Annotated in this window: 46 protein-coding genes and 2 tRNA genes (2 of these 48 running past the window's edge); 19 read left to right on the plus strand and 29 right to left on the minus strand. The window is 65.7% G+C overall.

Going from position 1 to position 57671, the window contains the following annotated elements; translation table 11 throughout:
- The 19 genes from greA to rpsB form a co-directional block, all read right to left on the minus strand.
- Positions 1–136, minus strand: partial view of a transcription elongation factor GreA gene (gene greA, locus AO057_RS13715; RefSeq protein WP_057676477.1) — the start only. The gene continues 341 nt to the left of window position 1, outside the view; the window shows 136 of its 477 coding nt (coding positions 1–136); the start codon lies at positions 134–136; its stop codon lies off the left edge, out of view.
- 350 nt (positions 137–486) lie between these two features.
- On the minus strand, positions 487–3729 hold the full coding sequence (gene carB, locus AO057_RS13720; protein WP_057676478.1) for a carbamoyl-phosphate synthase large subunit: 3243 nt from the start codon (positions 3727–3729) through the stop codon (positions 487–489).
- A gap of 1 nt (position 3730) precedes the next feature.
- Positions 3731–4894, minus strand: coding sequence for a glutamine-hydrolyzing carbamoyl-phosphate synthase small subunit (gene carA / locus AO057_RS13725; RefSeq protein ID WP_205630030.1), 1164 nt, complete (start codon positions 4892–4894; stop codon positions 3731–3733).
- A gap of 198 nt (positions 4895–5092) precedes the next feature.
- Positions 5093–5872 (minus strand): TrmH family RNA methyltransferase, encoded by a 780-nt coding sequence (locus AO057_RS13730; protein ID WP_057676480.1) that lies wholly within the window; start codon positions 5870–5872, stop codon positions 5093–5095.
- Entirely contained in the window at positions 5869–6486 is a 618-nt protein-coding gene (rnhB, locus tag AO057_RS13735; protein ID WP_057676481.1) for a ribonuclease HII, read from the minus strand. The genes AO057_RS13730 and rnhB overlap by 4 nt, the downstream gene beginning before the upstream one ends.
- Positions 6458–7576, minus strand: coding sequence for a lipid-A-disaccharide synthase (gene lpxB, locus AO057_RS13740; RefSeq protein WP_057676482.1), 1119 nt, complete (start codon positions 7574–7576; stop codon positions 6458–6460). Before lpxB ends, rnhB begins: the two co-directional genes overlap by 29 nt.
- A 186-nt stretch (positions 7577–7762) precedes the next feature.
- Positions 7763–8557, minus strand: coding sequence for an acyl-ACP--UDP-N-acetylglucosamine O-acyltransferase (gene lpxA, locus AO057_RS13745; protein ID WP_057676483.1), 795 nt, complete (start codon positions 8555–8557; stop codon positions 7763–7765).
- A 14-nt stretch (positions 8558–8571) separates the two neighbouring features.
- Entirely contained in the window at positions 8572–9012 is a 441-nt protein-coding gene (fabZ, locus tag AO057_RS13750; protein ID WP_057677306.1) for a 3-hydroxyacyl-ACP dehydratase FabZ, read from the minus strand.
- Entirely contained in the window at positions 9012–9995 is a 984-nt protein-coding gene (gene lpxD / locus AO057_RS13755; RefSeq protein WP_057676484.1) for a UDP-3-O-(3-hydroxymyristoyl)glucosamine N-acyltransferase, read from the minus strand. The genes fabZ and lpxD overlap by 1 nt, the downstream gene beginning before the upstream one ends.
- 31 nt (positions 9996–10026) lie before the next feature.
- Complete coding sequence (locus AO057_RS13760; RefSeq protein ID WP_057676485.1) at positions 10027–10539, minus strand: OmpH/Skp family outer membrane protein; 513 nt, start codon at positions 10537–10539, stop codon at positions 10027–10029.
- Complete coding sequence (gene bamA / locus AO057_RS13765) at positions 10539–12830, minus strand: outer membrane protein assembly factor BamA (RefSeq protein WP_057676486.1); 2292 nt, start codon at positions 12828–12830, stop codon at positions 10539–10541. Before bamA ends, AO057_RS13760 begins: the two co-directional genes overlap by 1 nt.
- A 46-nt stretch (positions 12831–12876) precedes the next feature.
- Positions 12877–14238 (minus strand): RIP metalloprotease RseP, encoded by a 1362-nt coding sequence (rseP, locus tag AO057_RS13770; RefSeq protein WP_057676487.1) that lies wholly within the window; start codon positions 14236–14238, stop codon positions 12877–12879.
- A 16-nt stretch (positions 14239–14254) separates the two neighbouring features.
- On the minus strand, positions 14255–15445 hold the full coding sequence (gene ispC / locus AO057_RS13775) for a 1-deoxy-D-xylulose-5-phosphate reductoisomerase (RefSeq protein ID WP_057676488.1): 1191 nt from the start codon (positions 15443–15445) through the stop codon (positions 14255–14257).
- A complete protein-coding gene (locus AO057_RS13780) occupies positions 15445–16299 on the minus strand; it encodes a phosphatidate cytidylyltransferase (protein ID WP_057676489.1) in 855 nt (284 codons plus the stop codon). The genes ispC and AO057_RS13780 overlap by 1 nt, the downstream gene beginning before the upstream one ends.
- A gap of 9 nt (positions 16300–16308) precedes the next feature.
- Entirely contained in the window at positions 16309–17040 is a 732-nt protein-coding gene (gene uppS, locus AO057_RS13785; RefSeq protein WP_057676490.1) for a polyprenyl diphosphate synthase, read from the minus strand.
- Positions 17041–17061: 21 nt separating this feature from the next.
- Entirely contained in the window at positions 17062–17622 is a 561-nt protein-coding gene (frr, locus tag AO057_RS13790; protein ID WP_057676491.1) for a ribosome recycling factor, read from the minus strand.
- A 32-nt stretch (positions 17623–17654) separates the two neighbouring features.
- Positions 17655–18377, minus strand: coding sequence for a UMP kinase (gene pyrH, locus AO057_RS13795; RefSeq protein ID WP_057676492.1), 723 nt, complete (start codon positions 18375–18377; stop codon positions 17655–17657).
- Between the two features lie 94 nt (positions 18378–18471).
- A complete protein-coding gene (gene tsf / locus AO057_RS13800) occupies positions 18472–19395 on the minus strand; it encodes a translation elongation factor Ts (protein WP_057676493.1) in 924 nt (307 codons plus the stop codon).
- An 83-nt stretch (positions 19396–19478) separates the two neighbouring features.
- Positions 19479–20231: a 30S ribosomal protein S2 gene (gene rpsB / locus AO057_RS13805; RefSeq protein ID WP_057676494.1), complete on the minus strand. Its 753-nt coding sequence runs from the start codon at positions 20229–20231 to the stop codon at positions 19479–19481.
- Between the two features lie 171 nt (positions 20232–20402).
- Here rpsB and AO057_RS13810 point away from each other — a divergent pair, with 171 nt between their 5' ends.
- The 5 genes from AO057_RS13810 to AO057_RS13830 are packed head-to-tail and all read left to right on the plus strand — an operon-like array spanning position 20403 to position 26282.
- The gene (locus AO057_RS13810; protein ID WP_057676495.1) at positions 20403–21746 is read left to right on the plus strand and encodes an amidase; all 1344 of its coding nucleotides are present in this window, start codon (positions 20403–20405) and stop codon (positions 21744–21746) included.
- A 49-nt stretch (positions 21747–21795) separates the two neighbouring features.
- On the plus strand, positions 21796–23049 hold the full coding sequence (locus tag AO057_RS13815) for a D-amino acid dehydrogenase (RefSeq protein ID WP_057676496.1): 1254 nt from the start codon (positions 21796–21798) through the stop codon (positions 23047–23049).
- A 46-nt stretch (positions 23050–23095) separates the two neighbouring features.
- Positions 23096–23944 (plus strand): HDOD domain-containing protein, encoded by an 849-nt coding sequence (locus tag AO057_RS13820; RefSeq protein WP_057676497.1) that lies wholly within the window; start codon positions 23096–23098, stop codon positions 23942–23944.
- A complete protein-coding gene (locus AO057_RS13825) occupies positions 23941–24828 on the plus strand; it encodes an MBL fold metallo-hydrolase (protein WP_057676498.1) in 888 nt (295 codons plus the stop codon). The genes AO057_RS13820 and AO057_RS13825 overlap by 4 nt, the downstream gene beginning before the upstream one ends.
- A 14-nt stretch (positions 24829–24842) precedes the next feature.
- Positions 24843–26282, plus strand: a complete 1440-nt coding sequence (locus AO057_RS13830; protein WP_057676499.1) for a bifunctional ADP-dependent NAD(P)H-hydrate dehydratase/NAD(P)H-hydrate epimerase — start codon at positions 24843–24845, stop codon at positions 26280–26282.
- 151 nt (positions 26283–26433) lie between these two features.
- Here the strand turns inward: AO057_RS13830 and AO057_RS13835 are convergent, their stop codons facing one another.
- Entirely contained in the window at positions 26434–27189 is a 756-nt protein-coding gene (locus AO057_RS13835; protein WP_057676500.1) for an SDR family oxidoreductase, read from the minus strand.
- Positions 27190–27216: 27 nt separating this feature from the next.
- Positions 27217–29499, minus strand: a complete 2283-nt coding sequence (gene rnr / locus AO057_RS13840; RefSeq protein WP_240480834.1) for a ribonuclease R — start codon at positions 29497–29499, stop codon at positions 27217–27219.
- 49 nt (positions 29500–29548) lie between these two features.
- On the opposite strand from rnr, the gene AO057_RS13845 reads away from it, so the two are divergent.
- Positions 29549–29633 (plus strand) — tRNA-Leu (locus tag AO057_RS13845).
- A gap of 109 nt (positions 29634–29742) precedes the next feature.
- Here the strand turns inward: AO057_RS13845 and rimO are convergent.
- The 3 genes from rimO to AO057_RS13860 all read right to left on the minus strand — a co-directional run bounded on the left by rimO (position 29743) and on the right by AO057_RS13860 (position 31914).
- Positions 29743–31143 carry a 30S ribosomal protein S12 methylthiotransferase RimO gene (gene rimO, locus AO057_RS13850; protein WP_057676501.1) on the minus strand — a complete coding sequence of 467 codons (1401 nt, stop codon included), beginning with the start codon at positions 31141–31143 and terminating at the stop codon, positions 29743–29745.
- A gap of 28 nt (positions 31144–31171) precedes the next feature.
- Positions 31172–31705: a polyhydroxyalkanoate synthesis repressor PhaR gene (phaR, locus tag AO057_RS13855; RefSeq protein ID WP_057676502.1), complete on the minus strand. Its 534-nt coding sequence runs from the start codon at positions 31703–31705 to the stop codon at positions 31172–31174.
- Positions 31706–31837: 132 nt separating this feature from the next.
- Positions 31838–31914 (minus strand) — tRNA-Val (locus AO057_RS13860).
- Positions 31915–32047: 133 nt separating this feature from the next.
- Here AO057_RS13860 and AO057_RS13865 point away from each other — a divergent pair.
- The 5 genes from AO057_RS13865 to dnaE all read left to right on the plus strand — a co-directional run bounded on the left by AO057_RS13865 (position 32048) and on the right by dnaE (position 43435).
- A complete protein-coding gene (locus AO057_RS13865; RefSeq protein ID WP_057676503.1) occupies positions 32048–32806 on the plus strand; it encodes a 3-hydroxyacyl-CoA dehydrogenase in 759 nt (252 codons plus the stop codon).
- Between the two features lie 23 nt (positions 32807–32829).
- Entirely contained in the window at positions 32830–34695 is a 1866-nt protein-coding gene (locus AO057_RS13870; RefSeq protein ID WP_057676504.1) for a gamma-glutamyltransferase family protein, read from the plus strand.
- Positions 34696–34723: 28 nt separating this feature from the next.
- A complete protein-coding gene (dnaG, locus tag AO057_RS13875; protein ID WP_057676505.1) occupies positions 34724–36598 on the plus strand; it encodes a DNA primase in 1875 nt (624 codons plus the stop codon).
- 264 nt (positions 36599–36862) lie between these two features.
- Positions 36863–39298 carry an RNA polymerase sigma factor RpoD gene (rpoD, locus tag AO057_RS13880; protein ID WP_057676506.1) on the plus strand — a complete coding sequence of 812 codons (2436 nt, stop codon included), beginning with the start codon at positions 36863–36865 and terminating at the stop codon, positions 39296–39298.
- Positions 39299–39961: 663 nt separating this feature from the next.
- Positions 39962–43435: a DNA polymerase III subunit alpha gene (gene dnaE / locus AO057_RS13885; protein ID WP_057676507.1), complete on the plus strand. Its 3474-nt coding sequence runs from the start codon at positions 39962–39964 to the stop codon at positions 43433–43435.
- 99 nt (positions 43436–43534) lie between these two features.
- Here dnaE and AO057_RS17570 read toward each other — a convergent pair whose 3' ends face one another.
- Positions 43535–44605, minus strand: a complete 1071-nt coding sequence (locus tag AO057_RS17570) for an IS30 family transposase (protein ID WP_082605367.1) — start codon at positions 44603–44605, stop codon at positions 43535–43537.
- 555 nt (positions 44606–45160) lie between these two features.
- Here AO057_RS17570 and AO057_RS13895 point away from each other — a divergent pair.
- The 4 genes from AO057_RS13895 to AO057_RS18490 all read left to right on the plus strand — a co-directional run bounded on the left by AO057_RS13895 (position 45161) and on the right by AO057_RS18490 (position 51697).
- Entirely contained in the window at positions 45161–45898 is a 738-nt protein-coding gene (locus tag AO057_RS13895) for a sulfurtransferase (protein WP_057676508.1), read from the plus strand.
- 191 nt (positions 45899–46089) lie between these two features.
- Entirely contained in the window at positions 46090–47028 is a 939-nt protein-coding gene (locus AO057_RS13900) for an ABC transporter substrate-binding protein (protein ID WP_057676509.1), read from the plus strand.
- The gene (locus AO057_RS13905) at positions 47025–49739 is read left to right on the plus strand and encodes an EAL domain-containing protein (RefSeq protein ID WP_057676510.1); all 2715 of its coding nucleotides are present in this window, start codon (positions 47025–47027) and stop codon (positions 49737–49739) included. The genes AO057_RS13900 and AO057_RS13905 overlap by 4 nt, the downstream gene beginning before the upstream one ends.
- The gene (locus AO057_RS18490) at positions 49736–51697 is read left to right on the plus strand and encodes a methyl-accepting chemotaxis protein (protein ID WP_057676511.1); all 1962 of its coding nucleotides are present in this window, start codon (positions 49736–49738) and stop codon (positions 51695–51697) included. The genes AO057_RS13905 and AO057_RS18490 overlap by 4 nt, the downstream gene beginning before the upstream one ends.
- Before the next feature lie 35 nt (positions 51698–51732).
- Here AO057_RS18490 and AO057_RS13915 read toward each other — a convergent pair whose 3' ends face one another.
- The 4 genes from AO057_RS13915 to AO057_RS13930 form a co-directional block, all read right to left on the minus strand.
- A complete protein-coding gene (locus AO057_RS13915) occupies positions 51733–52614 on the minus strand; it encodes a pirin family protein (RefSeq protein ID WP_057676512.1) in 882 nt (293 codons plus the stop codon).
- A gap of 35 nt (positions 52615–52649) precedes the next feature.
- Entirely contained in the window at positions 52650–53204 is a 555-nt protein-coding gene (locus tag AO057_RS13920) for a flavodoxin family protein (RefSeq protein WP_057676513.1), read from the minus strand.
- Positions 53205–53291: 87 nt separating this feature from the next.
- Positions 53292–53702, minus strand: a complete 411-nt coding sequence (locus tag AO057_RS13925; protein WP_057676514.1) for a DoxX family protein — start codon at positions 53700–53702, stop codon at positions 53292–53294.
- A gap of 40 nt (positions 53703–53742) precedes the next feature.
- Positions 53743–54444: a pirin family protein gene (locus AO057_RS13930; RefSeq protein ID WP_057676515.1), complete on the minus strand. Its 702-nt coding sequence runs from the start codon at positions 54442–54444 to the stop codon at positions 53743–53745.
- Positions 54445–54571: 127 nt separating this feature from the next.
- Between AO057_RS13930 and AO057_RS13935 the strand changes: the two genes are divergently transcribed.
- From AO057_RS13935 to trmB, 4 genes are all read left to right on the plus strand, one after another.
- The gene (locus AO057_RS13935) at positions 54572–55516 is read left to right on the plus strand and encodes a LysR substrate-binding domain-containing protein (RefSeq protein ID WP_057676516.1); all 945 of its coding nucleotides are present in this window, start codon (positions 54572–54574) and stop codon (positions 55514–55516) included.
- Positions 55517–55612: 96 nt separating this feature from the next.
- Positions 55613–56659 carry an NAD(P)/FAD-dependent oxidoreductase gene (locus AO057_RS13940; RefSeq protein ID WP_156404557.1) on the plus strand — a complete coding sequence of 349 codons (1047 nt, stop codon included), beginning with the start codon at positions 55613–55615 and terminating at the stop codon, positions 56657–56659.
- 98 nt (positions 56660–56757) lie between these two features.
- Entirely contained in the window at positions 56758–57651 is an 894-nt protein-coding gene (gluQRS, locus tag AO057_RS13945; protein ID WP_057676517.1) for a tRNA glutamyl-Q(34) synthetase GluQRS, read from the plus strand.
- Positions 57648–57671, plus strand: the beginning of a protein-coding gene (trmB, locus tag AO057_RS13950) for a tRNA (guanosine(46)-N7)-methyltransferase TrmB (protein ID WP_057676518.1). It continues 741 nt past the right edge of the window; 24 of the gene's 765 nt are visible here — the first part of the coding sequence; its start codon is at positions 57648–57650; its stop codon lies off the right edge, out of view. The genes gluQRS and trmB overlap by 4 nt, the downstream gene beginning before the upstream one ends.

Here is a 57671-nt window from a genome sequence, read left to right on the forward strand (position 1 = left end):
CGTTCTCGCTCAGGTCGCCCTGGGCGCGCGCTTCGGCAATGGCATTGATCACCCCAGGGCGATCCACCGTCTTGAGACGGTGCAATTCGGCCTTGAGCTTTTCAGCGCCGCGGGTCGTGATCGGAATGGTGGCCATGTCTCTGAGTTCTTAAGGGGTAAAAGTAAAGGGGACAGACCGGCGCCCGGCGCCAGCCTGCCCCCGGCAGGTGGGGATGCTCTGCGCGGATTTTAGCAGTGCGCGTTCGAGTCCAAAACGGGATGATTTGACCGCCAACACCACGCAGCGTGTGCTGCAGCACACGCAAGGGGTTTGGTGGGCAAAGGGCCCGTTTTGGTTCGAACCCGTAGGGGCGTGGTTTTGCGGGCGATCCGCGGCGTTGCAAAACCAGGCAAGCCGTCCAGGCTTGCCTTGGGTTTTGCGCCTTGCGGCTCATCCCGCAAAACAACGCCGCGCGCCGCTAAAACCCACGCAGAGCATCCCTTGATTTATGCCAGTTGGGCGTGCAGTTCCTGGACCGAGTACACGTCCAGATTGTCCATGTACTTCATGCCCTCGACGGCCGCTTCCGCGCCGGCGATGGTGGTGAAGGTGGTCACCCGGGCCAGCAGGGCCGAGGTTCGGATGTAGCGCGAATCGGCAATGGCGTTGCGACGCTCTTCCACCGTATTGATGACCAGGGCGATTTCCTCGTTCTTGATCATGTCCACGATGTTGGGGCGGCCCTCGGTCACCTTGTTGACGACCTCGCAGGCCAGGCCGGCGGCCTCGATGGCCGCCGCCGTGCCCTTGGTGGCCACGATGGTGAAACCCAGGGCGATCAGGCCCCGGGCCACGGCCACGGCGCGCGGCTTGTCGCTCTGCTTGACCGACAGGAAAACCCGTCCGGAGGTGGGCAGGCGGGTACCGGCACCGAGCTGCGACTTGACGAAGGCCTCACCAAAGGTCTTGCCCACGCCCATGACCTCACCGGTGGACTTCATCTCGGGGCCGAGGATGGTGTCCACGCCAGGGAACTTGACAAAGGGGAACACGGCCTCCTTCACGCTGAAGTAGGGCGGGGTCACTTCCTTGGTGATGCCCTGCGAGGCCAGGGTCTGGCCGGCCATGCAGCGGGCCGCCACCTTGGCCAGCTGGATGCCGGTGGCCTTGGAGACGAAAGGCACAGTGCGCGAGGCGCGCGGGTTCACTTCCAGCACGAAGATCACGTCCTGGCCGTCCTGTTTCTGGATGGCGAACTGCACGTTCATCAGGCCGACCACGTTGAGCGCGCCGGCCATGGCCGCGGTCTGGCGCTTGATCTCGTCCACGGTGGCCTGGGACAGTGAGTACGGCGGCAGCGAGCAGGCGGAGTCGCCACTGTGCACGCCGGCCTGCTCGATGTGCTCCATCACGCCGCCGATGAAGGTCTTGCCCTCGGGATCACGCAGGCAATCCACGTCGCACTCGATGGCGTCGTTGAGGAAACGGTCCAGCAGCACGGGGCTGTCGTTGCTGACCTTGACGGCCTCGCGCATATAGCGCTCCAGGTCGCGTTGCTCATGGACGATCTCCATGGCGCGGCCGCCCAGCACGTAGCTGGGGCGCACCACCAGCGGGTAGCCCAGGGTCGCGGCCTTTTCCAGCGCCTCGGCTTCCGTGCGCGCGGTGGCGTTGGGCGGCTGTTTCAGGTTCAGCGTGCGCAGCAGCGCAGAGAAGCGCTCGCGGTCTTCGGCCGCGTCGATCATGTCCGGGCTGGTACCGATGATCGGCACGCCTTCGGCTTCCAGGCCCAGGGCCAGCTTGAGCGGGGTCTGGCCGCCGTACTGCACGATCACACCGGTGGGCTTTTCCTTGTCCACGATCTCCAGCACGTCTTCCAGCGTCAGCGGCTCGAAGTAGAGGCGGTCCGAGGTATCGTAGTCGGTGGACACGGTTTCGGGATTGCAGTTGACCATGATGGTCTCGTAGCCGTCTTCGCGCATGGCGAGAGCCGCATGCACACAGCAGTAATCGAACTCGATGCCCTGGCCGATGCGGTTGGGGCCGCCGCCAAGCACCATGATCTTCTTCTTGCTCGTCGGCTCGGCCTCGCACTCGTCCTCGTAGGTGGAGTACATGTAGGCGGTGTTGGTCGCAAACTCGGCAGCACAGGTGTCCACGCGTTTGTAGACCGGCCGCACCTTGAGGGCGCGGCGTGTATCGCGCACGGCCTTCTCGCTGGTCTTGAGCAGTTTGGCCAGGCGACGGTCCGAGAAACCTTTTTTCTTCAAGGCGCGCAGCGTGACGGCGTCCAGCGCGGCCAGTGCCTTCTCACCCTTCTCGGCGGCCAGCTTGTCCAGATCGAGTTCGATTTTCACGATCTCTTCGATCTGCACCAGGAACCACTTGTCGATCTTGGTCAGGTCGTAGACCTCGTCCACCGACAGGCCCATGGCAAAGGCGTCGCCCACGTACCAGATGCGCTCGGGGCCGGGTTCGCCCAGCTCCTTCTCGAGCACCTCGCGGTCCTGGGTCTTTTCGTTCATGCCGTCGACACCGACTTCCAGGCCGCGCAGGGCCTTCTGGAAAGACTCCTGGAAGGTACGGCCCATGGCCATGACCTCGCCCACCGACTTCATCTGGGTGGTCAGGCGGCTGTCGGCCGTGGGGAATTTCTCGAAGGCGAAACGCGGAATCTTGGTGACCACGTAGTCGATGCTGGGCTCGAAGCTGGCCGGCGTGGCGCCGCCCGTGATGTCGTTGCGCAGCTCGTCCAGGGTGTAACCCACGGCCAGCTTGGCCGCGACCTTGGCGATCGGGAAACCCGTGGCCTTGGACGCCAGCGCCGAGGAACGGCTCACGCGCGGGTTCATCTCGATCACGATCATGCGCCCGTCTTTGGGGTTGATCGAGAACTGCACGTTCGAGCCGCCCGTGTCCACACCGATTTCACGCAGCACCGCCAGCGAGGCGTTGCGCATGATCTGGTATTCCTTGTCGGTCAGGGTCTGGGCAGGCGCCACGGTGATGGAGTCACCGGTGTGCACGCCCATGGGGTCCAGGTTCTCGATCGAGCAGACGATGATGCAGTTGTCGGCCTTGTCGCGCACGACCTCCATCTCGTACTCTTTCCAGCCCAGCAGCGACTCTTCAATGAGCAGCTCCTTGGTCGGCGAGGCCTCCAGGCCACGCTTGCAGATCACCTCGAACTCTTCCGGGTTGTAGGCGATGCCGCCGCCGGTGCCGCCCAGCGTGAAGCTGGGGCGGATGACAGTGGGGAAACCCACGGTCTTCTGCACGGCCCAGGCTTCTTCCATGCTGTGGGCGATGCCCGAGCGCGCCGAACCCAGGCCGATCTTGGTCATGGCCTGCTTGAACTTCTGGCGGTCTTCGGCCTTGTCGATGGCCTCGGGCGTGGCGCCGATGAGTTCGACCTTGTATTTTTCGAGCACGCCGTGGTGCCACAGGTCCAGCGCGCAGTTCAACGCGGTCTGGCCACCCATGGTCGGCAGGATGGCGTCGGGCTTTTCCTTGGCGATGATCTTCTCGACCGTCTGCCAGGTGATGGGCTCGATGTAGGTGACGTCGGCCGTGGCCGGGTCGGTCATGATCGTGGCGGGGTTGCTGTTGATCAGGATGACCTTGTAACCCTCTTCGCGCAGGGCCTTGCAGGCCTGCACGCCGGAGTAGTCGAACTCGCAGGCCTGGCCGATGATGATCGGACCGGCGCCGATGATCAGGATGCTCTTGATGTCTGTGCGCTTGGGCATGTTATTTCTTCTCCATCAGTGCCGTGAAGCGATCAAACAGGTAGGCAATGTCGTGCGGGCCGGGCGAAGCTTCCGGGTGGCCCTGGAAGCAGAAGGCCGGCTTGTCGGTGCGGGCCAGGCCCTGCAGTGTGCCGTCGAACAGGCTCACGTGGGTGGCACGCAGGTTGGCGGGCAGCGATTTCTCGTCCACGGCGAAACCGTGGTTCTGACTGGTGATGGACACACGGCCACTGTCCAGGTCTTTCACCGGGTGGTTGGCGCCGTGGTGGCCAAACTTCATCTTGAAGGTCTTGGCGCCCGAGGCCAGCGCCATGATCTGGTGACCCAGGCAGATGCCGAAGGTCGGGATACCGGTCTCGATCAGCTCGCGTGCAGCTTTGATGGCGTAGTCGCAGGGCTCCGGATCACCGGGACCGTTGGAGAGGAAGATGCCGTCCGGCTTGTGCTTGAGCACCTCGGCCGCGGGCGTCTGTGCCGGCACCACGGTGACCTTGACGCCGCGGGAGGCCAGCATGCGCAGGATGTTCTTCTTGACGCCGAAGTCATAGGCCACGACATGGAACTTGGGCTTGTCCAGTGTGCCGTAACCCGAACCCAGTTGCCATTCGGTCTGGGTCCAGTCGTAACCCTTGGCGGTCGTGACCACCTTGGCCAGATCGAGGCCGGCCATATTGGGTGCGCCCTTGGCAGCGGCAATCGCCTGGTCGATCAGCGCCTGGGTCACCGGCTGGCCAGCGGCCAGCGCGACGATGGCGCCGTTCTGCGCGCCCTTGCTGCGCAGGTGGCGGGTCAGCTTGCGGGTGTCGAGGTTGGCAATGGCCACGGTCTTCTCGCGCACCAGGTACTGAGAGAGCGTCTCGGTGCTGCGGAAGTTGGACGCCAGCAGGGGCAGGTCCTTGATGATGAGGCCGGCGGCATGGATCTTCTCGGCTTCGATGTCCTCGGGGTTGATGCCGTAGTTGCCGATGTGCGGATACGTGAGGGTCACGATCTGCCGGCAGTAACTCGGATCAGTGAGGATTTCCTGGTAGCCGGTCATGGCGGTGTTGAACACCACCTCGCCGACCGTGGTGCCGGTGGCACCGATGGAATTGCCGATAAAGACCGTGCCGTCTGCGAGCGCCAGAATGGCGTGAGGGGTGGTTCCCTGGAGAGACAAAAGCACTGGGTACTCCGTTGGTTACGGGCGCGCCCACGCACTTACAGGAACGGGTCCTGGCTGCTGCTTTTGAGAGGGATGTTCGGCCTGAAATGCGCTGGGGCGGCTGGATTTCTGAACAGTTCAAGATTATAGCTTAGGGCCGATGTCCCCTCGCAGCCTTCGCCTTGCACGGGCCGCCTTGAAACCGCAGCAAGAAACGATTCAGGTCGCAGCGACCGCCACGGCGCTGGCGTGCAGGCAGATGGCCGCAGCGGCGGCCACGTTGAGCGACTCCTCACCGCCGGGCTGGGCGATGCGCACGGAGAATGCGGCGCGGGCCATCAGCTCGGCGCCCACGCCCTGCCCTTCGTGGCCCAAAGCCCAGGCGCAGGGCCAGGGCAAGGTCTGCCGGTGGATCAGTTCACCCTGGTGCGAGCTGGTGACGATGATGGGCACGGCCAGCTCATCGAGCACCACTGGCTCCACACTCTCGACCAGACGCAGTGCGAAATGCGCGCCCATGCCGGCGCGTAGCACCTTGGGACTCCACAAGGCCGCGGTGCCCTTGAGGGCAATCACCTGCTGGAAACCGAAGGCCGCCGCACTGCGCAGGATGGATCCCACGTTGCCGGCGTCCTGCACGCGGTCGAGGATGACCGAGGCCAAGCCGGACTGCAAAGCCACGTCAACCGGCAGGTCAAACACAAAACCCAGACGCGCCGGCGATTCCAGGCCGCTGAGGCCGTCGAACAGCGCATCGGGCACCAGGAGGGTCTTGGCCGCAGACGCACCGAACTCAGCCGCCCAAACCGGCCAGGCCGATTCGGCGAACACGGCGATGGCTGGCTGGCGCCCACGCTGCAAGGCAGCGCGGCAGAGATGATCTCCCTCGATCCAGAAACGCCCTGCCTTGCGATAGGCCGTGCTGTCCTGCGCCAGGCGGCGCAACTCCTTGAGCAAGGGGTTGTCGCGCGAACTGATGGAGACCGGCTCTTGGCTCACCTCAACACCTCCGTCACCGGCGCAAAAGTCTTGCGGTGCTGTGGGCAGGCGCCGTGCGCGCGCAAGGCCGCCAGGTGCTCGGCCGTACCGTAGCCCTTGTGCGCAGCAAAGCCGTACTGCGGGAACTCGCGGTCGTATTCTGCGCACCAGCGATCGCGGTGCACCTTGGCCAGGATGGATGCGGCGGAAATCGCCGGCACCGTGGCGTCGCCCTTCACGATCGCCTCGGCCAGCACGTCCAGCACCGGCAGGCGGTTGCCGTCCACCAGCACCTTGGCGGGCTTGAGGCGCAGGCCCTCGACGGCACGGCGCATGGCCAGCAGCGTGGCCTGCAGGATATTCAGCGTGTCGATCTCTTCCACGCTGGCTTCGGCGATCGAGCAGCACAGGGCCTTGGCGCGGATCTCGTCGTACAGCTTCTCGCGACGCGCGGCCGTGAGCTTCTTGGAATCGGCCAGGCCGGCGATGGGGTTCAGCTCATCCAGGATGACGGCGGCCGCCACCACCGGGCCGGCCAGCGGGCCGCGGCCGGCCTCATCCACCCCGGCGATCAAACCCGGGGTGTCCCACATCAGCGTGGCCTGTTCAGCCTGCAAGAACTTGCGCGATCGCATCGGCAGCCAGTTTAGGTGTGTCGCGCTGCAATTCGGCATGCAGTGCCGTGAAGGTCTGCTCCAGCGCCGCGACACGTTCGGGCGCGTCCAGCCACTGCAGCGTGGCAGCAGCCAGCTTCTCAGGCGTGGCGTCATGCTGCAAGAGCTCGGGCACGACGAAATCGCGGCACAGGACGTTAGGCAGGCCGACCCAAGGCTGCAGCTGCTTGCGCTTCATGATCTGGTAGGTCAGCCAGTTCACGGCATAGGAGATCACCATGGGCCGCTTGAACAGGGCGGCCTCCAGGGTGGCCGTGCCGCTGGCGATCAGGGTCACGTCACAGGCCGCCAGCACGGTGTGGGACTGACCGTCGAGGATGCGCAGGCGCCCTTCCATGCCCGCGGCGCGGGCGGCTTGCTCGATGCGCGCGCGCAGGGCGGGAATGGCCGGCACGATGAATTGCAGCTGCGGGCGGGACTGGAGCATCAGGGCCGCCGCACGGAAGAAACGTTCAGCCAACTGCTTGATCTCGCCCGCTCGGCTGCCTGGCAGGATGGCGACAAGCCGCGCATCAGTCGACACACCCAACGTCGCGCGTGCGGCGGCGCGGTCAGGTTGCAGGGGAATCACATTGGCCAGCGGATGACCGACATAGGTCGCGGCGATGCCGTTCCGGGCCAGAAACTCCACTTCAAAAGGGAAGATGCACAGGACGTGGTCCACGCTGGCCTTGATCTTGTGCACGCGCTCGGGACGCCAGGCCCAGATGGAGGGACAGACGAAGTGCACGGTGCGGATGCCGGCCGCGCGCAGGTCGCGTTCGAGATCCAGATTGAAGTCAGGGGCATCGACGCCGATGAAGACATCGGGCCGGTCCTGCAGCAGTCGCTGGCGGAGCTGGTCGCGGATACCCACCAACTCACGGTAATGGCGCAGCACCTCGACATACCCGCTCACAGCCAGCTTGTCGCTGGGCCACCAGGCCTCGAAGCCGCGCCGGGCCATCTGCGGCCCGCCGATGCCCAAAGTACGGACCTCCGGCCAGCGGGCCTTCAGGCCATCGAGCAGCAGACCGGCCAGCAAGTCGCCGGAAGTCTCCCCGGCAACCATGGCGACTCCAGGAGCCCCCACGCTTGCCACTTCGTGTGCTGCGCTGGACGTGTCGCTGCGAGACGCAGCGCCTCTTCCGTCCGTCCCTGCCTGCGCAGGCAGGCTAGGAGCCGCGGCCGTCAGCCCCACGGGGGCCTTCGCACCTTGGGGCGGCCCAGCGGTGCTTTGGGGTGCGCTCATGATCGCTTAGCGGATGATGCCGCGTTGCGGCGTAGTCTGGGACAGGAAGTCCGCCATCATCGCCACATCCGGCGCCGCCTCGGGATATCGCTCGGTCAGCGCAACGATCTGCGCCTGTGCCTGCTCCAGCGTCAGGCCATCACGGTACAGGGCCTTGTGCATGGCCTTGATGGCGCTGATGCGCTCGGGCGTGAAACCACGACGGCGAAGCCCCTCGAAATTCATCGAGCGCGCCTGAGCCGGCTGGCCCTGGCACATGACGAAGGGAGGCATGTCACCGAGCAGCGACGAGCACAGGGCGCTCATGCTGTGTGCGCCGATGCGAACGAACTGGTGCACCGTGGTGAAGCCGCCCAGGATGACCCAGTCGCCCACGACCACGTGACCCGCCAGCTGGGCGTTATTGGCGAAGGTACAGTTGTTGCCCACCAGGCAGTCGTGCGCGAGGTGGGTGTAGGCCATCATCCAGTTGTCGTTGCCCATGCGGGTCAGACCGCCGCCCTGCACCGTACCGATGTGGTAAGTGCTGTATTCGCGGACGGTGTTGCGGTCGCCGATGATGAGTTCGCAGGGCTCACCCTTGTACTTCTTGTCCTGGTTGTCCGAACCCAGCGAGACGAACTGGAAAAAACGGTTGTCGCGCCCGATGGTGGTGTGCCCCTCGATCACGCAGTGCGAGGCGATGCGCGTGCCCGCGGCTACTTTCACATTCGGGCCAATGACGGTGTAGGGACCGACCGTGACCGTGCTGTCCAGCTCGGCCTTGGGATCGACAATGGCCGTCGGATGGATAAGGCTCACGTTCCCCTCCCCGCTCAGGCAATCTTGCGCATGGTGCACATGAGCTCGGCTTCCACCGCCAGCTCCTCGCCCACCATGGCTCGGGCCTTGAACTTGAAGATGCCGGCTTTCATGCGGTCCAGCGCCACCTCGAGGATGAGTTGGTCGCCCGGCTCCACGGGGCGCTTGAAGCGCGCGCCGTCGATGCCAGCGAAGTAGTAGACCGTCTTGTCATCCGGCGTTTCACCGACCGTCTCGAAGGACAGCAGGGCAGCGGCCTGGGCCAGCGCTTCGAGCATCAGCACACCCGGCATGACGGGACGGTGCGGGAAGTGACCGTTGAAGAAGTGCTCATTGATCGTGACGTTCTTCAGCGCCTTGATGCGCTTGCCTGTTTCAACTTCCAGCACGCGATCTACCAGCAGGAAGGGGTAGCGGTGCGGGAGTTTCTTGAGAATCTGGTGGATGTCCATCATCATTTTTTTGTTTCCTTGAGTTCTTTTTCCAGCGCACGCACGCGTTCGCGCAGCGTTGACAGCTGCTTGAGGGTGGCGGCGTTCTTTTCCCAGGACGCATTGTCCTCCAGCGGATAGAAGCCGGTGTAATGACCGGGCTTGTTGAGCGAACGCGTGACCAGCGAGAACGAGGACACATTCACCCCATCGGCGATGGTCAGGTGGCCCAGCACGCCGGCGCTGCCGCCGATGGTGCAGTTGGCGCCGATGGTGGCACTGCCGGCCACGCCCACGCAGCCGGCCATGGCGGTGTTGCGGCCCACGCGCACGTTGTGGCCGATCTGGATCAGGTTGTCGAGCTTGACACCATCCTCGATCACGGTATCGCTCAGGGCACCGCGGTCGATGCAGGTGTTGGCTCCGATCTCGACATCGTTGCCAATGCGCACCGCGCCCAGCTGCTCGATCTTCTCCCAGCGCTCGCCATCCTTGGCAAAGCCGAAGCCGTCGGCGCCGATCACCACGCCCGGGTGCAGGATGCAGCGCTCGCCGATCACGCAGTCTTCGCTGACGGTCACGCGAGACTTGAGCACGGTGTTCGCCCCGATGCGCGCGCCGCGCTCGACCACGCACAGCGGCCCGATCTCGGCCTGCGGGTCAACATGGGCCCCGGGGTCGACGATCGCACTCGGATGGATGCGCGGCCCGGCTGGCGACTGCCGCGCCCGCCGCCAGAGCTGGGTCACCCGCGCGAAATAGAGATAGGGATTGTCAGCAACGATGCAGGCGCCGCGGGCGACAGCCTCGGCCTGCATCTGCGGCCCAACGATCACGCAGCCGGCGCGCGATGCGGCCAGTTGCTGACGGTATTTGGGATTGCTGAGGAAGCTGAGGTGCTGGGGCTCGGCCAGGTCGAGAGGTGCCAGGGCCTGGATTTCCAGCGCAGGGTCGCCAAACAGTTCGCCCCCGAGCTGCTCGACGATGTTGCCTAGACGCAAAACCACACGCGATCTGCCCGCAAATGTCCGTGCAACCTTACTTGGTCACGGTGGCGTTCAGGGCCTTGATCACCTTGTCGGTGATGTCGTGCCTGGGGTTGACGTAGACCGCCTCCTGGAGGATCAGGTCGTATTTCTCTGCGTCGGCCACCTGCTTGACGACGCGGTTGGCACGCTCGAACACCTGCTGCAATTCCTCATTGCGACGGGCATTGAGATCCTCCTGGAACTCGCGGCGCTTGCGCTGGAAGTCACGGTCCAGTTCGACCAGCTGCTTCTGGCGGGTCACGCGCTGGCTTTCGGACAGCGTGGGCGCCTCGCGCTCAAGCTGCTCGGCCATGCCCTTGATGCTGGCGCCCTGGGTCTGCAACTCCTTCTCACGCTTGGAGAATTCCTGCTCCAGCTTGGCTTGGGCATTCTTGGCCGGCACCGCTTCCTTGATGATGCGGTCCAGGCTGACGAAACCCAGCCGGAACTCCTGGGCCAGCGCCGGCACGGCCAGCAGACTCAGACCCAGCAGCAGATAGGCAGGACGTATGAAGTACTTCATCAGAATGTGGTCCCAATCTGGAATTGCAGATACTGGATTCTATCGCCTTCGAATTGCCGGATGGGACGGGCAAAGGCCAGACGCAAAGGCCCCATGGGCGAGATCCAGCTGATACCGACGCCACCGCCCACCCGGAAGTTGGCCGCATCGATCGGATCGTCCGGCCCATAGACGTTGCCGGCGTCGACAAAGGTATAGACGCGCAGGGTCCGGTCGTTGCCGGCGCCGGGGAACGGCGCCTGCAGTTCGACGTTGAAATTGATCTTTTTCGGCCCGCCGTAGGTCAGGCCGGTGGCCGAGTCGCGCGGCCCCAGACTGCCTGCCTCGAAACCACGCACCGAGCCCAGGCCGCCACCATAGAAGTTCTTGAACAGCGGATAGGGTCGGCCGTCGATGCCCTGGCCCAGGGCCAGATCCGTATTGAAGGCAAAGGTGTACTGCTTGGTCAGCGGAACAAAGTGCTGGTAGTTGTACGTGCCGCGGACATAACGCACCTCACCGAAGGTGCTCCACTCGGCGGTGGCGCGCTGGAGGTTGCCACTGGTCGGCACCAGGGCACTGTCGCGGTTGTCCCGCCCCCACCCCAGGGTCAGCGGCACGGCGGTGCTGGCGTAACCGAACTGGTCGGCGTAATTTTGGTAAGCCACCGGCAGGTAGGTGCCCGGCACGATCGTGGTGCGCTCGACACCTGCCCCGACATAGACGGTATCGCGCTCGGTGAAAGGGATGCCAAAGCGCAGGCTGGTGCCCACGGTCTCCAGCGCGTAGGAATCTTCGTAGTAGTAGGGGCGCGAGACCCGCTGGTACAGATCAATGGTGCGCGACACCCCGTCCTGCGTGAAATACGGGTCGGTCGTGTTGACCACAATCAAGCGATTGATCTTGCTGGTATTGACCTGCAGACCGAGCGAGTGGCCCGACCCGAAAGCATTCTGCTGGCTGATGCCAAACGTCAGCCCCAGTCCCTCGCTGCTGGAAAAGCCGGCGCCCAGGGTCAGACTGCCGGTGGGCCGCTCGACGACCTTCATGGTCAGGTCCACCTGGTCGGGCGTGCCCGGCACTTCCGTGGTCTCCATCGTGACCTCGCTGAAGTAGCCCAGTCGGTCCACCCGATTGCGCGACAGGCGGATCCTGTCACTGTCGTACCAGGACGATTCGTACTGACGAAATTCGCGGCGGATCACCTCGTCACGCGTGCGGTTGTTGCCCGCCACGTTGATGCGCCGCACATAGGCACGGCGCGAAGGCTCGGCTTGCAGCACCAGTGTCACCCGGCTGGTGCTGCGGTCGATCTCGGGTACGGACTGGACGCGGGCAAAGGCGTAGCCGAAGCGGCCGAAATAATCGGTAAAGGCTTTGGTGGTCTCGGCCACCCGGTCGGCGTTGTAGGCCTCGCCGGGACGAATCGACACCAGGGCCTTGAACTCGTCCTCGCGCCCCAGGTAGTTGCCGGCCAGGCGCACCCCGGCCACGACGAAGCGCTCACCCTCGGTCACATTGTGGGTGATGGAAATATCCTGCTTGTTGGGGGCGATGGCCACCTGGGTCGAGTCAATCCGGAATTCCAGATAACCGCGCGCCAGATAGTAGGAACGCATCGTCTCGATGTCGGCATTGAGCTTGGCACGTGAGTAACGGTCGGACTTGGTGTACCAGCTCATCCAGTTACCGGTATCCAGGTCGAACAGGTTGCGCAGGGTGGATTCGGAAAACGCCTTGTTGCCGACGATGCGAATCTCGCTGATCTTGGCTGGTTCGCCTTCGATGACGGTGAAGGCCAGGCTCACGCGGTTGCGCTCGACCGGCGTCACGGTGCTCACCACCTCGGCCGCATAAAGGCTCTTGTTGATGTACTGGCGCTTGAGCTCCTGCTCGGCGCGATCCAGCAGGGCCTTGTCGAAGGGACGACCTTCGGCCAGGCCAATATCCCGCATGGCCTTGGTCAGCATGTCCTTGTCGAACTCGCGGGTTCCGATGAACTCGACGCCAGCCACGCTGGGCCGCTCCTCGACCACCACCACCAGTACGTCCCCGTTGATCTCCAGACGCACGTCGGTGAACAGGCCCAGGGCGAACAGCGCACGGATCGAGGCCGTGCCTTTCTCGTCGTTGTAGGTATCCCCCACGCGCAGCGGCATGGAGGCGAAGACCGTCCCCGGCTCGACGCGCTGCAAGCCCTCGACCTGGATGTCGCGGATCTTGAACGGTTCGGCGGCCCAGGCCATGTGCGCGGCCAGCAACAGGGCTGCCACCAGGGAGGCGGCGCGCAGGCTATATCGTTTGAATTGCATCGGTCAACTTGAAATTTGGCTGGGGCACACCGTCGGGTCCGGTGGTTCAGCCCAGGAGACGGGTCAGGTCATTGAACAGCGCGATAGACATCATGAGCGCCAGCACGGCAACGCCGGCCCTCTGCAGGAGCTCCAGCCAGGCTTCCGACACGGGCTTGCCTGTGACACCCTCCCAAAGATAATACATCAGGTGTCCGCCATCGAGTACCGGCAAGGGCAGCAGGTTGAGCACGCCCAGGCTGACGCTGATCAGGGCCAGAAAGACCAGGTAGGACGTCAGCCCCAGGCTGGCGGAGCGGCCGGCGTAGTCGGCAATGGTCAGCGGACCACTGAGATTCTTCAGCGACGCCTCGCCCACCAGCATGCGGCCCAGGGTGCGCAACGTCAGCAGCGAAACGTCCCATGTCTTCTCGACGCCCTGCCACAGGCCCTCGAACACGCCGTACTGGACCGTGATCATCTCGGGGGCCACCCCCACATAGGCCCCGATACGGCCGATCGCCACCCCACCCTGCTGCTGGACCTCGGGGGTCACGTCGAGGGTGATGATGGCGCCCTGGCGATCGATACGCCAGCTCTTCGTCAGGGGTTGGCCTTCCCGCACCGAGGCACGGATCATCTCGCGCAACTGGCGGCCGTCCATCACGACCATCCCGCCCAGGTTCAGCACCAGATCGCCCGGACGCAGCCCGGCGCGCTCGGCAGCGCTGCCCGGCGTGATATCACCGATTTCCGGCCGGCTCAGCGGCGCAACGATGCCGATCCGCTCGAACAGCTGGGCATCGGCATCGCTCACCGACATGCTGGCCAGCGGCAGCACCAATTCGGTCATGGCGTGCCCACGCGCATCGATCAGGGCCAGGCGCACATCGCGCCCCTCCAGGGCCCCGCGCGTCAACAGCCAGCGCACATCCTCGAACGAGGCCATGGGCTTGAGTTCGCCCCCCTCGAAACCCGCGCGCTCGACACGCTCGCCCCCGCGCAGTCCGGCGCGTTCAGCCACCGAAGCGGTCACCGGAGCGCCCAGCACCGGGCTGGCCATCTGTACGCCACTCCAGTTGACCACCGCATAGAGCAACACGGCCAGCAACAGATTGGCCAGCGGACCGGCCGCGACGATCAGAGCGCGCGAACGCAGCGGCTGGGTATTGAAGGCCAGGTGACGTTCGTGCGCAGCCACCGGCGCTTCCCGTTCGTCGAGCATGCGGACGTAGCCGCCCAGCGGGAAAGCCCCCAGCACGAATTCGGTATCGGAGCCCCTGGGCTGCCAGCGCAGCAGGGTGTGGCCAAAACCGACCGAGAAGCGCAGCACCTTGACGCCGCAGGCCACGGCCATGCGGTAGTGCCCGTATTCATGGATGGCGATCAGCAGCCCCAGGGCCACGATGAAAGCAACAACGGTCAGCATGTCTGTCCTTTGAGGTTCAGGCCGTCAGCCCACGCATGCAATGCTGCGCGGCCGCGCGCGACTGCGCGTCCAGCGCCAGCAGATCGTCCAGCGAACCAGGGGCTGCCGGCACAACGGCGTCCAGCGTGCCCAGGTTGACCGCATGGATCTGGTCGAAGCGGATGCGCCGCTCCAGGAAGGCCGCCACCGCCACTTCGTTGGCCGCATTGAGCACCGCCGTGGTGCCCGCCGGGCCACGCAAGGCATCCCAGGCCAGTCGTATCCCCGGGAAACGCTGGGCGTGCCCGGGGGCGTCCATGGGCTCGAAGGTCATGGCCGCCAGCTTGTGAAAATCCAGCGCGGCGGCGCCCGAGGCCATGCGCTCGGGCCAGGACAGGCCGTAGGCGATGGGCACCCGCATGTCGGGTGTGCCCAGTTGCGCCACCACCGAATGATCGTTGTATTGCACCATGGAGTGGATCACGCTCTGCGGGTGGATCACCACCTCCAGCCGATCCGGCCCCAAGCCGAACAGGTAACGCGCCTCGATCACCTCCAGCGCCTTGTTCATCATGGTGGCCGAATCGACCGAGATCTTGCGCCCCATCACCCAGTTCGGGTGGGCGCAGGCCTGCTCCGGCGTGACCTCGCGCAGGGTCTGCGGATCGCGCGTGCGAAAGGGCCCGCCGGAGGCCGTGAGGATGATCCGATCGACCCGCTGCGACCAGGTGGCCGGGTCTTCAGGCAAGGACTGGAAAATGGCCGAATGCTCGCTGTCGATCGGCAGCAGCGTGGCGCCGCCCGTGCGCACCGCCTGCATGAAGAACTCGCCGCCGACCACCAGTGCCTCCTTGTTGGCCAGCAGCAGGCGCTTGCCCGCGCGCGCCGCGGCCAGGCAGGGCGCCAGGCCAGCGGCACCGACGATGGCGGCCATCACGACATCGACCTCCTCGTGCGCTGCCACCTCGTTGAGGGCCACCTCACCGCCCAGCACCTGTGTCTTCGCGCCGGCCTGGCGCAGGCGCTCGGCCAGTTGCGTGGCGTGGGCGGCACTGGCCATGACGGCGAATCGGGGCTGGAACTGCAGGCATTGCTGCAGCATCAGGTCCACCTGCGTGGCTGCCGTCAGCGCATGGACCTCGAAGCGCTGCGGATGGCGCGCCAGCACGTCCAGTGTGCTCGTGCCGATGGAACCGGTGGAGCCGAGGATCGCGACGCGTTGCTTCATCAATTCAGTACCGAATAAAACATCATCGCCAGAGGCAGCGTGGGCAGCAGGGCATCGACGCGGTCGAGCACACCCCCATGGCCGGGCAGCAGACGGCTGCTGTCCTTGGCACCGGCGCTGCGCTTGACCAGCGATTCCACCAGATCGCCCACCACGCTCATGGCAGCGAGGAACAGCACGGCCAGCAGCAGCAGCAGCCAGCCGCCGCGCGACTGCAGATGGCTGTAGAGGCTGGGTGATGCCAGCACGCCGGCCCGCTCCAGGGCCAGCCAGACCAGCGCCAGCAGCACCACGCCCACCATGCCGCCCCAGACCCCTTCCCAACTCTTGCCCGGACTGATGGCCGGCGCCAGCTTGACCGCACTAAACCGCCCACCCCAGGCCTTGCCGGCAAAGTAGGCGGCAACGTCCGCCATCCAGACCAGCACCAGGATGGAGAGCAAAAAGGCCACTCCGACTTCGCGCGCCTGCACCACGGCCAGCCAGGCCAGCCACAGCACCAACCAGCCCCCGCCCAGACGCAAGGCCCGTGGCAGTTGCCCCCAGCGGCTCACGCCGGTCTTGATCAGGGCGGCCCCGACCAGCACCCAGATGCCACCAGCCAGCGTCCACAGCAGCGGCTGGGGAGCGGCCAGCAAACCCAGATCCCAGGCCATGACACAGGCCACCAGGCAGACGAAGGCACCGATCCAGGAGCCAAACTGGCCCAGGCGGTTGAGGCGCCCCCACTCCCACGCACCCGCCGCGATCAGGACCAGGGTGACCAGGCGCCAGTACAGCGTGTCGTGGTGAAAGAGCGCCGGCAGCAGGATCAGCAGCAGGACGATGGCGGTGATGATGCGCTGCTTGAGCATGGTTGATCCTCAGGCCGCCTTCTGGCCCGGGCCCGGTGAAACGACCTGGTCGGAGGTCTGGCCATAGCGGCGTTCGCGCCGGTTGAATTCGCTGATGGCACGGTCCAGCTCGGCCTCATCGAAGTCGGGCCAGAGCTTGTCACTGAAGAACAGTTCGGCATAAGCCGCCTGCCAGAGCAGGAAGTTGCTCAGGCGCAACTCACCCCCGGTACGGATGATGAGATCCGGGTCAGGGACATGGGCCATGGCCATGGCCTGGTGCAGCGCCATCTCGGTGATGGGCTGTCCCTGTGCCGCCAGCCGGGCTGCCGCCTGGGCGATATCCCAGCGTCCGCCATAGTTGAAGCACACGTTCAGAATGAGCTTGCTGTTGGCTGCCGTCGCAAGCTCGGCCTGGTCCAGGCCGGTGCACACCTTGTCGGACAGGCCGGCGCGATCGCCGACAAAATGCAGGCGCACGCCATCCTTGAGCAGTTGCGGAACTTCCTTGGCCAGGGCCGTGACCAGCAGTTCCATGAGACCCGAGACCTCGTCGGCCGGGCGGTTCCAGTTTTCGGAGGAAAAGGCGAAGACGGTCAGCACCCCCACCTGACGCTCCAGGCAGGCCCGGATGCAACGGCGCAGGCTCTCCATGCCCTGGCGGTGGCCTGCCAGACGCGGCAGGAAGCGCTTGGTGGCCCAGCGGCCATTGCCATCCATGACGATGGCGATGTGTTGCGGCAAGCCGCCGGACGGTGTCATCGGTACGTCATGAGGGCGATGTCAGACCGCCATCACTTCCTGTTCCTTGCCTGCGACCAATTGGTCGATGGTCGCGACATGCTTGTCGGTCAGCTTCTGGATGTCGGCCTCGGAACGCTTCTGGTCGTCCTCGGAAGCAACCTTGTCCTTGACCAGCTTCTTGACGGCCTCATTGGCATCACGTCGCAGGTTGCGCACGGCGATCTTGGCGTTCTCGCCCTCGGTGCGCACCAGCTTGGTCATCTCCTTGCGGCGCTCCTCGCTCATCGGCGGCATGGGCACGCGTATCAGGTCTCCCATGGAGGCCGGGTTCAGGCCCAGGTCGCTCTCGCGGATGGCCTTCTCGATCTTGGCACCCATGCCCTTTTCCCACGGCTGCACGCTGATGGTGCGGGCATCGAGCAGGTTGACGTTGGCCACCTGGCTCAGCGGCACCATGGAGCCGTAGTACTCGACCTGCAGGGAATCGAGCAGCGACGGATTCGCGCGGCCGGTACGGATTTTGGACAGATGGTTTTTCAGGGCCTCGATGGACTGGTCCATCTTGGTTTCCATGGTTTTCTTGATGTCTGCAATCGTCATGCTTTGCTCCTCTGCGGCATCAGCGGCTGCGCTCAGGCGTAGACCAGCGTGCCCTCGTCTTCACCCATCACGACGCGCTTGAGCGCGCCGTGCTTGAAAATGGAAAACACCTTGATCGGCAGCTTCTGGTCGCGGCACAGCGCGAAGGCCGTGGCGTCCATGATGCCGAGATTCTTCGAGATCGCCTCGTCGAAGGATATCTTGCTGTAACGGGTGGCGGTCTTGTCCTTGTTCGGGTCGGCGCTGTAGACGCCGTCCACCTTGGTGGCCTTGAGCACCATCTCGGCGCCAATCTCGGCCCCGCGCAACGCGGCCGCGGTATCGGTGGTGAAGAAGGGGTTGCCCGTGCCGGCCGCGAAGACCACGACCTTGCCCTCTTCGAGGTACTGCAGGGCCTTGGGACGCACATAGGGCTCGACCACCTGCTCGATGGCAATCGCCGACATCACGCGGGCCGTCAGCCCAGCCTTGTTCATGGTGTCGGCCAGCGCCAGCGCATTCATCACGGTGGCCAGCATGCCCATGTAGTCCGCCGTGGCGCGGTCCATGCCGACCGAGCCGCCAGCCACGCCGCGGAAGATGTTGCCGCCGCCGATGACAACGGCGACTTCCACCCCCAGGCGCGTGATCTCGGCCACCTCCTGCACCATGCGCTGGATGGTCGCGTGGTTGATGCCGAAGGCATCGTCGCCCATCAGGGCCTCCCCGGACAGCTTAAGCAGAATACGCTTGTAGGCTGGCTTGGGGTCGGACATGAGGGGCTCCTTGCAGGTGATGGTGATATGCGATCCGGACAGACGGAATTTACAGGATTTCGCCTGGCCGAACCGTCGCTCGGCCAGTGGACTGTCAGCCCGCCTGCTTGGCGGCAGCCACCTGGGCAGCCACTTCGGCGGCGAAGTCGTCGACCTTCTTCTCGATGCCCTCGCCCACCACGTACAGGGTGAAACCCTTGATGGTGGTGCCGGCGGCCTTGAGCATCTGCTCGACTGTCTGCTTGTCGTTCTTCACGAAGGGCTGGTTGAACAGCGACACTTCCTTCAGGAACTTCTGCACACCGCCCTCGATGCGCTTGGCCACGATGTCGGCGGGCTGCACGGGCTTGCCAGCGGCTTCAGCGGTCTTGCGGTCTTCTTCGGCCTTGCCTGCGGCAACGGCACGTTCTTTTTCGATCAGTTCGGCCGGCACGTCGGCGCTGGTCAGCGCCACGGGCTTCATGGCGGCCACGTGCATGGCAACGTCCTTGGCGGCAGTCTCGTCACCGTCGAACTCCACGACCACGCCGATGCGCGTGCCGTGCAGGTAGGCAGCCAGCTTGGCGCCGGAGGCAAAACGCTTGAAACGGCGGAAGCTCATGTTCTCGCCGATCTTGCCGATCAGGCCCTTGCGCACGTCTTCCAGGGTGGGGCCGAAGCCGTCCTGGCTGTAGGGCAGCGCGCCCAGGGCGGCCACATCGGCCGGGTTGTGCTTGGCGATCAGCTCGGCAGCCGCCTTGGCCAGGGCCAGGAAGCTGTCGTTCTTGGTCACGAAGTCAGTCTCGCAGTTCACTTCGATCAGGGCGCCAGTGCTGCCGCTGATGGAGCTGGTCACCACGCCTTCGGCGGTCACGCGTGAGGCGGCCTTGCCGGCCTTGGTGCCGAGCTTGACGCGCAGCAGCTCTTCGGCCTTGGCCATGTCGCCCTCGGCTTCGGTCAGGGCCTTCTTGCATTCCATCATCGGGGCGTCGGTCTTGCCGCGCAGTTCGGCAACCATGCTTGCGGTAATTGCAGCCATCTTCTTACTCCGTCATCAATTCAAAATCAGATTGGGACTAAAAAAAAGGGGCACAGCGCCCCTTTCTTCGGGTCGGGCGTGGATCAGGCGGAAGCTTCGTTCACTTCCACGAACTCGTCACCGCTCTCGGACGCAACGGCCTTGACCACGTCATCCACGGCGTTGGCACGGCCTTCCAGAATGGCGTCGGCGATGCCGCGGGCGTACAGGGTCACGGCCTTGGACGAGTCGTCGTTGCCCGGAATCACGTAGTCGATGCCTTCGGGCGAGTGGTTGGAGTCGACCACGCCGATCAGCGGGATGCCCAGCTTCTTGGCTTCGGCAATGGCAATCTTGTGGTAACCAACGTCGATCACAAAGATGGCGTCCGGCAGGGTGTTCATGTCCTGGATGCCGCCGATGTCTTTTTCCAGCTTTTCCAGTTCGCGGGCGAACATCAGCTGCTCTTTCTTGCTCATCGCGTCCAGGCCGGTTTCCTGCTGGGCCTTCATATCCTTCAGACGCTTGATCGAGGTCTTGACGGTCTTGAAGTTGGTCAGCATGCCGCCCAGCCAGCGCTGGTCAACGTAGGGCACGCCAGCGCGCTGGGCTTCGGCAGCCACGGTTTCGCGGGCGGTGCGCTTGGTGCCGACCATCAGGATGGTGCCGCGCTTGGCAGCCAGTTGCTTGGCAAACTTGGCTGCGTCCTGGAACATCGGCAGCGATTTTTCCAGGTTGATGATGTGAATCTTGTTGCGATGGCCGAAGATGAAGGGGGCCATCTTGGGGTTCCAGAAGCGGGTCTGGTGGCCAAAATGGACACCGGCTTCCAGCATTTGACGCATGGTCACGGACATGTGAATAACTCCGAAGGTTGGGTCTAAAATCCGGTCCTCTTTGCAATCAACGTCTAGCGTCGCTTGCAACACCTGGATGGACCGGTTTGCGATTTGCTCTGCGGCTGCTTGCGCGAGATGCGCAGGCCTTTCCAGCAAAGCCCAACGAGTATAGCACAGGCACCCCGTCCGATGACACCCGTCCCCGACCTCCACACCACCCGCCAGCGCCTGCTGGCCGGCCTGGCCAGCCCCGCGGCCGAGATCGGTCAAGCCATCGCCTGTGCCGCCTCATCGGCCTGTGCGCACGCCTTCCTCCAGACCGACTTCGACGGCGCCCGCGCCCAGGCCGCGGCGGCCGACCCGACCCGCCAGCCCCTGGCCGGTCTGGCCGTCTCGGTCAAGGACCTGTTCGACGTGGCCGGCCAGGTCAGCCGCGCCGGCTCCGTGGTGCTGACAGACGCAGCGCCGGCCCGCCAGGACGCCGTGGCCGTGGCCCGGCTGCGCGCTGCCGGTGCCGCCCTGATCGGTCGCAGCAACATGAGCGAGTTCGCCTATTCGGGGGTCGGCGTCAACCCGCACCATGGCACCCCGGCCAATGCGGTGGCCACCGACGTGCCGCGTGTGCCGGGCGGCTCGTCCAGCGGCGCAGCTGTTTCCGTCGCCACCGGCGCGGCTTTCGTCGGCCTCGGCTCGGACACCGGTGGCTCCATCCGCATTCCCGCCGCCCTGCAGGGCCTGGTCGGCTTCAAGAGCACCCAGCGCCTGGTACCGCTGGACGGCACGGTGCCCCTGTCCTCCACGCTGGATACGGCCTGCGCCATCACCCGCTCGGTGCGTGATGCCATCACCGTGCACGAGATCCTGGCCGCGCGCCGCGTCACGCGCAGCGCGGCGCCGCTGTCGGCCTACAGGCTGGCTGTCGTGCCGCAAGTCATGTTCGACGGCATCGACGCCACCGTGGCGCGCGGCTTCGAACGCACGCTGCGGATCCTGCGCGATGCCGGCGCCCGCATCGAGGAGCTCCCCCTGCCTGCGCTGGGCGAACTGGCTGGCCTGCAGGCCAGCGGCGGTTTTGCCGCCGCCGAAAGTTACGCCTGGCACCGCCACCTGCTGGCTGACCATGCCGCCCAGTACGACCCACGCGTTCTGTCGCGCATCCAGCGCGGTGCGACCATCAGCGCGGCCGACTATATCGACCTGTTGCAGGCACGGCGCGGCTGGATCGCGCGCGTCGAGCTGGCCCTGGCCGGTTTCGACGCGGTGCTCTCGCCAACCGTGCCCATCGTGGCGCCCCCGCTGGCCGGTGTGCTGCCCGGGAGCGAACACGACGAAACCTTCTTCCGCATCAACGGCCTGCTGCTGCGCAACCCCAGCGTGGTGAACATGCTTGATGGCTGCGCCATCTCCCTGCCCTGTCACACGCCGGACGAGTTGCCGGTGGGCCTGATGGTCTGGCAGGGCGCGATGCGCGATGATGTGGTCCTGAACATTGCGCAGCAGATTGAAAATCTGCTGCGCCAGCAACAACCATAATCCCCCATCCCGCCAGCCAGCCCGGCCAGCGGGAACCCAATCCCGATTCATGAAAATTGCAGTCATCGGCGCCGGCATCATCGGCGTCACCACCGCCTGGGAACTGGCCCGCGACGGCCACGAGGTCACCGTCTTCGAACGCCGCATCGCCGCCGCCGAGGAAGGCAGCTTTGCCAACACCGGCATCCTCGCGCCTGGCTATACCGCCCCCTGGGCCGCCCCGGGCATGCCCTTCAAGATCCTGCGCCACCTGCTGCTGCGCCACGCGCCGGTGCATTTTTCCCTGCCCCTGAGCGGCAGCGACCTGGCCTGGATGTGGAAGTCCTGGCGCGCCTGCGGCAGCGAGACCTATCTGCGCAACCGCCAGAACCTGCTGGGCCTGGCCCGCTACAGCCGCACGCGCCTGCACGAACTTGCCGCCGAACTGGAACTCGATTTCGACCGCAGCCAGGGCCTGCTGGTCCTGCTGCGCTCCGAGCGCGACCACGCCCTGCTGCGTCCCGGCCTGCAGTTGCTGCGTGACCAGGGCCTCGCGCACCGCGAGCTCACGCCCGAAGAGGCGCGCGCCATCGAGCCAGCCCTGAATCCAGACACCGCCTTCCACGGCGCGCTGCACCTGCCCGAGGACGAAGTGGGCAACTGCCGGCAATTTGCCTTGCTGCTCAAGAACGCGGCGCTGGCCCGCGGCGTGCAATTTGCCTTCGGCACCACCGTCGAACGCCTGACACCCGGCCAGGGCATGGACGTGCAGTTGACCGGCGAGTCGCAGCCGCGCCGCTTCGATGCCGCCGTGCTGTGCGCCGGGGTCGACTCGGCCCGGCTGTTGCGCCCCCTGGGCGTGAAGATTCCGATGGCTGCCGTGTATGGCTACTCGGTCAGCGCCACCGTGCGCGAACCGCTGAACGCCCCGCGCAGTGCCGTCATGGATGAGCGCTACAAGGTGGCCATCGCCCGCCTGGGCAACCGGGTGCGCGTGGGTGGCGGTGCCGAACTGGGGGGGCGCCCCGAGCGTCAGCGCAAGGACGCCCTGCAGACCCTCTACAAGGTGCTGCAGGACTGGTTTCCCGGCGCAGCCGTGCTCTCCAGCGGCGTGCAGACCTGGAAGGGCGCACGCCCCATGCTGCCCGACGGCCCGCCCCTGCTGGGCGCCAGCGGCATCCCGGGCCTGTGGCTGAACTGCGGCCACGGCTCCAGTGGCTGGGCCCTGGGCTGCGGCTCGGCCCGGGCCCTCGCCGACCTGGTGGGCGGCCACCGACCGGAACTCGCGCTGGACGGCTTCGGCATCGAACGGCTGCGCACCTGAGGGGGGATTGTGTACAGTAGGCGCACTCCCGGTACACAATGCAATCATGAGTCCTGAACTGTCGCAAAAGCTGGCGGCTGCCGTTGACGGCATGCCGGCCTTCCCCAAAAGCGTGCAGGCCATCCTCGACCTGACCCGTGACGTCAACTGCACCCCCAAGGACCTGGTGCAGGTGATCGACAAGGATCCGGTGGTCACGGTCAAGATCCTCAAGGTCATCAACTCGGCCTACTACAGCCTGCCCAAGCAGGTCACCTCGATCAACCACGCCGTGGTCTTCCTGGGTTTCAACACCATCAAGAACCTGGCCCTGGGCATCGCCGCCATCGGCATGCTGCCCAAGAGCAATGCTGCCGGCTTCGACGTGCAGCAGTACCTGCTGCACTCGCTGGCCACGGCGAACATTGCCAAGAGGATTGCCAGCGATGTGGAGGGCGCGGACCCGATGGACTGTTTCATCGCCGGCCTGCTGCATGATTTCGGCAAGGTGGTCTTTGCCCAGTTCATGCCCAACGAGTTCCGCCAGGCCCTCGAAGCCAGCAAGGCCGACGGCAGTTCGCTGCACGAGGCATTGCGCCAGATCATCGGCGTGGACCACGCAGTGGTCGGAGGCATGCTGGTGGAGAAATGGCGCTTCGCCCCCAACCTGGTCGAGACCATCCAGAACATGCACGGCCCCGAAGTGCTGGATACGCCCATGGTGGCCTGCGTCTTTGCCGCCAACCAGATCAGCAAGAAGCTGCAGTTCGGCTTCGGCGGCAACCACTTTGCAGAACCGCTCCCGCCGGTCATCGCCAGACGGCTCGGTGGCGACCTCGACCACGTCATCGCCGAACTCGGCGATCTCCAGGCGCTTTTCGAGGAAGCGCAGGTCTTTTCCAAGCTCGAATCATGAAAGTCAAATTCTGGGGTGTGCGCGGTTCGATCGCCTCGCCGGGGCCGCACACGGTGCGCTATGGCGGCAACACCACCTGCATCGAGGTACGCACGGACAGCAACGAGCTCATCATCCTGGATGCAGGCACCGGCATCTTCCCGCTGTCACAGACCCTGCTGGCCGAACTGCCGGTCCAGGCCAACGTGCTCATCACCCACTCGCACTGGGACCACATCCAGGGTCTGCCTTTTTTCATCCCCAACTTCATCCCCGGCAATGTGCTGCGCCTGCACGGCGCCCACGACCCGGTCTCGGGCCAGGGGGTGGAGCAGGTCATGTCGGTGCAGCTGCAGTACAGCTATTTCCCGGTGCGCGAAGCCGAAATGAAGGGCACGATCGAGTACGTGACGCTGATGCCTGAGCAAAGCATCCAGGTGGGCAGCGCCACCATCACTCCCTATCTGCTCAATCACCCGGTCATCAACTTCGGCTACCGCATCGAAGCCAACGGCAAATCGGTCTTCTTCACCGGCGACCACGAACCCCCCTACAACATCTACGATCCGGGCGACGCCGAGTACGCCGAGTACCAGTCCTTCGTGGACGAGAAGCAGGCCTCCATCATCCAGGCCATGCGCGACGTGGACGTGCTGATCGCCGACACCTCCTACACCGCCCAGGAATACCCGTCCAAGGTCGGCTGGGGCCACGGCACCTTCAAGACCAGCATCGAGGCCGCCTGCCAGGCCGGCGCCAAGGTGCTCTACTGCACGCACCACGAGCCCACCCGCAGCGACGACGCGCTGGAAGCCGCCTTCGCCCAGGCCCTGGCCGACAACCCCGTGCCCGCGGGCGGGCCGGAGATCCGGCTGGCCTTCGAAGGCCACAGCTACGAATTCTGAGCCGGGCCGGCTCCATGCAACGCGTCCCCTCCTGTCAGCCCCTGCCGTTGCACAGTGCGGCCGCCACGCGCGCACTGGAGGCCGCGCTGGCGACGACGCTAGCACCCCATGCCCTGATGCAGCGTGCCGGTCTGGCCACGGCCCGGCTGGCCCTGGCCATCGCTCCGCACGCGCGCAACTACTGGATCGCCTGCGGTCCGGGCAACAATGGGGGCGACGGCCTGGAAGCTGCCATGCACCTGCAGCAGTGGGGCAAGACGCCGCTGGTGAGCTGGCTCGGCACGCCTGCCACCGCTCCGGCCGATGCCCGCGCTTCGCACGCCCGCGCCGTGGCAGCCGGTGTGCGCTTTGTCGACGCCCCGCCCGCGGACTGCGACATCTGCATCGACGCCCTGCTCGGCACCGGCGCGAGCCGCCCACCCGAAGGCCAGCTGGCCGGCTGGATCGCGCACATCAACACCCTGGGCGTGCCGGTGCTGGCGGTCGACCTGCCCTCGGGACTGAACGCCGACACCGGTGCCACGCTCGGCCCTTGCGTGCGCGCCAGCCACACGCTCAGCCTGCTCACGCTCAAACCCGGTCTCTACACGGCACAGGGCCGCGACCAGACCGGCAACATCTGGTACGAGCCCCTCGGTGCAGACGTGATGTCCACCGAACCACAGGCGAGTCTGGGAGGGACGCCCGCTGCGGCTCCCCGCCGACACGCCACGCACAAGGGCAGTTACGGTGATGTGGCGGTCATCGGCGGCGCCCCCGGCATGAGCGGTGCCGCCCTGCTGGCCGCCAGTGCAGCGCTGCACCATGGCGCCGGTCGCGTTTATGTCGGCCTGCTCGATGAGGGCGGCATGACGGTGGACCCCACCCACCCCGAGTTGATGTTCCGTGCGCCCGCGGCACTGGACGTCACCGTCCTGACCGTGGTGGCCGGCTGCGGCGGCGGCCCAGCCATGGCCGCCCAGCTGCCGCGCCTGCTGTCCAGCGCACCGCGCTTGGTGTTAGACGCTGATGCTCTCAATTCAATAGCAAATGACAGCCAGCTCGCGGCTCTCTTGCGGACACGCTCTGCGCGTCAGCGCCAGACGGTTCTGACCCCGCACCCGCTGGAAGCGGCCCGCCTGCTGGCTTGCACGACGGCGGCCGTGCAGGCCGACCGACTGGCGGCCGCGCAGCAACTGGCGCAGCAGTTCAGCTGTAGCGTGGTCTTGAAAGGTTCGGGCTCGGTAGTCGCCGCACCGGACCGGCCGCCGCTCATCAATCCGACCGGCAATGCGCGCCTGGCCACCGCCGGTACCGGCGACGTACTGGCAGGTCTGATCGGTGCGCGCCTGGCACAAGGCGAAAGTGCGTTCGAGGCCGCTTGCGCTGCCGTCTGGCTGCACGGCCGGGCCGCCGACACCTGGCCGCAGGATCGCGCCCTGACGGCCGGCGCATTGGCGCGGGCCATCAACTGATGACAGCGCAGAACTTGTGAAGAAATCGTAGCGAGCGGCCCGAGAGCAAGGCGGACGGAGCGCAGCGACGAGACATATCGAATAGATAGGCGAGGAGCGAGCACCGCCCAACGCAGCTATCGGGCCGCGCAGTAGATTTATTCGCGAGTTCTCAGCCGCGCCCGACGAAGGGCATCTTGGTCGCCATCACCGTATGGAACAGCACATTGACTTCCAGCGGCAGCTTGGCCATATAGAGCACCGACTGGCCGACGATGTCCACGTCCATCAGCGGCTCCACGGCGATCTCGCCATTGGCCTGCGGCACGCCCTTGGCCATGCGCGCGGCCAGATCGGTCGCGGCATTGCCGATGTCGATCTGCCCCACGGCAATGTCGTAGGGACGGCCATCCAGCGAAGCCGCCTTGGTCAGGCCCATCACACCGTGTTTGGTGGCGGTGTAGGCGATCGAGTTGGGGCGCGGCGCATGCGCCGAGATCGAGCCGTTGTTGATGATGCGGCCGCCACGCGGGCTCTGCGCCTTCATCACGCGGAAGGCGTTCTGGATGCAGAAGAACATGCCCGAGAGGTTCACGTCCACCACCGACCGCCATTGCTCGACGGTCAGCTCCTCCAGCGGCACCCCGGGCGCCCCCATGCCGGCATTGTTGAACAGCACGTCCACCCGCCCCCAAGCCTGCACCGTGGCGTCGAACAGCGCACGCACGGCCTCCGGCTGGGCCACGTCGGTCGGCAGCACCAGGGCACGCGCACCGGCGCCACTGGCAGCGGCGACCGCCTCCAGCGGTTCGCGCCGGCGTCCGGCCAGGGCCACGTTGTAGCCGTCTTTCAGCAGCGCGAGTGCTGCCGCCTTGCCGATGCCCGTGCCCGCACCGGTCACGATGGCCACCTTCTTCACACCAGTCATTTGCTTGTGTCTCCCTGGTTCAAAACATCAGCGGCGCGTCTTGCGCCCCTTGCCCCTGGCCTTGTCCGTGACCTTCTTGGCTGCCGCCTTGACCGAGGCCTTCAGTGCCTGGATCGGTGAGGGCAAGGCACGCTTGCTCGCATCACTGGCCTTTTTGTTGCGGGTCTCCCGCTTGAGTGAGGCCTTGCGCGGCGCCCCGGTGGACTCGCCGGCCTCCTCAGGCGCCAATCCCTTGTCGCGCAGGGCGCGGTTGATCAGCTCCTCGCCCTCGCGCACCAGGCGGAAGTCGATGCGCCGACCGTCCAGGTCCACGCGGCTGACCTGTACCCGCACCCGCGTGCCGATAGCGTAGCGGATGCCGGTGCGCTCGCCGCGCAGTTCCTGGCGCGCCTCGTCGAAGCGGAAGTACTCGCCGCCGAGTTCGGTGATGTGGATCAGTCCCTCCACGTACATGGCATCCAGCGTGACGAACAAGCCGAAGCTGGTGGCCGACGTGACCACGCCACCGAACTCCTCGCCCAGATGCTCGCGCATGTACTTGCACTTGAGCCAGGCCTCCACGTCGCGACTGGCCTCGTCGGCGCGGCGCTCGTTGGCACTGCAATGCAGGCCCGCAGCCTGCCAGGCCATCAATTCCGCGCTGACCTTCTTGGGCTTCTCGCCGGAGATCTTCATCTTGGCGGCTTCGCTCTTCTCGATCCGCTTGGAGAGCTTGGCGTGTGCCTCGCCCGGCGTGGGCAGGACCGGCAGGTGGTAACGCGTCTTGTTGAGGATCGCCTTGATCACCCGGTGCACCAGCAGGTCCGGGTAACGCCGGATCGGGCTGGTGAAGTGGGTGTAGGCCTCGAAAGCCAGGCCGAAGTGGCCGCTGTTGTGCGGCGTGTAGATGGCCTGCTGCATGGAGCGCAGCAGCATGGAATGGATCTGCTGCGCGTCAGGCCGCTCCTTGGTCGCGATGGCAATGGCCTGGAACTCCGCCGGCGAGGGGTCCTCGCTGATGGTCAGGCCCACGCCCGTGACCTTGAGGTAGTTGCGCAGCAGCTCGTTCTTCTCGGGCGTCGGCCCCTCGTGTACGCGGAACAGGCCGGCGTGCTTGCTGTGGCCGATGAAGTCGGCACTGCAGACGTTGGCCGCCAGCATGGCTTCCTCGATCAGGCGGTGCGCATCATTGCGCGTGCGCGGCACGATCTTCTCGATCCGGCCGCTTTCGTCACAGATGATCTGCGTCTCGGTGGTCTCGAAGTCCACCGCGCCACGCTTGGCACGCGCGGCCAGCAGGGCGCGGTAGACGTCGTGCAGGTTCAGCAGATCCTGGATGCGATCCTTGCGCTTGGCCGCTTCCGGCCCGCGCGTGTTGGCCAGGATGGCCGCCACCTCGGTGTAGGTGAAGCGCGCATGGCTGTGCATCACGGCCGGGTAGAACTGGTAGGCCGTGACCTCACCCTCGCTGCTCACGAACATGTCGCAGACCATGCACAGGCGATCCACGTCGGGGTTCAGCGAGCACAGGCCGTTGGACAGCTTCTCCGGCAGCATGGGGATCACGCGGCGCGGGAAGTAGACGCTGGTGGCCCGTTCGTAGGCGTCCACGTCGATCGGCGAGCCGGTCTCCACGTAGTGGCTGACGTCGGCGATCGCCACCAGCAGGCGCCAGCCTTGCTGGGCGCTCCTGCCACGGCCCTGGGTGGACGGCTCGCAATAGACGGCATCGTCGAAGTCGCGCGCGTCCTCGCCATCGATGGTGACCAGCGGGACGTCGGTCAGGTCGACGCGGTGCCGGCTGTCCTGCTCCCTCACCTTGTCGGGCAGACCGCGCGCCTGGGCAATGCAGGCCTCGGAGAACTCATGAGGCACGCTGTACTTGCGCACCGCGATCTCGATCTCCATGCCCGGGTCATCGACCTCGCCCAGCACTTCCTTGATGCGTCCCACAGGCTGTCCGAAGAGTGCCGGCGGCTCGACCAGTTCGACCACCACCACCTGGCCCGCCTTGGCTTGCCCGGTCGCACTCTTGGGGATCAGGATGTCCTGGCCGTAACGCTTGTCCTCGGGCGCCACCAGCCAGACGCCGCTCTCCTGCAGCAGGCGGCCGATGATGGGTTGCGCCGCGCGCTCCATGATCTCCACCACGCGCCCCTCGGGCCGGCCCTTGCGATCCAGGCGCACGACACGCGCCTTGACGCGGTCCTTGTGCAGCACGGCGCGCATCTCGTTGGGCGGCAGGTAGATGTCGGGCTCGCCGTCGTCACGCACCACAAAACCATGACCATCACGATGTCCGTTGATGGTCCCCTCGATTTCTTCCAGCAGGCCGCTGGAGCGTTCTAAATTTCTGATATACTTCTCTCTTTCCTGAGATGCCCAGATGGCGGAATTGGTAGACGCACTAGTTTCAGGTACTAGCGAGTAACATCGTGGAGGTTCGAGTCCTCTTCTGGGCACCACAAATATACGGTAAAACCCATCGGGTTCTACCAGCGAAAGCCGCTGAGACCTCAGCGGCTTTTTTTATGGGCCGGCCCACAGGGAACCGACCGCTCTGACACATGTCGGTCAAATCGGCACCGCCACCAGGTCATGGCCTTGCGTGCCGACGATGCGCGCACGCGTGAACTCACCGACCTTCAGCGTCTTGCTGATCTTCTCCGGCGGCAGCAACTGCACCAGGCCATCGATCTCCGGCGCATCGGCATAACTGCGGCCGACGCCGCCCTTGCGGCCCAGGGCCGGCGCCGAATCGACCAGCACCTGCATGGTGGCGCCGATGCGGCGTTGCAGGCGCGCAGTGGACACCTCCTCGGCCACGGCCATGAAACGGGCCCGGCGCTCCTCGCGCAAGGCTTCGGGCAGCATGCCCGGCAGGTCGTTGGCTGCCGCGCCCTGCACCGGGCTGTAGGCAAAACAGCCGGCACGGTCGATCTGCGCCTCGCGCATGAAACCCAGCAGGTGCTCGAACTCCTCTTCGGTCTCGCCCGGAAACCCGGCGATGAAGGTGCTGCGGATCACCAGTTCGGGGCAGATCTCGCGCCAGCGCTGGATGCGCTCCAGATTGCGCTCACCGCTGGCCGGGCGCTTCATGCGCCGCAGCACTTCGGGGTGGCTGTGCTGGAAAGGCACGTCTAGGTAGGGCAGCACCTTGCCCGCCGCCATCAGCGGCAGGATGTCGTCCACATGGGGATAGGGATAGACGTAATGCAGGCGCACCCAGGCGCCGTGCGTCTCGGCCAGCTCGCCCAGGGACTGCACCAGGTCCAGCAAGCGGGTCTTGACCGGCTTGCCGTCCCAGAAACCTGTGCGGTACTTCACGTCCACGCCATAGGCCGAAGTGTCCTGGCTGATCACCAGCAACTCTTTCACGCCGCCTTCGAACAGGGCCTTGGCCTCCTTCAGCACATCGCCCACCGGGCGCGACACCAGATCGCCGCGCATCGAGGGGATGATGCAGAAAGTGCAGCGGTGGTTGCAGCCCTCGCTGATCTTCAGGTACGCATAGTGGCGCGGCGTGAGTTTGAGCCCCGCCTCGCCGAAGGCGCCCGGCACCAGGTCGATGAAGGGATCGTGCGGCTTGGGCAGGTGGGCGTGCACCGCATCCATCACCTCTTGCGTGGCATGCGGGCCGGTCACGGCCAGCACGCTGGGATGCATCTGCCGGACCAGGTTACCGCCGCCCTCGCCAGACTTGGCGCCCAGGCAGCCCGTCACGATGACCTTGCCGTTCTCGGCCAGGGCCTCGCCGATGGTGTCCAGGCTTTCCTTGACGGCGTCGTCGATGAAGCCACAGGTGTTGACGATGACCAGGTCCGCGCCCTGGAAGGTCTTGGCGGTCTGGTAGCCCTCGGCGCTTAGCTGGGTGAGGATCAACTCGGAATCGGTCAGGGCCTTGGGGCAGCCCAGGCTGACAAAACCGATCTTCGGCGCGGGGGCGGTGGTATTCGGGGACAGGACTTCACTCATGCCCGTATTGTCCCAGTATTCGGTGACCTCAGCGTTTCAGACCGAAGGACTCCAGCATCTGCTCGGTCTGTTTCTGCATCTGCTCCTGCATCTGCACGAACAGGTGCTGGGACTGCTCCAGGTTCTGCGTCACCAGGCCCTGCATTGCGGGCGTCTGCATGGCCATGAACTGCGTCCACATCTCGGGACTCAGTCCCTTGGACTGCTCGGCGAGCTTGGTCTGCACGTCCTGCAATGACTGGATGTTCTTCTCAAGATAACCGCCCATGAAACCCTGCATGGCGTGGCCGTAGAAACGGATGATGTTGGAAAGCACAGAGGTGCTGAACATCGGCGAGCCGCCGGCTTCTTCTTCCAGGATGATCTGCAGCAGGATGCTGCGCGTGAGGTCTTCGCTGGTCTTGGCGTCGCGCACCACGAAGGGGGCGCCTTCCATGACCAGTTGCTTGATTTCCGTCAGCGTGATGTAACTCGACGTGCGGGTGTCGTACAGACGGCGGTTGGGATATTTCTTGATGATCCGCTCAGCGCCTGCAGCAGCCTCACCCTTTTTTTCTTTCATACCCTGATCTCCTCTCCTCGGTCCTGCGGACCGCTTTCATGTATTGCGCTGCAACACATTCTAGGAAGCCGGCTGCGCCACCGCCCCAAGGTTTACCCTGAGAGCGGATGGCGACAAGACGGAAAGGGATTTTGGTAGGCGCGATTGGACTCGAACCAACGACCCCCACCATGTCAAGGTGGTGCTCTAACCAGCTGAGCTACGCGCCTGAGAATTCGTTCGAAACCGCGAGTATAGCAGCAAACTTCGGCCCTCCTTTCACGTCATGGCCAGAACGCCAGAGAAAAGAAGGGCTGCGCCATAATTGACGTTAACGTCAACGTCAAAACACAGGAGCATTTCATGCAGATCGCAGGCAAGGTATTCATCGTCACCGGCGGCGCTTCGGGCCTCGGCGAAGGCACGGCGCGTTTGCTGGCGGCCAACGGCGGCAAGGTCGTCATTGCCGACATGCAGGCCGACAAGGGTGAGGCCGTCGCCAGGGAGATCGGTGGCGCCTTCGTCAAGTGCGACGTGAGCCAGGAGGCCGATGCGCAGGCCGTGGTGGCCAAGGCCGTCTCGCTGGGCAAGCTCATGGGCCTGGTCAACTGCGCCGGCATCGCCCCGGCCGAGAAGACCGTAGGCAAGAACGGCGCGCACGCGCTGGCCACCTTCAGCCGCACGATCACGGTCAACCTGATCGGCAGCTTCAACATGATCCGCCTGGCGGCCGACGCCATGTGCAAGAACGAGCCGGAGTCGACCGGCGAACGCGGCGTGCTGATCTCCACCGCCAGCGTGGCCGCCTATGACGGCCAGATCGGCCAGGCCGCCTACAGCGCATCCAAGGGGGGCATCGTGGGCATGACCCTGCCGATCGCCCGCGACCTGGCGCGCAACGGCATCCGCAACATGACCATCGCCCCCGGCATCTTCGGCACACCCATGCTGTTCGGCATGCCGCAGGAGGTGCAGGACGCGCTGGCCGCCAGCGTGCCCTTCCCCAGCCGCCTGGGTACGCCCGAGGACTACGCAAAACTTGCGAAGCACATCTTCGAGAACGACATGCTCAATGGTGAGGTGATCCGCCTGGACGGCGCCATCCGCCTGGCACCACGCTGAGCCCGCCCCCGGCAGGAGCCCCCATGCGCAGCACACAGCATCTCCCGCTCCTGCTGCTGGCAGGTCTGCTCCTGGCGGCACCTCACGCCCAGGCGAAATCACCCGCGCCATCCACCGGCGTCCCGGCCCAGCCCGAAGCTGCCAGCACCCAGCGTGCCAAGCCCGGCTGGTCCAGCAAGAAGTTTGCGGTCGCGGCGGCGCACCCGCTGGCCGTCGACGCGGGTTACCAGATCCTCAAGGCCGGTGGCAGCGCCGTGGACGCGGCGGTGGCCGTGCAAATGGTGCTGACCCTGGTCGAGCCCCAGTCCAGCGGCATTGGCGGCGGCGCTTTCATGCTGCACCACGACGGCCAGCTCACCGAGGCCTACGACGGCCGCGAGACCGCCCCCTCGGACGCCGATGAAGACCTTTTCCTGGACGCGCAGCGCCAGCCCCTGAGCTTCCAGGCCGCAGCCGTGGGTGGGCGCGCGGTCGGCACACCCGGCGTCCTGCACATGCTGGCGCTGGCCCATCGCCAGCATGGTCGCCTGCCCTGGCGCCAGCTCTTCGAACCCGCCATTGCCCTGGCCGAAGAAGGTTTTCCGGTCGGCCCGCGCCTGCATGCCCTGCTCTCCGACGCTGCGACCCTGCGACAGGACCCGGCCGCCGCGACGTATTTCTTCGACACCACCGGCCAGCCCTGGCCGGTCGGCCATCTCCTGAAGAACCCCGAGCTGGCCGCCGTACTGCGTCGCATCGCCGCAGAGGGGGTGCGCGCCTTCTACGAGGGTGAAATGGCCGAGGCCATGGTACGCAAGGTGCGCGAGCACCCAGGCAATCCAGGGCGTCTCACGCTGGCCGACCTGGCCGAGTACGAGGCCACAGTACGCGCCCCCCTGTGCTTTGTGCACAGTGCACGCCCCGTGCATCCCAAGGGCGCACGCCAGCGCGACGTCCGCATCTGCGGCATGCCCCCTCCCAGTTCGGGCACCCTGGCCATGGGGCAGATCCTGGGCCTGCTGGCTCACACACCGGCGGCCCGGCTGCAACCCGCGCGCGGCCCGCAGGGGCTGCAGCCCGGCCCGGACTGGCTGCACCTCTATACCGAAGCCTCGCGCCTGGCCTTTGCCGACCGCGCCGTCTACGTGGCTGATCCGGATTACGTGCCGCCGCCGGGCAATAGCTGGATGAGCCTGCTCGACGAAGACTACCTGGCACAACGCGCCCGCCTGATCGGCAGCGGCCCGCGGGCCCGCCGCATGCCCGAGGCCCCCGCGGGCATCCCGGCCGGCGTCCAGCAGAGCCTGGGGCCCATGCCCGAGCAGGCCGAGTACGGCACCTCGCACATCAGCATCGTCGATGGTCAGGGGCGGACCCTGGCCATGACCAGCAGCATCGAAGCCGCCTGGGGCGCCCACCTCATGGTCAACCGTGGCCAGGGACTGGCCGGGGGCTTTCTGCTCAACAACCAGCTGACCGACTTCAGCTTCGTTCCGCGCAGCGAATCCGGCGCGCCCATCGCCAACCGCGTCGAACCGCGCAAGCGGCCACGCTCGTCCATGACCCCGGTGCTGGTGTTCGAGCGGCCCCGCGGCGACTTCCTGCTCAGCGGCGGCAGCCCGGGCGGCGCCTACATCATCCATTACACGAGCAAGCTGCTCTACGGCACCTTGCACTGGGGGCTGGATGTGCAGCAGGCCATCAACCTGCCCAACTTCGCAGCCTTTGGCGGCCCGGTCCTGCTGGAGGACCAGCGTTTCCCCCCGAGCACGGCAGCGGCCCTGCGCCAGCGCGGCCATCGCGTGCAGGAGCAGGCGCTGACCAGCGGTCTGCAGGCCATCCAGGTGCGCGGCAAGGGCCTGTACGGCGGCGCCGACCCGCGGCGCGAGGGCGTGGTCAAAGGCGACTGAGCCGCCTCCCTACAATCGAGGCCACGCTATGGCCATCCCCCAGTCCTTCATCCAGGAGTTGCTCGCACGTGCCGACGTCGTCGAGATCGTCGGCCGCACCGTGCAGCTCAAGAAGGGCGGCGCCAACTTCATGGGCCTGTGCCCCTTCCATGCCGAGAAGTCCCCCTCCTTCACGGTCAGCCCAACCAAGCAGTTCTATCACTGCTTCGGCTGCGGCAAACATGGCGACGCGATCAACTTCCTGATGGAGCAGACCGGCATGAGCTTCATCGAGGCGGTGAAGGATCTCGCCCAGCACTACGGTCTGCAGGTACCGGAGGACGACGCCAGCCCGCAGGACCGCGCCCGCGCCGCCGAGCAGCGCCAGAAGCAGGCCACGCTGAACGATGTGCTTGAAAAAGCCGGCGAGGCCTGGCGCAAGCAGCTCAAAAGCTCAGCCAAGGCGGTCGACTACCTCAAGGGCCGCGGCCTGTCCGGCGAAATCGCCAGGCAGTTCGGCCTGGGTTATGCCCCCGAGGGCTGGCGCAGCCTGGCCAGTGTGTTCCCCCAGTACGACGACCCGCTGCTGGTGGAAAGCGGCCTGGTCATCACCAATGCCGACGACAACAGCGGCGAGGAAAAGCGCTACGACCGCTTCCGCGACCGCATCATGTTCCCCATCCGCAACGTCAAGGGTGAGTGCATCGGCTTTGGCGGGCGGGTGCTGGGCGACGAAAAGCCCAAGTACCTGAACTCGCCCGAGACCCCTGTCTTCAGCAAGGGCCATGAGCTCTACGGCCTCTTTGAAGCCCGCAACGCCATCCGCGACGCCGGCTACGTGCTGGTCACCGAGGGTTACATGGACGTGGTGGCCCTGGCCCAGCTGGGCTTTCCCAATGCCGTGGCCACTCTGGGCACGGCCTGCACCACCGACCATGTGCAGAAGCTATTCCGCTTCACCGACTCGGTCGTCTTCAGCTTCGATGGCGACGCCGCCGGCCGGCGCGCCGCGCGCCGCGCGCTGGACGGCGCCCTGCCCTACGCCACCGACGTGCGCAGCATCAAATTCCTGTTCCTGCCGGCCGAGCACGACCCGGACAGCTACATCCGTGAGAACGGCAAGGAGGCCTTTGCCCGCTGCGTCGGCGAGGCCGTGCCGCTGAGCCGTTTCCTGATCGAGGCCGCACGCGAGGGCTGCGACCTCTCCAGCGCCGAGGGCCGCGCCCGCCTGGCCAGCAACGCCAAGCCGCTGTGGAGCCAGTTGCCCGACGGCGCCCTGAAACGGCAGCTGCTCAAGGAGATCGCCGGACAGGTCAAGGTGGAAACCCAGGAACTGCAGGAACTGTGGGGTAGCGCCAAAAGCAAGGAAGGGTCGCCCCCCGCAGGTGCAGGCGCCGCGCCGCGCCGCGACAACCGGCCCGCCCCCCGCAACTCCCGCCGTCTGCCCATCCGCCCGGCCATGGAAGCCGGGGCGAGCAATATTGCGCGCCTCGTCTTCCGTAACCCGGGCTTCTGGGAGCAGTTGACGGCGGCCGACCACGAGGTCCTGTGCCAGCTCGAAGGAACTTTCGGCGACCTGTTCCGCTGGATCGACAGTCAGGTGCACGAGCATGGCGCGCAACCCATGGCGGCCCTGCTGGCGGGCATGGGCGGGCAGCCGTTCGAGGCACAGGCGCGCCAGCTCATCGAATTCGACAATCTGCAACCCCTGGGGCGCCAGATCGAAGACCCGGAAACGCCGCTGTCGGACCTGCGGGTCGCGGTGACCCGGCTGCACCTGGAAGCGATCGACATGGAACTCAAGCAGGTCCAGTCCCTGCCATCGGGCGACGGCACCCGGATCGAGCAGGAAAAACAGCTGATCCAGCAGCAACTGGCCTACAAAAAGTCGCTGCATGACCTGGGGAAATCCGTGCGGACATGAGCCGCCAGCCCGCCCCGGCATTGAATTTCCGGAATCGCCGGGTATAATCCATTTCTGATTTCGGCAAGAGCGACAGCAGCACCTCCGGGCCAGGCCAACCGTAGCCTCCGCGCACGACCGGCCACCTTACCGCAAGGACTGCACCCCAAATGTTCGCCCTCCCATCTTGCCTCTGAGGATTTCTCCTCTGTCCCCCAACCGCGCCGGTTTGTCGGTGCTGTGTTTGTTTCTTTGTGCCAGTTTTTGATGTTTCGAGGTTGATCCATGCCCGCTCAAAAGTCCAAGAAGCCTGCAAAGCCCGCCGCCAAAACCGTCGCCAAGGCTGCATCCAAACCCGCCGCGAAGGCCAAACCTGTTGCCAAACCCGCCCCCAAGGCGGCTGTGAAGGCAACGGCCAAGCCTGCGCCCAAGGCCAAGGTGCAACCCGCCACGAAAGCCAAGCCAGTGCCCGCTTCCAAGACCCCTGCCAAGACGACCGTCAAGACTGAAAAAGCCGAGAAGGCCAGCAAGCCCAGCGCTGCCGAACTGAAAAAAGCCGCCGCGCCCGCTGCTGAAGCCGTGGTGGCCAAGAAGAAACCGGGTCGCCCGCCCAAGGCCGCCAGCGCCGATGCTGGCGCAGCGCCCAAGACCGGCGCCAAGCGCGGTCGCAAACCCAAGAATGCCGTCGACAAGCCCGAGGGTGACCTGGACCTGTCGGACATCGAAGCCGAATTTGCCGAAGAACCCGCAGCCGCGCCCGGCGAAAAGGTCAAGCCCCTGCGCATGAAAATCAGCAAGGCCAAGGAACGGGCCTTGATGAAGGAATTCGGCCTGGACGAGACCGTGCTGTCCGAAGAGGACATGGCCAAGCGCCGCCAGCGCCTCAAGCAGCTGATCAAGCTGGGCAAGACGCGCGGCTACCTGACGCACGGCGAAATCTCCGACCACCTGCCCGACAAGCTGATCGACGCCGAGACGCTGGAAGTCGTGATCTCCATGCTCAACGACATGGGCGTGGCCGTCTACGAGCAGACCCCGGACGCCGAGACCCTGCTGCTGAACAACACCGGCCCGACCGCTGCCACCGAAGAGGAAGCGGAAGAGGAGGCCGAGGCCGCCCTGTCCACCGTGGACAGCGAATTCGGCCGCACCACCGACCCGGTGCGCATGTACATGCGCGAGATGGGCACGGTCGAGCTGCTGACGCGCGAAGGCGAGATCGAGATCGCCAAGCGCATCGAAGGCGGCCTGATGGACATGATGGAGGCCATCAGCGCCTCCCCGGCCACCATCGCCGAGATCCTGCGCCTGGGCGAGGAAATCCGTGAAGGCAAGATCGTCATCTCCACCGTGGTCGACGGCTTCGTCAGCATTGGTGAAGCCGACGACTTCGTGGCCGAAGAAGACTTCGACGAATACGACGAAGCCGACGACGACGACGGCAAGGGCGGCTCCAAGGCCCTGACCAAGAAGCTCGAAGAGCTGAAGAACCAGGCACTGGAGCGTTTCGACCGCCTGCGCAGCCTGTTCGAGAAGGTGCACAAGATCTACGACAAGGAAGGCTACGGCACCCCGGCCTACCAGAAGGCGCAGAAGTCCCTGTCCGACGAGCTGATGACCATCCGCTTCACGGCCAAGACCATCGAGAAGCTGTGTGACCTGGTGCGCGCCCAGGTGGACGACATCCGCAAGAAGGAACGCGAGCTGCGCCGCATCATCGTGGACAAGTGCGGCTACCCGCAGGACCACTTCATCGCCGACTTCAGCGGTCGCGACAAGCACGGCAACCCCGCCAAGTCGCACCTGCTCGACCTCAAGTGGATCGAGAAGCAGGCCAATGCCGGCAAGCCCTGGAGCGCCGTCATGGCACGCAACGTGCCCCCGGTGCAGGACCTGCAGCAGAAGCTGATGGACCTGCAGTCGCGTGTGGTGGTGCCGCTGGACCAGCTCAAGGACATCAACAAGCGCATGAACGAGGGCGAGGCCTCCTCGCGCGCGGCCAAGAAGGAGATGATCGAGGCCAACCTGCGCCTGGTGATCTCCATCGCCAAGAAGTACACCAACCGCGGCCTGCAGTTCCTGGACCTGATCCAGGAAGGCAATATCGGCCTGATGAAGGCCGTCGACAAGTTCGAATACCGCCGCGGCTACAAGTTCTCGACCTACGCCACCTGGTGGATCCGCCAGGCCATCACCCGCTCCATCGCGGACCAGGCCCGCACCATCCGCATCCCGGTGCACATGATCGAGACCATCAACAAGATGAACCGCATCAGCCGCCAGCACCTGCAGGAGTTCGGTTTCGAGCCCGACGCCAGCCTGCTGGCGCAGAAGATGGAGATCCCCGAGGACAAGATCCGCAAGATCATGAAGATCGCCAAGGAGCCGATCTCGATGGAAACCCCCATCGGCGACGACGACGACAGCCACCTGGGCGACTTCATCGAGGACACGGCCAACACCGCCCCGGTGGAAGCCGCCATGCAGGCCGGCCTGCGCGACGTGGTCAAGGACATCCTGGACAGCCTGACCCCGCGCGAAGCCAAGGTGCTGCGCATGCGCTTCGGCATCGAGATGACCAGCGACCACACGCTGGAAGAGGTGGGCAAGCAGTTCGACGTGACCCGCGAACGCATCCGCCAGATCGAGGCCAAGGCGCTGCGCAAACTCAAGCACCCGAGCCGCTCGGACAAGCTGCGGAGCTTCACGGACAACATCTGATTGTTGTCTTCAGGCTCTTGAGGAAGCCCGCTTCGTGCGGGCTTTTTCTTTTTCTTTTTTCTGCGCTGTGTTGTTGCTTGCGTGGCAGGCCGGGTCTCGCCCCGGCGGGCGAGGTACTTTTCTTTGCTTCGCCAAAGAAAAGTACCCAAAAGAAAGGCGAGCCGGATTCGTCGACCCGCTACGCGGGCACGCTGCGTTGCTCGGGACCGGCGGGAAGCGCAGAAACTCGGCTAGCGCCTCAAACATCTGCGCTTCTTTTTCCGCCACTCCCTGCGCTACTCGCCTCCTCATGACGGCGGGAGGAACCGGGTACGAATACCAAGACAACAAGGACGCGCCATGGCGCGTCCTTGTGGGGTCCGGCTGTTTGATCCCTATGCCGTGTGGCAGGGCTGAGCAGCGCAGCAGCGGGCGGATCAGGGCGGGCGTTGTCCGAGCGCAGCGAGTTTAGCCCGACCCCGCCCGATGCGAGCAGCGCAAGGAACCCCGCAGGGGCCCTGACTTCGGCTCGCCTTCTCTTTGCTTACTTTCTCTTGGCGAAGCAAGAGAAAGTGAGTCGCCCGCCGGGGCGAGACCCGGCAAAGCCACGACTACCAAAACGCCAAGACAAAGAGGGGAAACCTTGAGAGTGGCAGTCCGCCAGCCTACTAAAATCAAATCCATATGTTCACCCACCTGCGCCTGCACACCGAGTTCTCCGTCGTCGACGGCACCGTCCGCATCGAGGACATCGTCAAGGCCGCCGCCAGTGATGGCCAGCCGGCGCTGGCCATCACCGACCTGAACAACCTCTTTGGCGCCATCAAGTTCTACAAGGAAGCGCGCGGCAAGGGTGTCAAGCCTTTGATCGGCGTCGAGATCATGCTGGAGGGCCTGGGCCAGGACCCGCTGGCCACCTCGCGCCTGCTACTGCTGGTGCAGAACAAGCAGGGTTACCTCAACCTTTCCGAAATCATCGCGCGGGCCTGGACCAGCAACGTGGTGAAGGCCCAGGCCGTGGTCAAGCTGGCCTGGCTGAAAGAATTGCACGAGGGGCTGATCGCGCTCTCCGGCGCGCAAAGTGGCGCCGTGGGCCAGGCCCTGGTGCAGGGCGATGCCGAGCGTGCCCATGAGGCTGCACTGCAGCTGTCCACCGTGTTCCCGCATCGTTACTACCTGGAACTGCAGCGCGCCGGGCGATCGGACGACGAGGCCCATGTGACGGCCGCCGTGCAATTGGCCGCGCGCATGAAGCTGCCCGTGGTGGCCACGCACCCGGTGCAGTTCGCCACACCCGACGACTACGAAGCGCACGAGGCACGCGTCTGCATCTCCGAAGGCGAGATCCTGGGCAACCCGCGCCGGGTGCGCAAGTTCACGCGCGAGCAGTACTTCAAGAACGCCCAGCAGATGCAGGCCCTGTTTGCCGACCTGCCCAGCGCGGTGGCCAACACCCTGGAGATCGCCAAGCGCTGCAACCTGACCCTGGTGCTGGGCAAACCACAACTGCCCAACTTCCCCATCCCCGGCGGCCTGAGCATCGAGGAATACTTCCGCCAGGTTTCGTTTGAGGGCCTGGAAGAACGCCTCGCGCATCTGTACCCCGACGCAGCCAGGCGCGATACCGAACGGCCGCGCTACGTGGAGCGCCTGGAGTTCGAGATCAACACCATCCTGAAGATGGGTTTCCCGGGTTACTTCCTCATCGTGGGCGATTTCATCCAGTGGGCCAAGGCCAACGGCTGCCCGGTCGGGCCGGGCCGTGGCTCGGGCGCCGGCTCGCTGGTGGCCTATGCGCTCAAGATCACCGACCTGGACCCGCTGGAATACAAGCTGCTGTTCGAGCGTTTCCTGAACCCGGAACGTGTCTCGATGCCGGACTTCGACATCGACTTCTGCCAGGCCAACCGCGACCGCGTGATCGACTACGTCAAGGACAAGTACGGCAAGGAGGCGGTCAGCCAGATCGCCACCTTCGGCACCATGGCCGCGCGTGCCGCCATCCGCGACGTGGGCCGCGTGCTCGACATGAGCTACACCTTCTGCGATGGCATCTCCAAGCTCATCCCCAACAAGCCGGGCCAGCACATCACCATTGCCGACGCCATCCAGGCCGAGCCCATCCTGGCCGAACGGCTGGAGAAGGAAGACGAGGTCAAGACCCTGCTGGCGCTGGCCCAGAAGCTCGAAGGCCTGACACGCAACGTCGGCATGCACGCCGGCGGCGTGCTGATCGCGCCGGGCAAGCTGACCGACTTCTGCCCGCTCTACCAGCAGCCTGGCAGCGACGCGGCCGTGAGCCAGTACGACAAGGACGACGTGGAGGCCGTGGGCCTGGTGAAGTTCGACTTCCTGGGCCTGGCCACGCTGACCATCCTGGAGATTGCGCGCGAGTTCATCATGGCGCGCCACCCGGGCCAGGAGCACTTCGCCTTCGAGAACATCCCGCTCAACGACAAGCCCACCTACCACCTGTTCCAGGAAGGCAAGACCGAAGCGGTGTTCCAGTTTGAAAGCCGCGGCATGCAGGGCATGCTGCGCGACGCCAAGCCCACGCGCCTGGAAGACCTGATCGCACTCAACGCCCTGTACCGCCCGGGCCCCATGGACCTGATCCCCAGTTTCGTGGCACGTAAGCATGGAAGGGAAGAAGTCGCGTACCCGCACCCGGCGGTGGCCGAGATGCTCAGCGAGACCTACGGCATCATGGTCTACCAGGAGCAGGTGATGCAGACCGCGCAGATCCTGGGCGGCTACTCGCTGGGCGGCGCCGACCTCTTGCGCCGCGCCATGGGCAAGAAGAAGGCCGAGGAGATGGCCGAGCACCGGGAGAAATTCCGCGTCGGCGCGCTCAAGACCCACAACATTCCCCAGGACAAGGCCGACGAAGTCTTCGACCTGATGGAGAAGTTCGCCGGCTACGGCTTCAACAAGTCACACGCCGCCGCCTACTCCCTGCTGGCCTACCACACAGCCTGGCTCAAGGTGCATTACACGGCCGAGTTCTTCTGCGCCAACATGACCGTGGAAATGGACGACACCGACAAGCTGAAGGTGTTGTTCGAGGATGCCCTCAAGATGGGCCTGAGCTTCGAGTCACCCGACGTCAACCGCGGCCATTACCGCTTCGAGCCGATCTCGGACAAGGCCATCCGCTACGGCCTGGGTGCCGTCAAGGGTACGGGCCAGCAGGCCATCGAAGCCATCGTGAAAGCCCGCGAAGAAGGCGGCCCGTTCACCAGCCTGTACGACTTCTGCGTGCGCGTGGATCGCACACGCCTGAACAAACGCAGCATCGAGGCGCTGATCAAGGCGGGGGCTTTCGACTCCCTGCAGCTCAACCGTGCGTCTCTGGTTGCATCGATTGATCGCGCCTTCGACTTCGCCAATGCCACCGCCGCCAACGTCAACCAGGGCGGCCTGTTCGACCTGGGAGACGACAGCCATGGCGCCAGCACGCAGGAGCCGGAGCTGGTGGAAGCCATGCCTTGGGGCGTGAAGGAACGCCTCACGAACGAGAAGACCGCCGTGGGTTTCTACCTCTCGGGTCATCTGTTCGACGAGGTCTCCATGGAAGTACGCCGCTTCGCCAAGCGCGAACTGGCCGACCTGATCGACACACGCGAGCCGCAGCTGCTGGTCGGCATCGTCAGCGATTTCCGTGTCATCAACGGCCAGCGCGGCAAGCTGGCCCTCTTCAAGCTCGACGACAAGACGGCCGTGCTCGACGCCCGCGTAGACGAGGCGCTGATGAACGCCAACCGCAACCTGCTCAAGGACGATGAGCTCATCATCGTCATGGCCAAGGTCATGCCCGATCGTTTTTCAGGCGGCCTGCAGCTCAACATCAACCAGGTCTGGAGCCTGGAGGCCGCGCGCTGCCGCTTCGGCAAGTACCTTCGCGTGGCCGTCAACGGCCGCGCCCCCGACGTGCAGCGTCTGGTGGCCGAACATCCGCCCAAGCGCGAGATGACCGAGCAGGGCGAACTGCTGCGCGGCCTGGGTGTGCGCCTGACCCTGCGCCGTCAGGGCCCGGGGCTGGGCGCTGCGGCCGAGTTGCAACTGGGCGAAGACGCGAAGTTCTATCCCAGTGATGCGGCGTTGGCGGGGTGGATGGCGCAGGCGGATCAGGGTAAGGCTGTCATCGTTTACGACTGAGCTCTCTGCTCTGCCTGGCCGGCAGGGATGCTTTGCCGGGTCTCGCCCCGGCGGGCGACTCACTTTCTCTTGCTTCGCCAAGAGAAAGTAAGGGCGGATTCAAATACCAAGTGCAACGATGGGCTGGATATCGACATTCTGCTTGAAGCAATCTTCGAAGAGCACCTCGGCTGGAGTCCTGAACCCAAGGGTCTTGCGAGGGCGGGTATTGAGACTCCAGGCAATGTGATCGAGCTGGCGCTGGCTATAGACGCTCAGATCCGTCCCCTTGGGCAGGTATTGCCTGATCAGCCCATTGGTGTTCTCGTTGATTCCGCGCTGCCAGGGGCTGTGCGGGTCCGCAAAGTAGATCTTCAATCCTGTGCTCTCGGCCAGCTTTTTGTGCAACGCCATCTCCTTGCCCTGGTCGTACGTCAAGGTCTGGCGTAATGCATCGTCCAGAGGGCTGAAGGCCTGTTCGTAGCCGCGCAGGGCTTCTTCTGCCGTGGCACCATCCATCTTCACCAGCATGACGAACAAGGTCTTGCGGCACACCAGGGTGCCCACAGCCGATTGGTTCCTGGAACCCTTGATCAGATCGCCTTCCCAGTGACCCGGTAGTAATCGATCGCTGGCTTCGGGGGGGCGCAGATGAATGCTGACGATGTCCTGTAGGGCGCCGCGCCGCCCAGTGCCTCGTGCCTGGGGACGGCGTGCCCCACGCCCTTGGCGCAGCAGGCTGACCAGCTGTCGACGCAGCTCCCCTCGCGGGGCCGCGTAAATGGCGGTGTAGATCGTCTCGTGGGAAGCTTGCAATTGAGGTTGCCCGGGATGCTCGCGTTTGAGTGTGCCCGCAATCTGTTCAGGCGACCAGCTCTGGCACAGCAGGCCATGAACCCTTTGCCACAAGGCACCGTCCGGATGAAGTTTTCGGGTTGGTCGACAAGCACGACGGAGGCGACGGGCACGCACGCCAGCACGTACTGCGTTGTAGCCGCCCGCAACTCGGGGACGGCCCATAGGCCCTAACTCAGATTCCTGCTTGTAGCCATTTCGCCGCAGTTCGCGACTGATGGTGCTCGGACAACGGCCAAGCGCCCGAGCAATGCCGCGGACGCTGCAATCCTGAAACTTCATGGCCATGATCGCGCCACGTTCCTCGGCGCTCAGGTGGGTGTAGGTGGCTTTCATGCAACGGGCTCCTTCTGGAAGTGTGTTGCACTTCAGCTTTGAATCCGCCAAGCAAAGAGAAGGCGAGCCGGGTGCGTCGTCCCTGCGCTACGCTCCGGGCACGCTGCGTTGCTCGGCCAGGGCGGGAAGTGCAGAAACTCGCCCTGCGGGCTCAGACATCTGCACTTCCTTTTCCACCCTGGCCTGCGCTACTCGCCTCCGCACACGGCAGAGGTGAACCGGATACCAAAACCAAAGACCACAAGGGCGCGCCATGGCGCGTCCTTGTTTGGCTGTTTTGTCTTCGGCTGTTGGTTCCCCATGCCGTGTGGCAGGGCTGAGCAGCGCAGCAGCGGGCGGTTCAGGGCGGGCGTTGTCTGAGCGCAGCGAGTTTAGCCCGACCCCGCCCGGTGCGAGCAGCGCAAGGTACCCCGCAGGGGCCCTGACTTCGGCTCGCCTTTCTTTTGGGTACTTTGCTTTGGCGAAGCAAAGAAAAGTACCTCGCCTGCCGGGGCGAGACCCGGCTTGCCGCATAAACGATCACTCAAGCGAAAAGAGAAAACTAAAATCACGGGTGTGAACGACATCCTCAATATCTCCGCCTACAAATTCGTCCCCCTCCCCGACGCCCATGCGCTGCGCGATCGCCTGCACGAACAGGCCGTCGCCCTGGACCTCAAAGGCACGGTGCTGCTGGCCGAGGAAGGCATCAACCTCTTTCTGGCCGGCCCGGGCGCGGCGGTGCGCGAATTCGTGGCGAAGCTGCGCCAGGATCCGCGCCTGGCCGATCTGGTGCCGAAAGAGAGCTGGTCGGCCCAGGTGCCGTTTCGCAAGCTACTGGTCAAGGTCAAGCGCGAGATCATCCGCATGAACCACCCCACCATCCGGCCAGCCGCGGGGCGTGCACCGGCCGTGCCGGCCGCCACCGTGCGGCGCTGGCTGGACCAGGGGCATGACGATGACGGACGCCCGGTGGTGACCCTGGACACGCGTAATGCCTTCGAGATCGACCACGGCACGTTCGAAGGCGCGATCGACTGGCGCATCCAAAAATTCTCCGATTTCCCGCAGGCGCTCCAGGCGCACCAGGCCGAGCTCCAGGGCAAGACGGTGGTGAGCTTTTGTACCGGCGGCATCCGCTGCGAAAAAGCGGCCATCTACATGCAGGAGAGCGGACTGGAACACGTCTACCAGCTCGAAGGCGGCATCCTCAAGTACTTCGAGGAGTCCGGAGGGGCGCATTTTCGGGGTGAATGCTTCGTATTCGACGAACGCGAGGCGTTGGGAGCCGATCTTCAGGCCAGACGCAACTGAGCGGGCAAGCGAGACTTATTTCACCCGAATCGGCACTCGGGTAACGCCCGGGGCCTGTTGCCCGGGCATGCGGTCGATTACCATGGTGCCGAGTCCGCTGTTTTCGAAAACGTCAGCGGACCCCACCCATGCGCGCCCAACGGTCTGCCCCAACAACCCATCGCCCGCTGTCGGTCGCAAGGCGCAGGGTTTTGCTGGGCGCTGCGCTGCCCTGGCTGCTGCCGCTCACCGCCTGCGGTCCCAGGCGTCCCCTGGTCCTGGCAGGACACCCCTGGCCCGGCTATGAGCCCATGTTCCTGGCGCGCTCGCTGGGGTACCTACCCAAGGATCTCAGCCTGCTCGAAGCACCCACGGTGCAGGCCTCTATCGACGCCGTCAAGAATGGCTCGGCCGATGGCGCCATGCTCACCCTCGATGAAATACTGCTGCTGCGCGACGAGGGCGTGCCCCTGCAGATCGTGCTGGTCTTCGATGTTTCCAAGGGTGCCGACGTTCTGCTGGCACGCCCGACGCTCAAGCGCTTGACCGACCTGAAGGGCCGGCGCATCGGTGCCGAAGGCAGTGCCCTGGGTTCCCTGATGCTGGCCATGGTGCTGGAGAAGGCGGGCCTGCGGCTGGAGGACGTGCGCGTGCAGCGCATCGTCTACGACGAGCATGAAAGTGCCTGGGCCACGGGCGGGCTCGATGCCCTCGTGACTTATGAACCGGTCGCGACCCGTCTCAAGAAGACCGGCGCGCGTCAGTTGCTGAGCACACGCGAGATGCCCGACACCATCTTCGATGTGCTGGCGGTACGCACGGGTGCCCTGGAAACGCACGGTCACATCCTGCGCGCCAGCCTGGATGGGCATTTCAAGGCCCTGAGCTACCTGCGGCAGAACCCCTGGGATGCGGCCTACCAGACGGCGCAGCACCTGGGTGTCAGCGCAGAGGAGATGATTGCTTCACTGCGCGGCCTGGAATTGCCGGATCTGATCGGCAACCAGCGTTATCTCTCGGCGCAGGATGGTGATCTGCGGCGCGTCACGAGCAAGCTCTCGGCCATCATGCTGCAGGCTGGCATCATCCGCCAGCCCGTGGATACCAGGCTGCTCTACAGTGGTGCCTACCTGCCGGCCACTGCCACATGATGATCAAACGCCGCCTGCAACGCGCACTTGCCGGCCTGCTCCTGGCCCTGGCCGCCACGCCGCTGAGGGCCGACCCTGAAACCATCGTGGTGGGTGTCCTGTCGTTCCGTCCTGAAGCCCTCGCCCTGGCCCAGTGGAAACCCCTGACCGACTACCTCAACCGCTCGGTCCCCTCGGCGCACTTCGAACTCAAGGTGTACGAATACGGCCCCATGCAGGAAGCCGTGCGCCAGCAGGCGGTGGACCTGGTGATCACCCAGCCCGGCGAGTACGTACGCATGGTGCACCAGAACGGTCTCTCGACCCCCCTGGCCACCCTGATCAACCTGGAAAACGGGCGGCCGGTGCGTGCCATGGGCGGCGTCATCGTGGCACGCAGCGCACGCCAGGACCTGCGCGACCTGAAGGATCTGCAAGACCAGCGCATCGCCACCGTCTCGCGCCTGTCCTTCGGCGCCTACCAGATCCAGGCCACCGAACTGGCGCGCCTGTCGATCAGCCCCGAGCGCGTGGTGGAAACCGGCTTACCGCAGGACCGCGTCATCGAAGCCTTGCTGGCCAACGAGGCCGACGTCGCTTTCGTGCGCACCGGCCTGCTCGAAACCCTGGTACGCGAGGGGCGGCTCAAGCCGGGTGAGCTCAAGGTCCTGGGACAGCAGAACTACCCCGGTTATCCCTACGCCCTGTCCTCGCGGCTTTACCCGGAATGGCCAGTCGTCGCCATGTCGCACCTGCCGGAAGATCTCTCGGTGCGCATCGCCGGCGCCCTGCTTTCGCTGCCGCACGGCGGCGACGCGGCAAGGCGCATGGGCATCTACGGCTTCACCGTGCCGGCCGACTACGAACCGGTACGCGCCATGATGCGCGAGTTGCGCGCCCCGCCCTTCGACAAACCGCCGGTCATCTCCTGGCGCGACATCTGGCAGCAGTACGGCCTGCTGGTCGCCAGCGCGGTGCTGACCCTGCTGGTCATCGTGGTGATGGCGCTGCGCGAGATGCTGCTGCGCCAGCGCATGGATTCGTTCAGCAACGCCATGGGCGAAGGCATGTTCGTGCTGGATCGCCAGGGCATCGTCACCTACATCAACCGCGCCGCGTGCCGCCTGCTCGGTTACCAGCGCGAGGCGCTGCTGGGCCGGCAACTGCTGCCCCTGATCCTCTCGACCGCATCCCAGCCCCAGTACCTGGGCGGAACCAACCCCCTGCTCGACCCGCAACGCTGGCAACTGCCTTACGAAGGAGAAAACGTCTTCGTCAGTGCCAGTGGCAAAGTCTTCCCGGTCGAGGTCAGCAGCCGGCCCGTACGGCGCAAGGACCGCTTCGTACGCATCGTGACCGTGTTCTCCGACATCTCGGAGCGCAAGGCCCACAGCGAACATGTCTACCACCTGGCCTACCACGACGCCCTCACCGGCCTGCCCAACCGCCGCCTGCTGTTCGAACGCCTGCAGGAAAGCCTGGGCCGCAGCAACGGGAGCAGCCGCGGTGCCCTGTTGTTCTCGGACCTGGACCGCTTCAAGCAGCTCAACGACACCCTGGGCCACAAGGTCGGCGACGCCTTGTTGCAGGCCGTGGCCGGTCGGATGCTGCGCATCGTCGGCGACCAAGGCCTGGTGGCGCATACCGGCGGCGACGAATTCGCAGTGCTGCTGGAGCGGCTCGACACCGATCCCGAGCGCGCCAGTGCCCAGGCACGCAGCCTGGCGGAAAAGCTGCGCAGCAGCATGCGCGAACCCTTCGGCATCGACAGCCAGTACCACCAGATGACGGTCAGCATCGGCGTGGCGTTGTTCGATGGCCCCGAGACCGGTGCCGACGAACTGATCAAGCGCGCCGACATGGCCATGTACGAGGCCAAGGCCGGCGGACGCAATGCCATCCGCTTCTTCGACCACGATATCGCCGTGCAGCTCAGCCAGCGCGTGACCCTGGAAGCGGACCTGAACCAGGCGCTGGCCCTGCAGCAGTTCCGCGTGTTTTTCCAGCCGCAGTACGACAGCGAAGGCCGCATGGTCGGCGCCGAGGCCCTGGTGCGCTGGTTGCATCCGCAGCGCGGCCTGGTGACGCCAGGCCACTTCATCCCCCTGGCCGAGGAAACCGGCCTGATCCTGCCGCTGGGCCAGTGGGTGCTGGAGCAGGTCTGCCAGCAGATCGAACGCTGGCGCGGCCATCCGGTGCTGGGCGAGCTGGTGATCTCCGTCAATCTCTGCGCCCACCAGCTGCTGCAGGCCAACTTCGTCGAAAGCATCACCTCGGTGCTGATGGCCACCGGCGCCGACGCCAGACGGCTGCAGCTGGAGCTGACCGAAAGCGTGCTGGCCCACAACATCGACGACGCCACGGACAAGATGCGCAGGCTGGTGGCGCTGGGGGTGCAGTTTGCGCTGGACGACTTCGGCACCGGCTACTCCTCGCTGAGCTACCTCAAGCGCCTGCCCATCCAGCAGCTCAAGATCGACGCCTCCTTCGTGCGCGACCTGCAGACCGACCCCAACGACGTGGTCATCACCCAGACCATCATCGCCCTGGGCCAGAGCCTGGGGCTGGAGGTGATTGCCGAAGGCGTGGAAACCGAAGCCCAGCGCGACATCCTGCTGCAGCAGGGCTGTCGCCTGTTCCAGGGTTATTTCTATGCCCGGCCTCAAGCTTTGGCCGATCTGGTCGATCTAGTTCATAAAGTTCATCCGCTTCCCCAGGAGTCCCCCCCATGACCGGTTTTTTCGGCCCCGCCACGGCACTGATGGCGCGCCTGCGCTTCAGCTACAAGTTCGCACTCTCGGGCCTCGTGGCCCTGGCCCTGCTCGTCTACATGGGCATCTCCCAGCTTTCTGCCCTGCAGTCACGCGTGAGCATGATCGCTTCGGAACGCGCCGCCGTGGCCCTGATGGCCGACCTGGTGGAGTGGAACAAGGTGCTGATCGAGAGCCGGCGCATCACCATCACGGCCGCCCCGGGTGACCAGGGCGTGCGCCAGCGCTTCAAGGACAACGCCAAGGCGGTGGATGCGGTGCTCAAGCGCATCGAAGACGGCGTGAAGGCCTCCACCCCCTGGTTCGACATGGGCAAGGAGTTCAAGGGCCTGCAGGACGGCTGGGCCGAGCTGCAGAAGAAGGTCGACGCCCTCCCCCTGGACACCGACTTCGCACAGAAGGCCTTCGGCGCGCACGCCCCGGAGTACGGCCGCCTGTACGCCTTCATGCGCGACATGGGCAACCGCTCGCGCATGTCGCTGGACCCGGACCTGGACCTGTTCTACCTGGGCTACCCGCTGGCCAACAACACGCCCAGCACCGCCGGCATCGCCGTGCGCATGGCCGCGTATTCCACGCTCAACGTCTCGCGCGGCGACATCAAGCCCGGCGACAAGGTGTTCTACGAGGTGACCGAGGCGCGCCTGAGCGACACCTTCGGCACGGTCGAGACCATGCTCTCCCAGGCCATGAAGGCCAACCCCGACGTGGAGAAAAAGCTCAGCAAGAACTTCGACACGCTCAAGTCCAGTGCCAAGGAGTTCATCGCCTACACGCGCAAGAATTTCACCACGGCGGATGCCATCGGTGTCACACAGCAACAGGCCGGCCAGGCCGCGCAGGCCACCATCGACGCGGCCTGGGCGCTGGTCGAGCAGAACCGCAAGGTCATGGATGAAGTGCTGGCCGAACGCTCCAGCAGCGCCGCCACCAAACGCACCCTGCTGGGCCTCGTGCTGGGCCTGGGCATCCTGGTCTCGATCTACCTCTACATGGGCATGTACTACGGCATCACCGGCGCCATGCAACAGGCCAAGCAGGCAGGCCGCGCGATTGCCGCGGGTGAGCTGGGCACCGTGCCCGAGCCGGCCACGCGCGACGAATTCGCCGACCTGATGGACGACCTGCGCCGCGCCGACCGCTCCCTGGTGGGCATCATCAGCAATGTCAAGGGGGCGGCCGAGTCCATCGCCACCGCCTCCTCGGAAATCGCCCAGGGCAATGCCGACCTGAGCGCCCGCACCGAACAGCAGGCCGGCTCCCTGGAACAGACCGCGTCGGCCATGGGCAGCCTCACACAGACCGTGCAGCACAGCGCCGACAACGCGCGCCAGGCCTCGCAACTGGCGGCCACCGCCTCCCAGGTCGCCGCGCGCGGCGGCCAGGCCGTGGGTGAAGTCGTGAGCACCATGGCCGGCATCCAGACCGCATCGAAAAAGATCAACGACATCATCGGCGTCATCGACGGCATCGCCTTCCAGACCAACATCCTCGCGCTCAACGCCGCGGTGGAAGCCGCGCGCGCCGGCGAGCAGGGCCGCGGTTTTGCCGTGGTCGCCGGTGAAGTGCGTCTGCTGGCGCAGCGCAGCGCCGAGGCCGCCAAGGAGATCAAGGCCCTGATCTCCGACAGCGTGAACCAGGTGGACAAGGGCTCGCACCTGGTCGGCGACGCCGGCAACACCATGGGCGAGATCGTGGCCCAGGTCCGGCGCGTGACCGACCTGATCGGCGAGATCAGCGCGGCCACGGTGGAGCAGTCCTCGGGCATCGCGCGCGTCAACGACTCGATCACGGGCATCGACCAGATGACCCAGCAGAACTCCGCGCTGGTCGAGGAATCGGCCGCAGCCGCGGCCAGCCTGCGCGATCAGGCCACCCGTCTCAACGAGATGGTCAGCGTGTTCAAGATCACCAGCTGATCGGTTGCCGCGAGACCCGGGCCGGGTCTCGCACTTCAGGACAGGAAGCGTCGCTCGGGCAGGGGAATGAACTCGGTCTCGCCCGGCACCTGGCCCAGGCGCTGGGCCTCCCAGTCGTCGGCCGCCTGCGCGATGCGCTCGCGGCGAGCGGAGACGAAGTTCCACCACATATGGCGCGGTGCATCCAGCGGCGCGCCACCGATCACCACCAGGCGGGTGGCCTCGCTGGCGATCAGCTCCGCGCCCGCCGGGCCCAGCACTGCCATCTGCTGCGCTGCCAGCGGCTGGCCATCGAGCGTCAAAGCACCCTGCACCACGTAGACCGCCAGCTCGGGCGCCAGCGCGGGCAGCTGGAGACGACCACCGGCCGGCAGCTGCACATCCAGGTACAACGTGGGCATCAGCGTATGCACCGGCGAACGCAAGCCGAAAGCCTCGCCCACCAGCACACGCACCGTCGCATCATCGACCCGCCCCTCGGGGATCGCCGCGGCCGGTGTGTGCTCGAACGACGGCTCGGCCTCCTCGTGCTCGCGCGGCAGGGCCACCCAGAGCTGCAGGCCATGGTTGGTGTAGGTGCTGCTGCGTAGCGACTCGGGACGGCGCTCGGAATGCACGATGCCGCGCCCGGCCGTCATCCAGTTGATGGCGCCGGGCTCGATCAGTTGCACCGAGCCCAGGCTGTCGCGGTGCATCATCGCGCCCTCGAACAGATAGGTCACCGTGGCCAGGCCGATGTGCGGATGCGGCCGCACATCGTGCTCGGTTCCGGGCGTTTCCAGCGCGGGACCGAAGTGGTCAAAGAAGATGAAGGGACCGACCGAACGCTGCGCCGCCGCGGGCAGCAGGCGTCGCACCAGGAAACCGCCCCCCAGATCCTTCTGGTGGCCCGTAAGGATGTGTTGTGGCGGTTTCATGGCGTTGGTGGCCCTCCTGGAGCCCGACTCTACGCTCAGCCGCGCAGCTTGGCGGCAACCACGGCCACGCGCTGGCCGAACAGGCGCGCGGTTTCCAGGTCACCGGCTTCCATCTTGTCGGCCGGTGCGTCGGAGGCCGTCTGGCCCATCAGACCGGCATTCGCGGCCAGATAGTTGACGTCGCTGCGCTTGGAGTCCTTGGTGTTGTGGTACGCCATGCCCAGACCGACCCACAGACCGCCATGCTGCATGGCCAGCGTGTGCAGATAGCTCAAGGTGGAGCCCTTGTCGCCGTTGACGTTGGAGCTGTTGGTGAAACCCGCGAACACCTTGTCCTTCCAGGCCTGGGTGTACCAGGGCTTGCTGGAAGCGTCGGCGAACTTCTTGAACTGCCAGCTCACGCTGCCCATGTAGGTGGGCGAGCCCATGATGATGGCGTCGGCGGCAGCCAGCGTCTCCCAAGCAGCTTCGGGCAGGTTGCCCTCGGCGTCGATGGTGAGCAGTTCGGCACCGGCGCCTTCGGCCACGGATTGGGCCAGGCGTTGGGTATGGCCATAACCCGAATGAAAGACAACAGCAACTTTTGCCATGAGATGACTCCAGTAAAAACGATTTGAGAAATTGCAAGGACACGTGCCGGTCCCGTGTGTCACGGGGCCCGGCACGCAGGCTGAGGATCAGCGCTGACGCTTGGCGTCCAGGCTCCAGGCGCCGGCGCCGTGCGCGGCCAGCACCAGCAGGCCGCCGACCACCGCGATGTTCTTGTTGAACATCAGCTGCTGCACGAAGACCTGGTCAGCCGGCACGCCCCAGTAGTTGTGGAAGATGAAGGTCGCGACCAGGGTGAACAGGGCCAGCGCCAAGGCGGCCAGGCGGGTGCCGAAACCGAGGATCAGAGCCAGGCCACCGAGGATTTCCACCGCGACGGCGATGGCTGCGCCCACTTCCGGCAGGGGCAGGCCCTTGGAAGCGATGTAACCGGCGGTACCGGCAAAGCCGCCGATCTTGCTGATGCCAGCCGGCAGGAACAGGGCGGCCAGCAGCAGGCGGCCAATGAGGGACAGGGGGTTTTGCAGTGTGTTGAACATGAGTAGCTCCTTGGGTGAAATGAAACAGAGAGAGAAAAAATCAGTTGGTCAGGTCGAAAACCAGCACTTCGGCGTCCTTGCCGGCCTTGAGCTCGACCCGGCTTTCGCCGGACAGCAGGGCCGCGTCACCAGCGCTCAGTCGCTGGCCATTGACCTCCAGCTCGCCGCGCACCAGGTGCACGTAGCTCTTGCGCGCCGGATCCAGCGCCAGCGTGGCGGACTCGGCGCCGTCGAACAGGCCGGCATACAGGCGCGCATCGGCGTGGATGGTCACCGAGCCGTTGGCGGCGTCGGGCGAGGCCACCAGGCGCAGCGCCCCGCGCTTCTCGGGCGTGGCGAAGGTCTTCTGCTCGTAGCTGGCCGGAATGCCGGTCACGTTCGGCTCGATCCAGATCTGGAAGAAGTGCGTGGTGTCCTTGGGCGCGTGGTTGTATTCGCTGTGCATCACACCGTTGCCGGCGCTCATGCGCTGCACATCTCCCGGCGGGATGGCGCGGCCGTTGCCCATGTTGTCCTTGTGCGCGAGTTCGCCGGACAGCACGTAGCTGATGATCTCCATGTCGCGGTGGCCGTGTGTGCCGAAACCGGTGCCCGGGGCGATGCGGTCCTCGTTGATCACGCGCAGATTGCCCCAGCCCATGTGTTGCGGGTCGTAATAACCGGCAAAGGAAAAGCTGTGAAAGGACTTGAGCCAGCCGTGATCGGCGTAGCCGCGGTCCTGCGATTTGCGTACGGTCAGCATGGTGGGCTCCTTCCAGGGTCTGCAGGTCAGGCCTGCGATGGGATGAACTTTAGGCCGGTCCGCGGGGTTTGCGATCCATGCGCTTTGATGGCATCATTCAAATTAATTGAATTAAAGATGATCCACCATGCAAACCGCCCGCGACGTGCTGACCCCCGACGCCCTGGCCATGCTGCAGACCATCGAGCACGCCGGCAGCTTTGCCGCCGCCGCGCGCGCCCTGGGCGTGGTGCCCAGCGCCCTGACCTACCGGGTGCGCCAGATCGAGGACGCGCTGGACGTGCTGCTCTACGACCGCAGTTCGCGCCAGGCCCGGCTCACCGCCGCCGGCGCCGAGCTGCTGCGCGAAGGCCAGCGCCTGCTGGCAGAAATCGACGCCGTGGCCAACCGCGTCAAGCGCGTGGCCACGGGCTGGGAATCCCAGTTCACGGTGGCGCTGGACGGCATCATCCACCGCACCACGGTGATGGAGCTGTGCGAAAGCTTCTTCGCCCTGGGCGCACCGACCCGCCTGAAACTGCGCGAGGAAACCCTCTCGGGCACGCTGGAGGCGCTGACCGGCGGCCAGGCTGATCTGGCCATCGGCGTGGCCCTGGACCCCAGCACCAGCGCCGGCGTGCACGGCAAGCCCCTGGGGCCGGTCAGCTTCGTCTACGCCGTGGCGCCGCACCACCCGCTGGCGGCCGCGCCCGAGCCCCTGACCGACGAGCTGCTGCTGCGCCATCGCGCCGTGGCGGTGGCCGACTCCGCGCAGCGCGGCAGCGGCCTGACCATCGGCCTGCTGGCCGGGCAGGACGTCTTCACCGTCGCCAGCATGCAGGCCAAGCTCGACGCCCAGCTGCGCGGCCTGGGCGGCGGCTTCGTGCCCGAGAGCATGGCACGCCCGCACATCGAAGCCGGCCACCTCGTGGTCAAGAAAACCGAACGACCAACGCGGGTGATACGCGTGAGTTATGCCTGGCGCGGCAGCGCCGAGCAACAGCAGGGCCGCGCCCTGCAGTGGTGGCTGCAACAGCTCGAAAGCCCGGCCACCCGCCGGGCGCTGCTCGGGCCGGTGCACACCAGTTTTTGAAGTCCGGCGGCGGCGGCCGGGGGGCGCCGGCTGCCGCTCCGGTACAGTGGAAGCGAAGCTGCAACTGAAATATCGACAAGAACGGAGACTGCCGACATGAAAAAACCCGCGCAACACTACGCCGTCATCGGCGCCGGCATGGCCGGCGTGGCCTGCGCCCGCACCCTGGTGCAGGCCGGCCACCAGGTCACGCTGTTCGAGAAAAGCCGCGGCGCCGGCGGCCGCATGGCCACGCGCGACACCGAATTCGGCAGCTTCGACCACGGCACCCAGTACTTCACGGTACGCAACCCGATGTTCGCGCGCGCCCTGGAAACCGTGCCCGGCCTGTGCCGGCCCTGGAGCGCCAACGCCGTGCGCGTGCTCGACCCGCTGGGCCGCGTGGTGGCCGCACCGCTGCCCACCCGCGAATCGCACTGGGTCGCCACCCCCGGCATGAACGCGCTGGTCAAGCGCTGGGCTGAACCGCTGCTGGCCCAGGGTGCGGTGGAACTGCAGACCCGGGTGGTCAAGATCGAACGTGATGCGCTGAACGAGCGTCGCTGGCAGCTGCACACCGAGGGGGCAGACGACAGCCGCCACGTGCACTCCGGTTTTGATGGCGTGCTGCTGGCCATGCCCAGCGTGCAGGCCCACGAGTTGCTGCGCAACTCCAAGCAGGCGCCGGCCCTGGCCGAGCGCATCGCCGAAGTCCGGGTGGCGCCCTGCTGGACGCTGATGGTGGCCTTTCCGCAGGCCATGCAGCCGGGCCTGTCGGCGCTCGGGCCGCAGTGGAATGCGGCGCGCAGCACGCACCACCGCATTGCCTGGCTGGCGCGCGAATCGAGCAAGCCGCAACGCGGCCCCATCGAACGCTGGACGGTACAGGCCAGCCCGGCCTGGTCGCAGGAACACCTCAACGACGACGCCGAACGCGTGCAGTCCAAGCTGCTCAAGGCCTTTGCTGAAGTCACGGGCATCCGCGCCGAACCCAGCTACGCCACCGTGCACCGCTGGCACTACGCGCAGACCATCCAGCCCCTGGACCAGAGCCACCTGTGGGATCCGGCCTCGCGCATCGGCGCCTGCGGCGACTGGTGCATGGGCCACCGCGTCGAGGACGCGTTTGTCTCCGGACTGGAGCTGGCGCTCAAGGTGGCGTAATGGCCCCCACGGTCGCTCACTGCGTGTGTTCCCTGCCCCCCGAGGGGGCCGCGTTTCGCCTTGGGGCGGCCCGGCGGCGAAACATCCGCGCTTGGTGAATGCCTGCCTCCTACATCGGCAGATTCGCCCCCTCGCCCACCGGCCCGCTGCACGCCGGCTCGATGGTGGCGGCACTCGCCAGCTGGCTCGATGCACGCGCCCACGGCGGGCGCTGGCTGGTGCGCATCGAGGATGTCGACGTGCCACGCTGTGTGCCCGGGGCCGACCGTGTGATCCTGCAGCAGATCGCCGACTGCGGCCTGCTGCCGGACGAGCCGCCCCTTTACCAGTCGCAGCGCAGTGCGCAGTACCAGCAGGCGCTGGACGATCTGGTGGCGCGCGGCCGGGCCTACCCTTGCGCCTGCTCTCGCCGCGACATCGAGGCCGAACAGCAGCGCCTGGGGCGCGTGAAATCGCGCCACGGCGAACTGGTCTACCCCGGCACCTGCCGTGACGGTCTGCACGGCAAAGCGCCACGCGCCTGGCGCCTGCGCGTGCCCGCCAGCATCGTGCCCTGGACCGACCGCCGCCTGGGCCCCCAGACGCAGGATGTGGAGGCCGACGTCGGCGACTTCGTGCTGAAACGCGCCGACGGCTATTTCGCCTACCAGCTGGCCGTGGTGGTGGACGACGGCGCCCAGGGCATCACGCACATCGTGCGTGGCGAGGATCTGGCCGACAACACGGCGCGCCAGATCCTGCTGCAGTTCGCGCTCGGACTGCCCACACCCGCCTACTTGCACACCCCGCTGGTCCTGGGCGCCAACGGCGAAAAACTCAGCAAGCAGAATGGCGCCCTGGCGCTGGACACGCGCGACCCGCTGCTCGCCCTCAAGACCGCTGCCGCCGTGCTGGGCCTGCAGGTGTCGGGCACGACCGTCGGCGACTGCTTGACGGCGGCCACGGCGCAATGGGCCGCCCTCTGGAGAGCGACCGCTAAAATCCAGGGGTGACCGATACCCCCAAGCCCCCC

It is taken from the genome of Curvibacter sp. PAE-UM (assembly GCF_001432305.1).
Taxonomy (GTDB): Bacteria; Pseudomonadota; Gammaproteobacteria; order Burkholderiales; family Burkholderiaceae_C; genus Hylemonella.

Bases quoted from the DNA above. Each gene is read 5' to 3' on its own strand.
- phaR (WP_057676502.1), bottom strand. From the start codon at position 31,705: ATGAAAGAAAAAAAGGGTGAGGCTGCTGCAGGCGCTGAGCGGATCATC.
- lpxB (WP_057676482.1), bottom strand. From the start codon at position 7,576: ATGGTTGCCGGGGAGACTTCCGGCGACTTGCTGGCCGGTCTGCTGCTC.
- AO057_RS13915 (WP_057676512.1), bottom strand. From the start codon at position 52,614: ATGAAACCGCCACAACACATCCTTACGGGCCACCAGAAGGATCTGGGG.
- AO057_RS13830 (WP_057676499.1), top strand. From the start codon at position 24,843: ATGCAACGCGTCCCCTCCTGTCAGCCCCTGCCGTTGCACAGTGCGGCC.
- pyrH (WP_057676492.1), bottom strand. From the start codon at position 18,377: ATGTCCGACCCCAAGCCAGCCTACAAGCGTATTCTGCTTAAGCTGTCC.
- AO057_RS13935 (WP_057676516.1), top strand. From the start codon at position 54,572: ATGCAAACCGCCCGCGACGTGCTGACCCCCGACGCCCTGGCCATGCTG.
- AO057_RS13870 (WP_057676504.1), top strand. From the start codon at position 32,830: ATGCGCAGCACACAGCATCTCCCGCTCCTGCTGCTGGCAGGTCTGCTC.
- bamA (WP_057676486.1), bottom strand. From the start codon at position 12,830: ATGCAATTCAAACGATATAGCCTGCGCGCCGCCTCCCTGGTGGCAGCC.
- AO057_RS13905 (WP_057676510.1), top strand. From the start codon at position 47,025: ATGATGATCAAACGCCGCCTGCAACGCGCACTTGCCGGCCTGCTCCTG.
- rimO (WP_057676501.1), bottom strand. From the start codon at position 31,143: ATGAGTGAAGTCCTGTCCCCGAATACCACCGCCCCCGCGCCGAAGATC.
- ispC (WP_057676488.1), bottom strand. From the start codon at position 15,445: ATGAAGCAACGCGTCGCGATCCTCGGCTCCACCGGTTCCATCGGCACG.
- AO057_RS13920 (WP_057676513.1), bottom strand. From the start codon at position 53,204: ATGGCAAAAGTTGCTGTTGTCTTTCATTCGGGTTATGGCCATACCCAA.
- AO057_RS18490 (WP_057676511.1), top strand. From the start codon at position 49,736: ATGACCGGTTTTTTCGGCCCCGCCACGGCACTGATGGCGCGCCTGCGC.
- AO057_RS13780 (WP_057676489.1), bottom strand. From the start codon at position 16,299: ATGCTCAAGCAGCGCATCATCACCGCCATCGTCCTGCTGCTGATCCTG.
- tsf (WP_057676493.1), bottom strand. From the start codon at position 19,395: ATGGCTGCAATTACCGCAAGCATGGTTGCCGAACTGCGCGGCAAGACC.
- frr (WP_057676491.1), bottom strand. From the start codon at position 17,622: ATGACGATTGCAGACATCAAGAAAACCATGGAAACCAAGATGGACCAG.
- dnaE (WP_057676507.1), top strand. From the start codon at position 39,962: ATGTTCACCCACCTGCGCCTGCACACCGAGTTCTCCGTCGTCGACGGC.
- AO057_RS13815 (WP_057676496.1), top strand. From the start codon at position 21,796: ATGAAAATTGCAGTCATCGGCGCCGGCATCATCGGCGTCACCACCGCC.
- gluQRS (WP_057676517.1), top strand. From the start codon at position 56,758: ATGCCTGCCTCCTACATCGGCAGATTCGCCCCCTCGCCCACCGGCCCG.
- AO057_RS13810 (WP_057676495.1), top strand. From the start codon at position 20,403: ATGACACCCGTCCCCGACCTCCACACCACCCGCCAGCGCCTGCTGGCC.
- AO057_RS13835 (WP_057676500.1), bottom strand. From the start codon at position 27,189: ATGACTGGTGTGAAGAAGGTGGCCATCGTGACCGGTGCGGGCACGGGC.
- fabZ (WP_057677306.1), bottom strand. From the start codon at position 9,012: ATGATGGACATCCACCAGATTCTCAAGAAACTCCCGCACCGCTACCCC.
- dnaG (WP_057676505.1), top strand. From the start codon at position 34,724: ATGGCCATCCCCCAGTCCTTCATCCAGGAGTTGCTCGCACGTGCCGAC.
- AO057_RS13930 (WP_057676515.1), bottom strand. From the start codon at position 54,444: ATGCTGACCGTACGCAAATCGCAGGACCGCGGCTACGCCGATCACGGC.
- rseP (WP_057676487.1), bottom strand. From the start codon at position 14,238: ATGCTGACCGTTGTTGCTTTCATCGTGGCCCTGGGGCTGCTGATCGCC.
- rpsB (WP_057676494.1), bottom strand. From the start codon at position 20,231: ATGTCCGTGACCATGCGTCAAATGCTGGAAGCCGGTGTCCATTTTGGC.
- AO057_RS13760 (WP_057676485.1), bottom strand. From the start codon at position 10,539: ATGAAGTACTTCATACGTCCTGCCTATCTGCTGCTGGGTCTGAGTCTG.
- rpoD (WP_057676506.1), top strand. From the start codon at position 36,863: ATGCCCGCTCAAAAGTCCAAGAAGCCTGCAAAGCCCGCCGCCAAAACC.
- AO057_RS13820 (WP_057676497.1), top strand. From the start codon at position 23,096: ATGAGTCCTGAACTGTCGCAAAAGCTGGCGGCTGCCGTTGACGGCATG.
- AO057_RS13940 (WP_156404557.1), top strand. From the start codon at position 55,613: ATGAAAAAACCCGCGCAACACTACGCCGTCATCGGCGCCGGCATGGCC.
- AO057_RS17570 (WP_082605367.1), bottom strand. From the start codon at position 44,605: ATGAAAGCCACCTACACCCACCTGAGCGCCGAGGAACGTGGCGCGATC.
- rnhB (WP_057676481.1), bottom strand. From the start codon at position 6,486: ATGCGATCGCGCAAGTTCTTGCAGGCTGAACAGGCCACGCTGATGTGG.
- carB (WP_057676478.1), bottom strand. From the start codon at position 3,729: ATGCCCAAGCGCACAGACATCAAGAGCATCCTGATCATCGGCGCCGGT.
- AO057_RS13865 (WP_057676503.1), top strand. From the start codon at position 32,048: ATGCAGATCGCAGGCAAGGTATTCATCGTCACCGGCGGCGCTTCGGGC.
- AO057_RS13825 (WP_057676498.1), top strand. From the start codon at position 23,941: ATGAAAGTCAAATTCTGGGGTGTGCGCGGTTCGATCGCCTCGCCGGGG.
- AO057_RS13925 (WP_057676514.1), bottom strand. From the start codon at position 53,702: ATGTTCAACACACTGCAAAACCCCCTGTCCCTCATTGGCCGCCTGCTG.
- uppS (WP_057676490.1), bottom strand. From the start codon at position 17,040: ATGACACCGTCCGGCGGCTTGCCGCAACACATCGCCATCGTCATGGAT.